Annotated in this window: 47 protein-coding genes and 1 tRNA gene (1 of these 48 running past the window's edge); 25 read left to right on the top strand and 23 right to left on the bottom strand. The window is 69.9% G+C overall.

All coding sequences use genetic code 11. The annotated features are described in order from the left end of the window. A protein-coding gene (locus tag ACIQCY_RS03370) for a M48 family metallopeptidase (RefSeq protein WP_400482482.1) crosses the window boundary here: on the top strand, positions 1–243 show its end. It extends 333 nt beyond the left edge of the window; only the last 243 of its 576 coding nucleotides appear in the window; the start codon falls outside the window, past its left edge; its stop codon occupies positions 241–243. A gap of 66 nt (positions 244–309) precedes the next feature. Here ACIQCY_RS03370 and ACIQCY_RS03365 read toward each other — a convergent pair whose 3' ends face one another. Beyond that, on the bottom strand, positions 310–1,716 hold the full coding sequence (locus ACIQCY_RS03365; RefSeq protein WP_400482783.1) for a zinc-dependent metalloprotease: 1,407 nt from the start codon (positions 1,714–1,716) through the stop codon (positions 310–312). A gap of 474 nt (positions 1,717–2,190) precedes the next feature. Here ACIQCY_RS03365 and ACIQCY_RS03360 point away from each other — a divergent pair, with 474 nt between their 5' ends. The 3 genes from ACIQCY_RS03360 (at position 2,191) to ACIQCY_RS03350 (ending at position 6,700) form a co-directional block, all read left to right on the top strand. Continuing rightward, on the top strand, positions 2,191–3,285 hold the full coding sequence (locus ACIQCY_RS03360) for a PDZ domain-containing protein (protein ID WP_400482481.1): 1,095 nt from the start codon (positions 2,191–2,193) through the stop codon (positions 3,283–3,285). A gap of 305 nt (positions 3,286–3,590) precedes the next feature. Further along, on the top strand, positions 3,591–6,560 hold the full coding sequence (locus ACIQCY_RS03355; RefSeq protein ID WP_400482782.1) for a UPF0182 family protein: 2,970 nt from the start codon (positions 3,591–3,593) through the stop codon (positions 6,558–6,560). A 66-nt stretch (positions 6,561–6,626) separates the two neighbouring features. Next, positions 6,627–6,700 (top strand) — tRNA-Met (locus ACIQCY_RS03350). Positions 6,701–6,823: 123 nt separating this feature from the next. Here ACIQCY_RS03350 and ACIQCY_RS03345 read toward each other — a convergent pair. From ACIQCY_RS03345 to ACIQCY_RS03335, 3 genes are all read right to left on the bottom strand, one after another. Then, complete coding sequence (locus ACIQCY_RS03345; protein ID WP_400482480.1) at positions 6,824–8,215, bottom strand: cryptochrome/photolyase family protein; 1,392 nt, start codon at positions 8,213–8,215, stop codon at positions 6,824–6,826. A 104-nt stretch (positions 8,216–8,319) separates the two neighbouring features. Next, the gene (locus tag ACIQCY_RS03340) at positions 8,320–9,114 is read right to left on the bottom strand and encodes a PspA/IM30 family protein (protein ID WP_400482479.1); all 795 of its coding nucleotides are present in this window, start codon (positions 9,112–9,114) and stop codon (positions 8,320–8,322) included. Positions 9,115–9,177: 63 nt separating this feature from the next. Next, positions 9,178–11,310: a TPM domain-containing protein gene (locus ACIQCY_RS03335; protein ID WP_400482478.1), complete on the bottom strand. Its 2,133-nt coding sequence runs from the start codon at positions 11,308–11,310 to the stop codon at positions 9,178–9,180. Positions 11,311–11,733: 423 nt separating this feature from the next. On the opposite strand from ACIQCY_RS03335, the gene ACIQCY_RS03330 reads away from it, so the two are divergent. From ACIQCY_RS03330 to ACIQCY_RS03315, 4 genes are all read left to right on the top strand, one after another. After that, the gene (locus ACIQCY_RS03330; protein WP_400482477.1) at positions 11,734–13,314 is read left to right on the top strand and encodes a S1C family serine protease; all 1,581 of its coding nucleotides are present in this window, start codon (positions 11,734–11,736) and stop codon (positions 13,312–13,314) included. A 184-nt stretch (positions 13,315–13,498) separates the two neighbouring features. Continuing rightward, complete coding sequence (locus ACIQCY_RS03325) at positions 13,499–14,326, top strand: electron transfer flavoprotein subunit beta/FixA family protein (protein WP_400482476.1); 828 nt, start codon at positions 13,499–13,501, stop codon at positions 14,324–14,326. Positions 14,327–14,361: 35 nt separating this feature from the next. Continuing rightward, complete coding sequence (locus ACIQCY_RS03320; RefSeq protein ID WP_400482475.1) at positions 14,362–15,309, top strand: electron transfer flavoprotein subunit alpha/FixB family protein; 948 nt, start codon at positions 14,362–14,364, stop codon at positions 15,307–15,309. 3 nt (positions 15,310–15,312) lie between these two features. After that, entirely contained in the window at positions 15,313–16,065 is a 753-nt protein-coding gene (locus ACIQCY_RS03315; RefSeq protein ID WP_400482474.1) for a PIG-L deacetylase family protein, read from the top strand. Between the two features lie 148 nt (positions 16,066–16,213). On the opposite strand, the gene ACIQCY_RS03310 is transcribed toward ACIQCY_RS03315, so the two are convergent. The 5 genes from ACIQCY_RS03310 to ACIQCY_RS03290 all read right to left on the bottom strand — a co-directional run bounded on the left by ACIQCY_RS03310 (position 16,214) and on the right by ACIQCY_RS03290 (position 20,185). Continuing rightward, on the bottom strand, positions 16,214–17,068 hold the full coding sequence (locus ACIQCY_RS03310; protein WP_400482473.1) for an anti-sigma factor domain-containing protein: 855 nt from the start codon (positions 17,066–17,068) through the stop codon (positions 16,214–16,216). A 16-nt stretch (positions 17,069–17,084) separates the two neighbouring features. Then, entirely contained in the window at positions 17,085–17,702 is a 618-nt protein-coding gene (locus tag ACIQCY_RS03305; RefSeq protein ID WP_400482472.1) for a sigma-70 family RNA polymerase sigma factor, read from the bottom strand. Between the two features lie 159 nt (positions 17,703–17,861). After that, complete coding sequence (locus ACIQCY_RS03300; protein ID WP_400482471.1) at positions 17,862–18,731, bottom strand: class I SAM-dependent methyltransferase; 870 nt, start codon at positions 18,729–18,731, stop codon at positions 17,862–17,864. Positions 18,732–18,751: 20 nt separating this feature from the next. Further along, on the bottom strand, positions 18,752–19,219 hold the full coding sequence (locus ACIQCY_RS03295) for a tRNA (cytidine(34)-2'-O)-methyltransferase (RefSeq protein WP_400482470.1): 468 nt from the start codon (positions 19,217–19,219) through the stop codon (positions 18,752–18,754). A 9-nt stretch (positions 19,220–19,228) separates the two neighbouring features. Next, positions 19,229–20,185 carry a J domain-containing protein gene (locus tag ACIQCY_RS03290; RefSeq protein ID WP_400482469.1) on the bottom strand — a complete coding sequence of 319 codons (957 nt, stop codon included), beginning with the start codon at positions 20,183–20,185 and terminating at the stop codon, positions 19,229–19,231. A 383-nt stretch (positions 20,186–20,568) separates the two neighbouring features. Between ACIQCY_RS03290 and ACIQCY_RS03285 the strand changes: the two genes are divergently transcribed. Next, positions 20,569–21,288 carry a hypothetical protein gene (locus tag ACIQCY_RS03285; protein WP_400482468.1) on the top strand — a complete coding sequence of 240 codons (720 nt, stop codon included), beginning with the start codon at positions 20,569–20,571 and terminating at the stop codon, positions 21,286–21,288. A gap of 86 nt (positions 21,289–21,374) precedes the next feature. Here ACIQCY_RS03285 and ACIQCY_RS03280 read toward each other — a convergent pair whose 3' ends face one another. Further along, positions 21,375–22,118, bottom strand: coding sequence for a pyrimidine reductase family protein (locus ACIQCY_RS03280; protein WP_400482467.1), 744 nt, complete (start codon positions 22,116–22,118; stop codon positions 21,375–21,377). After that, complete coding sequence (gene folP / locus ACIQCY_RS03275; RefSeq protein ID WP_400482466.1) at positions 22,115–23,059, bottom strand: dihydropteroate synthase; 945 nt, start codon at positions 23,057–23,059, stop codon at positions 22,115–22,117. Before folP ends, ACIQCY_RS03280 begins: the two co-directional genes overlap by 4 nt. A 104-nt stretch (positions 23,060–23,163) precedes the next feature. Here folP and ACIQCY_RS03270 point away from each other — a divergent pair, with 104 nt between their 5' ends. Genes ACIQCY_RS03270 through ACIQCY_RS03255 form a run of 4 tightly spaced genes read left to right on the top strand, consistent with a single transcriptional unit; the run spans position 23,164 to position 27,022 of the window. Continuing rightward, positions 23,164–24,390 carry a cysteine desulfurase family protein gene (locus ACIQCY_RS03270; RefSeq protein ID WP_400482465.1) on the top strand — a complete coding sequence of 409 codons (1,227 nt, stop codon included), beginning with the start codon at positions 23,164–23,166 and terminating at the stop codon, positions 24,388–24,390. Continuing rightward, complete coding sequence (mnmA, locus tag ACIQCY_RS03265) at positions 24,387–25,529, top strand: tRNA 2-thiouridine(34) synthase MnmA (RefSeq protein ID WP_400482464.1); 1,143 nt, start codon at positions 24,387–24,389, stop codon at positions 25,527–25,529. Before ACIQCY_RS03270 ends, mnmA begins: the two co-directional genes overlap by 4 nt. Before the next feature lie 43 nt (positions 25,530–25,572). Next, entirely contained in the window at positions 25,573–25,998 is a 426-nt protein-coding gene (locus ACIQCY_RS03260; protein WP_400482463.1) for a chorismate mutase, read from the top strand. Next, the gene (locus tag ACIQCY_RS03255; protein ID WP_400482462.1) at positions 25,991–27,022 is read left to right on the top strand and encodes a hypothetical protein; all 1,032 of its coding nucleotides are present in this window, start codon (positions 25,991–25,993) and stop codon (positions 27,020–27,022) included. The genes ACIQCY_RS03260 and ACIQCY_RS03255 overlap by 8 nt, the downstream gene beginning before the upstream one ends. 27 nt (positions 27,023–27,049) lie before the next feature. Here ACIQCY_RS03255 and ACIQCY_RS03250 read toward each other — a convergent pair whose 3' ends face one another. The 6 genes from ACIQCY_RS03250 to ACIQCY_RS03225 form a co-directional block, all read right to left on the bottom strand. Further along, positions 27,050–27,718 carry a DUF4166 domain-containing protein gene (locus tag ACIQCY_RS03250; protein WP_400482461.1) on the bottom strand — a complete coding sequence of 223 codons (669 nt, stop codon included), beginning with the start codon at positions 27,716–27,718 and terminating at the stop codon, positions 27,050–27,052. A gap of 78 nt (positions 27,719–27,796) precedes the next feature. Then, on the bottom strand, positions 27,797–29,089 hold the full coding sequence (locus ACIQCY_RS03245) for a DUF58 domain-containing protein (RefSeq protein ID WP_400482460.1): 1,293 nt from the start codon (positions 29,087–29,089) through the stop codon (positions 27,797–27,799). A 77-nt stretch (positions 29,090–29,166) separates the two neighbouring features. Then, the gene (locus ACIQCY_RS03240; RefSeq protein WP_400482459.1) at positions 29,167–30,291 is read right to left on the bottom strand and encodes an AAA family ATPase; all 1,125 of its coding nucleotides are present in this window, start codon (positions 30,289–30,291) and stop codon (positions 29,167–29,169) included. Continuing rightward, a complete protein-coding gene (locus ACIQCY_RS03235) occupies positions 30,288–31,538 on the bottom strand; it encodes a DUF4350 domain-containing protein (protein ID WP_400482458.1) in 1,251 nt (416 codons plus the stop codon). The genes ACIQCY_RS03240 and ACIQCY_RS03235 overlap by 4 nt, the downstream gene beginning before the upstream one ends. Before the next feature lie 20 nt (positions 31,539–31,558). Continuing rightward, positions 31,559–32,218 carry a DUF4129 domain-containing protein gene (locus ACIQCY_RS03230; RefSeq protein ID WP_400482457.1) on the bottom strand — a complete coding sequence of 220 codons (660 nt, stop codon included), beginning with the start codon at positions 32,216–32,218 and terminating at the stop codon, positions 31,559–31,561. 43 nt (positions 32,219–32,261) lie between these two features. Next, positions 32,262–33,695, bottom strand: a complete 1,434-nt coding sequence (locus ACIQCY_RS03225; protein WP_400482456.1) for a hypothetical protein — start codon at positions 33,693–33,695, stop codon at positions 32,262–32,264. 204 nt (positions 33,696–33,899) lie between these two features. Here ACIQCY_RS03225 and mtrA point away from each other — a divergent pair, with 204 nt between their 5' ends. The 7 genes from mtrA (at position 33,900) to secA (ending at position 44,333) form a co-directional block, all read left to right on the top strand. Further along, entirely contained in the window at positions 33,900–34,577 is a 678-nt protein-coding gene (gene mtrA / locus ACIQCY_RS03220) for an MtrAB system response regulator MtrA (protein WP_400482455.1), read from the top strand. Beyond that, complete coding sequence (gene mtrB, locus ACIQCY_RS03215; RefSeq protein ID WP_400482454.1) at positions 34,549–36,474, top strand: MtrAB system histidine kinase MtrB; 1,926 nt, start codon at positions 34,549–34,551, stop codon at positions 36,472–36,474. The genes mtrA and mtrB overlap by 29 nt, the downstream gene beginning before the upstream one ends. A 43-nt stretch (positions 36,475–36,517) precedes the next feature. Continuing rightward, on the top strand, positions 36,518–38,209 hold the full coding sequence (locus ACIQCY_RS03210; RefSeq protein ID WP_400482453.1) for an LpqB family beta-propeller domain-containing protein: 1,692 nt from the start codon (positions 36,518–36,520) through the stop codon (positions 38,207–38,209). Positions 38,210–38,270: 61 nt separating this feature from the next. Continuing rightward, a complete protein-coding gene (locus ACIQCY_RS03205) occupies positions 38,271–39,338 on the top strand; it encodes a ComF family protein (protein WP_400482452.1) in 1,068 nt (355 codons plus the stop codon). Between the two features lie 120 nt (positions 39,339–39,458). Beyond that, a complete protein-coding gene (gene hpf, locus ACIQCY_RS03200) occupies positions 39,459–40,193 on the top strand; it encodes a ribosome hibernation-promoting factor, HPF/YfiA family (protein ID WP_400482781.1) in 735 nt (244 codons plus the stop codon). A gap of 85 nt (positions 40,194–40,278) precedes the next feature. Beyond that, a complete protein-coding gene (locus ACIQCY_RS03195; protein WP_400482451.1) occupies positions 40,279–41,502 on the top strand; it encodes a winged helix-turn-helix domain-containing protein in 1,224 nt (407 codons plus the stop codon). 122 nt (positions 41,503–41,624) lie between these two features. Further along, positions 41,625–44,333: a preprotein translocase subunit SecA gene (gene secA / locus ACIQCY_RS03190; RefSeq protein ID WP_400482450.1), complete on the top strand. Its 2,709-nt coding sequence runs from the start codon at positions 41,625–41,627 to the stop codon at positions 44,331–44,333. On the opposite strand, the gene ACIQCY_RS03185 is transcribed toward secA, so the two are convergent. After that, positions 44,334–44,924, bottom strand: coding sequence for an Rv3235 family protein (locus ACIQCY_RS03185; protein ID WP_400482449.1), 591 nt, complete (start codon positions 44,922–44,924; stop codon positions 44,334–44,336). A 151-nt stretch (positions 44,925–45,075) separates the two neighbouring features. Then, entirely contained in the window at positions 45,076–45,915 is an 840-nt protein-coding gene (locus ACIQCY_RS03180) for a LysM peptidoglycan-binding domain-containing protein (RefSeq protein WP_400482448.1), read from the bottom strand. Between the two features lie 117 nt (positions 45,916–46,032). On the opposite strand from ACIQCY_RS03180, the gene ACIQCY_RS03175 reads away from it, so the two are divergent. After that, the gene (locus ACIQCY_RS03175; RefSeq protein ID WP_400482447.1) at positions 46,033–46,593 is read left to right on the top strand and encodes a hypothetical protein; all 561 of its coding nucleotides are present in this window, start codon (positions 46,033–46,035) and stop codon (positions 46,591–46,593) included. 91 nt (positions 46,594–46,684) lie between these two features. Here ACIQCY_RS03175 and ACIQCY_RS03170 read toward each other — a convergent pair whose 3' ends face one another. Beyond that, a complete protein-coding gene (locus tag ACIQCY_RS03170; RefSeq protein WP_400482446.1) occupies positions 46,685–46,912 on the bottom strand; it encodes a helix-turn-helix domain-containing protein in 228 nt (75 codons plus the stop codon). 178 nt (positions 46,913–47,090) lie between these two features. Here ACIQCY_RS03170 and ACIQCY_RS03165 point away from each other — a divergent pair, with 178 nt between their 5' ends. From ACIQCY_RS03165 to ACIQCY_RS03150, 4 genes are all read left to right on the top strand, one after another. Next, a complete protein-coding gene (locus ACIQCY_RS03165; RefSeq protein WP_400482445.1) occupies positions 47,091–47,747 on the top strand; it encodes a hypothetical protein in 657 nt (218 codons plus the stop codon). After that, the gene (locus ACIQCY_RS03160; protein WP_400482444.1) at positions 47,744–49,069 is read left to right on the top strand and encodes a CpaE family protein; all 1,326 of its coding nucleotides are present in this window, start codon (positions 47,744–47,746) and stop codon (positions 49,067–49,069) included. Before ACIQCY_RS03165 ends, ACIQCY_RS03160 begins: the two co-directional genes overlap by 4 nt. A 47-nt stretch (positions 49,070–49,116) precedes the next feature. Further along, entirely contained in the window at positions 49,117–53,955 is a 4,839-nt protein-coding gene (locus ACIQCY_RS03155) for an NAD-glutamate dehydrogenase (protein WP_400482443.1), read from the top strand. Between the two features lie 139 nt (positions 53,956–54,094). Continuing rightward, positions 54,095–55,573 carry a sensor histidine kinase gene (locus tag ACIQCY_RS03150; RefSeq protein WP_400482442.1) on the top strand — a complete coding sequence of 493 codons (1,479 nt, stop codon included), beginning with the start codon at positions 54,095–54,097 and terminating at the stop codon, positions 55,571–55,573. A gap of 78 nt (positions 55,574–55,651) precedes the next feature. Here ACIQCY_RS03150 and ACIQCY_RS03145 read toward each other — a convergent pair whose 3' ends face one another. The 3 genes from ACIQCY_RS03145 to ACIQCY_RS03135 form a co-directional block, all read right to left on the bottom strand. Then, positions 55,652–56,506 carry an IS3 family transposase gene (locus ACIQCY_RS03145; protein WP_400482441.1) on the bottom strand — a complete coding sequence of 285 codons (855 nt, stop codon included), beginning with the start codon at positions 56,504–56,506 and terminating at the stop codon, positions 55,652–55,654. Further along, positions 56,503–56,829: a helix-turn-helix domain-containing protein gene (locus tag ACIQCY_RS03140; RefSeq protein WP_400482440.1), complete on the bottom strand. Its 327-nt coding sequence runs from the start codon at positions 56,827–56,829 to the stop codon at positions 56,503–56,505. Before ACIQCY_RS03140 ends, ACIQCY_RS03145 begins: the two co-directional genes overlap by 4 nt. Before the next feature lie 287 nt (positions 56,830–57,116). After that, positions 57,117–57,365, bottom strand: a complete 249-nt coding sequence (locus ACIQCY_RS03135) for a WhiB family transcriptional regulator (protein WP_055769355.1) — start codon at positions 57,363–57,365, stop codon at positions 57,117–57,119. Between the last annotated feature and the right edge of the window lie 306 nt (positions 57,366–57,671).

Genomic DNA, 57,671 nt, shown 5'->3' with positions numbered 1-57,671 from the left:
TGGGCCTCGGCTACCCCGGCGCGCCGCACCATCCGCCTGTCCCACAAGCTGCAGGGCATGCCCGAGTGGGTCGTCGACTATGTGATCCTGCACGAGATGGCCCACCTGATCGAGCCGTCCCACAACGCCGTGTTCTGGAAGCTGCTGACGGCCTATCCGCGGACCGAGACGGCGAAGGCCTTCCTCGAGGGCGCGGCGTTCGCCGCCCATCGCACCCCGTCCGGCGGGCCGGACGACCTCTGACGACCCGTCGAGCTGCTGGAGAACCAGGCGCTCGACGGGACGTCCCGGCCCCCAGGACCGCGGTGGTCAGCGGGGAGCGTCGTCGCCGCCGCTGCTTCCGGGTCCCTGCTCCGTGCCGGGATCCTCGCTGTCGGGATCCTCGGCGGAGCCGTCCCCGTCTACCCCGTCCGGGCCATCCTCGTCCTTCGGTTCGAAGTCACCCGCGAGAAGGCGCTGGAGGGCGGCGTCGACGTCCGCGTCGGAGGACTCGATGAGCTTCCGGCGCTTGGAGAATCCCGCCGGATCGTCGAGGTCCTCGGCCGTGGGCAGCAGGTCCGGGTGCTGCCACAGGGCGTCCCGTCCCTCGATCCCGCGTTCCGACGTGAGCAGCGACCAGAGGGCGGCGGCGTCGCGCAGGCGGCGGGGCCTCAATTCCAGCCCGACGAGCGAAGCGAACGCGTGTTCGGCCGGTCCGCCCGTCGCCCGTCGGCGCCGGACCATCTCGCGCAGTGCACCTGCCGAGGGCAGGTTGGCGGCTGCCGCGGCCGTCAGTTCGTCGACCCAGCCTTCGACCAGGGCGAGCGTCGTCTCGAGTCGAACGAGCGCGGCGTCCTGCTCAGGCGTCCGCTCGGGCATGAACACGCCCTGGGAGAGGGCGCCCTGAAGGCTCTCGGGATTGGTCGGATCGATGTCGCGCGCGGCTTCCTCGATCTTGCCCATGTCGATGTGGATACCCCGGGCATAGCTTTCGATACTGCCCAGCAGGTGGCTCGTGAGCCAGGGGATGTGGGTGAACAAACGGACGTGGGCCGCCTCGCGGACGGCGAGGAAGAGCTGTACCTCCTGGGCGGGGATGTCGAGCCCTTCGCCGAACGCCGCGACGTTCGCGGGGAGCAGCGCCATGCGCCCGTCGGCCAGCGGGACACCGATGTCCGTCGAACCGACGACGTCCTTGGACAGGGCGCCGACGGCCTGGCCCAGCTGCATGCCGAACATCGCGCCACCGACGTTCTGCAGCATCGAGGCGGGGCCGCCCATCATGCCCATCATCGACTTCATCTCCTCGGGCAGCTGCTCCGAGATGACATCGGAGAGCGCTTTGGCGATGCTCGTCGCGACGGGTTCGGTGAGGCGCCGCCAGGTCGCCATGGTGGCTTCGACCCATTCGGCGCGGGACCAGGCGCGCCCCAGCTGACCGGTGCTCGGGAAGTCCGTCACGGGGTCGAGCCACATCTCGGCGAGCTTCAGCGACTCGTCGACGCTGCGCCGCTGCAGGGGCGTCACCGAAGGGTCGCTGTCGGACGCTGCGACCCGGCGTGCCTGCTCATGGGCCATCTGCCAGTTCACCGGCCCCTCGCTCGGCGTGGAGAACATGGCCTGGACCTGCTGCATGATCATCGCCATCGCTGCCGGGTCCGAGGGCAGTCCGGCCGCCTTGGCGATCTCCTGGGGGTCGAATCCGCCGCCCCCGCCGCCGAACATCTTCGACAGCATCTCGGACAGCGGATCCTGGGGCGTGTCGTCGTCGCCGTTCGAGGGGTTGGATGGGTTGGTCACTGATACCACCGGTCCTGGGGAGTAGCTTGGCGGGTCCGGCGGAGGGCGAAGCCACTCCAGCCGGCTGTGGAAGACACGCTACCGGCCCGGCCTTGCCGGTGTCCCTCACGCCATGCACCGTTCGCTGAGGGCAAAGCCGTGCCGGACGACGCCGTGCCGGACGACGCCGTGCCGGGCGACGTCGTGCCGGACGACGTCGTGCCGGACGACGTCGTGCCGGGCGAAGGCGGGGAGCGCCTCGCGGACACCCCGGGAAGACGATGGGGCGGGGCGGGTGGACGAGCGCAGGAACCCTGCGGCCGTCCACCAGGAACGGCGACGGTGAAAGCGTCTACCCTAGGGGTGCGGTACGGCACCCATTGTCCCGGCGCCCGCCGCCCGCGCCCGAGGCGCCCGACAGAGAGAAGCACAGTGACGCAGCCTGCCCACGTCGAGACCTACAGTCCCGGAGAGCCCACGCGGCCGAGGGACCCGCGCTTCCGCGCGATGGCGGTGTCCGGCGGCCTCGCCGTCGTCCTCTGCGCCGCCGCCGTCCTCCTGCCGTCGCCCTACGTCATCGAGTCGCCGGGGCCGACCTTCAACACGATCGGCGAGGTGAACGGACAGCCGCTGATCCAGGTGGAAGGCAGGGAGACTTTCCCTCCGGAGGGAGAACTGGACCTCACCACGGTGTTCGTGAGCGGCGGGCCGAACGGACAGGTGAACGTGCTCGACACGTTCCGCGCCTGGGCGAACCCGAACGAGAACGTCCTGCCCGAGCAACTGGTGTATCCGGAAGGAACCACCTCGTCGGACCTGCAGGAGCAGAACGCCGTCGCGATGACGTCGTCGCAGGAGTCCGCGATCGCAGCGGCACTCTCCCACGAGGACATCGACTACACCGAGGAACTGTCCGTCGCCGGCTTCGCCACCGACTCCGCGGCGGAGGGCATCCTGCGGGAAGGCGACATTCTGCGCACGATCGACGGCGAAGGCATCGAGAACATCGGAACGCTGCGCTCCGCGTTGAACGGCGCCGAGGGTGCGCCTGCCACCCTCTCCATCGTCCGCGACGGCGCACCGCTGGACGTCGATGTGACGCCCAGGGAGTCGCCGGAGGGCGGCTACCAGCTGGGTATCGTGCTCGCCTCCACGTTCGAGTTCCCCTTCGACGTCACCATCCAGCTCGACAACGTCGGCGGACCGTCCGCCGGGACGATGTTCGCCCTCGGGATCATCGACACCCTCACCGAGGGGGACCTCACCGGAGGCCGGCACTTCGCGGGAACGGGCACCATCGATTCAGCGGGGGTCGTGGGCCCGATCGGCGGCATCGCCCAGAAGCTGGTGGGCGCAAGGTCCAGCGGTGCCGAGTTCTTCCTGGCACCGGCGGAGAACTGCGGGGAGGTCGTCGGTAACATCCCCGACGGACTGACCGTGGTGAAGGTCGAGACGCTCGACGACGCCGTGGAGGCGGTCGAGACGCTCGGAGCCGACGGGGATCCCGCCACGCTGCCCTCCTGCTGACCGGGAGGGTCCTCGGCGGCCGGCCGGTCGTCCGTGAGGACACGGTTGGGTGACGATCCCGAGGCGCCGGGCGGCAGTCGGGAACCTAATTGGTCCGGCCGAGCGTGAACAGGGCAGAATGAAAACACGAAGGGCGTGACTGCACGCTGTCTGCTGCCCGTGTCGGGCTGGGGAGCGAAGTGGAACACCGGTCATCGTGACCCGCAGCAGCTAACGATGAGGTAGATGTGACATCCGGACCAGACCGTCCGTTCGGCAGTAGGCCGAGCCCAGCACGTGCAGCAACCAGCCGGCGGCGCAGCCCGCTGATCCCTACGATCATCGTGGTGGCGGTGATCGTCATCGCCTTCGTCTACCTGTCCCAGGTCTACGCCGACGTGCTCTGGTACCAGCAACTCGGGTTCCTCGAGGTGTTCGTCACGGAGAACCTGTCGCGGATCGTGCTGTTCGTCGTCGCGTTCCTCGTCATGGCCGGTGCCGTGTACTTCAGCCTGCGCATCGCGTTCCGCAGCAGGCCGATCTATGCGCCCGACAGCGCCATCCAGGACAACCTGAACCGCTACCAGGCCCAGCTCGAACCGATCCGGCGGCTGCTGATGCTCGGCATCCCCGCGGTGCTCGGCGCCTTCGCCGGGACGGCGGCCTCGTCGCAGTGGCAGGAGGTGCTCCTCTTCCTCAACCAGGAGCCGTTCGGCAAGTCCGATCCCGAGTTCAACATGGACTACGCGTTCTACATGTTCACGCTGCCGTTCCTGAGCTTCGTGATCGGCTTCCTGATCAGCGTCGTGATCATCAGCGCCATCGCCACGATCCTCACGCACTACCTGTACGGGGGCATCCGGCTCGAGGAGAAGGGCCTGTTCACCACGAAGGCCGCCCGCGTCCAGATCGCGGTCGTCGCCGCGCTCTTCCTCGCCCTGCAGGGGCTCAACTACTGGCTGGACCGTTATGACACGCTGCTGAACCAGGGCACCTGGGCCGGCGCGCTCTACACCGACGTCAACGCCGTCATCCCCACCAAGGCGATCCTCGCCGTCGCGGCCGTCATCGTGGCGATCCTGTTCATCGCCTCGGCGTTCATCGGCCGCTGGCGCCTCCCGCTGATCGGCACCGCGATGCTGATCATCACGGCCCTTCTCGCCGGCGGTGTCTACCCCTCGGTGGTCCAGCGCTTCCAGGTGCGTCCCTCCGAGCTCAGCCTCGAAGGGGAATACATCGACCGGAACATCGAGCTCACGCGTGAGGCGTATGGGCTGGACCGCGTCGAGGTCGAGGCGTACAACCCCACGGACGTGCCGCAGGCAGGCGCCCTGGGCGACGACGGCGAGACCACGGCGAACATCCGCCTGCTCGACCCGAACCTCGTCTCCGACGCCTTCAGCCAGCTCCAGCAGTTCCGCCAGTACTACCAGTTCCCCGAGACACTCAACGTCGACCGCTACGAGATCGACGGCGAAGTCCAGGACACCGTCATCGCCGTCCGCGAACTGGACACCAACGGCGTCCCGGACGGCTGGGTCAACGAGCACGTCTTCTACACCCACGGCTACGGTGTCGTGGCGGCTGCCGGTTCCACCGTGCAGCCGGACGGGCGCCCGTCCTTCCTGCAGTCCGGGATCCCCTCGACCGGCGTGCTCGGGGACGAATCCACCTATGAGCCCCGCATCTACTTCGGCGAGGACTCTCCCGAGTACTCGGTCGTCGGGGCCCCGGAAGGCCAGGATCCCGCGGAGATCGACCGGCCGCAGAACGAGAACTCGGACGACGAGTCGCGGACCACGTTCAGCGGTGACGGCGGACCGAACGTGGGCAACGCCTTCAACCGGCTGGTCTACGCCCTGAAGTTCCAGTCCACCGACCTCCTGCTGTCCAACCAGGTCAACAGCGAATCGCAGATCCTCTACGACCGTGACCCGGTGGAGCGCGTCCGCAAGGTCGCCCCCTACCTGACGCTCGACGGCAACAGCTACCCGGCGATCGTCGACGGCCGGGTGAAGTGGATCATCGACGGCTACACGACCAGCGCCAACTTCCCCTACTCGACCCAGCAGGAGCTCGAATCCGCCACGCAGGACTCGCAGACGGCGGAGGGCCTCGCGACCGCGCTGCCCGCCGAGCAGGTCAACTACATCCGCAACGCCGTGAAGGCCACGGTCGACGCCTATGACGGCTCCGTGAACCTGTACGCCTGGGACGACCAGGATCCCGTCCTTAAGTCCTGGCAGAACGTCTACCCGGCGTCGCTGAAGCCCTACAGCGACATGTCGGCCGACCTCATGGCGCACGTGCGCTACCCCGAGGATCTCTTCAAGGTGCAGCGTGAGCTGCTCGCCCGCTACCACGTGACCTCGACGGACGAGTTCTACAACAACAGCGAGGCGTGGAACGTGCCGTCCGATCCGGGGGAGAGCACGGATGGCACGGCGACGACGGCGGCGACGGACCGCCAGCCGCCGTTCTACCTGACGCTGCAGATGCCCAACCAGGACGAGGCCGCGTTCTCGCTGACCACGCCGTACATCCCCTTCGTGCCGACGGGCCAGACTCCGAGGAACGTGCTCTACGGCTTCCTCGCGGCCAACGGCGATGCGGGGACCGGTGAGGACGGCGTCAAGAGCGAGAACTACGGCCGGCTGACCCTGCTGGACAGCTCGGGCCGGGATTCGGTGGTGGGTCCGGGCCAGGCGCAGAACCTCTTCAACTCGGACACGACCGTCTCGCAGGAGCTGAACCTGCTGCGCCAGGGTGCGTCCGAGGTGATCAACGGCAACCTGCTGACCCTGCCCATCGGCGGCGGCATCGCGTACGTCCAGCCGGTCTACGTGCAGTCCTCGGGCAGTTCGTCCTTCCCGGTCCTGCGGCGGGTGCTGGTGAGCTTCGGCGACAACGTCGGCTTCGCACCGACGCTCGCCGAGGCCCTCGATCAGGTGTTCGGCGGCGAGTCGGGAGCGACGACCGGCGACCAGGACAATGTGGGCGAGACTCCCGAGGATCCCGCGACGCCTCCTGCGGAGGGCGACGGCGAGGGTGAAGGCGCGACGCCGACGCCCACTCCGACGCCGTCCGAGGGGGGAACACCCGGTGGGACGACAGGTGATCCTGCTGCCGACCTCCGGACTGCACTCGACGACGCGAACCAGGCGATCGAGGACGGTAATGCAGCCCTGGCCGACGGCGACTTCGCCGCCTACGGCGAGGCTCAGGACCGCCTGCAGGACGCCCTCCAGCGGGCGCTCGACGCCGAGGAGCGCGTCTCGGGAGGCTCCGGGCAGTAGCCGGGAACGGCGGGCAGCAGCTCGATTTGCGTCTTGGCCCCGCGGCCGGTAACGTTAGTTACACGCCGCGGGGTGGAGCAGTTCGGTAGCTCGCTGGGCTCATAACCCAGAGGTCACAGGTTCAAATCCTGTCCCCGCAACGAAGAAGAGTCCGGTCCACCATCTGGTGGGCCGGACTCACTGCTGTCCGCCGTCGCCGAGCAGTGCGAGCCTCGCCTTCCAGGCGAGACCGCACCGTGCCGGGCACGCGGGGGAGGGCTGTGCTAGCCCTCCGACAGTGCCTTGTAGGCGCTCAGCGCGCGCTCCCGGCTCTCCTTGAGGTCGACCACCGGCGCGGGGTACCCGGGTGCGGAGCCCTTCCACGGCTCGTGGACGTTCGCCGCGTCAGCGAGTTCGGGGACGAACCGCACGAGGTACGTGCCCGCGGGGTCGAACTTCTTGCTCTGCAGCACCGGGTTGAAGATCCGGAAATAGGGGCTGGCGTCCGCGCCGGAGCCGGCCACCCATTGCCAGCTCGCGGCGTTGCTCGCGGCGTCGGCGTCCACCAGGCAGTCCCAGAACCACTTCTCACCCACGCGCCAGTCGATCATCAGGTTCTTGATGAGGAACGACGCCGTCGCCATGCGCACGCGGTTGTGCATCCAGCCGATCTCCCACATCTGGCGCATGCCGGCGTCGATGAGCGGATAACCCGTCCGCCCTCGCTGCCACGCCTCCAGCTCGGAGCGCGTGGAGCTCTCCCAGGTGAAGGCATCGAACTCGGGCCGGTAGTTGACGGTCGCGAGCTCGGGATTGAAGTAGAGCAGTTGCCAGCTGAATTCGCGCCAGCCGAGCTCCGAGCCGAAGGCGCGGATGTCGTCCGCCGTCGAGCCGTCCCTGTGGTCCTGCGCTGCGTGCCACACCTCGAACGGGCTGATCTCTCCGAACCGCAGGTGCGGGGAGAGCCTGCTCGTGCCCTGGAGCGCCGGCCGGTCCCGGTTGTCCCTGTACCCGTGGACCGGCCCGTCCAGGAAGTCGTCGAGGCGGGCGTGGGCTCCGGCCTCGCCCGGTGTCCAGGTGTCCCGGAGGCCCTGGGCCCAGTCGGGCGACGTGGGGAGGAGGCCCCAGGCGTCGAGGTCGTCGGAGCCGAGCCCGGGGCCGCGGAGGCGGGTAGGAGCGGGCAGGGGCCTGCGCGGCGTGCGGGAGGCAAGGCAGGCCCGCCAGAAGGGCGTGAAGACCTTGTATGCCTGGCCGGACCCGGACGTGACCTCCCACGGTTCGTACATCAGGTTCGCCTGGTAGCTCGTCACGTCGATGCCCCGGTCCGTGAAGGACGCCTTGAGTGCCGCGTCCGCGGTGCGCTCCGCCAACCCGTAGCGGCGGTTCCAGACGACGGCGTGGGCCGAGGACTCCGCGACGAGCCGAGGCAGCACCTCTTCCGCCGCTCCCCGCCTCAGGACGAGGGGGATGCCGAGGTCGGCGAGCGTTTCCGCGAGCGCGGCGAGGGAGTGGTGGAGCCACCACTTCGACGCCGCACCCAGCGGCCGGATGCCGCGCGTGTCCTCGTCGAGGATGTAGCAGGCCACGACGTCGTCCCCGCTGTCCGCAGCGGCGGCCAGCGCCGGGTTGTCCGAGATACGCAGGTCGTCGCGGAACCACACCAGTGTCACAGCCATGCCCTCAATGTACCTGCGGCCCACCGGCGGGGAGCCGCCGGACGCAGAAGGGGAACCGCAGCCGGGCGGCTGCGGTTCCCCTGTGGTATGCGCGCTGTGGGGTATCAGTACGTGGTCTCGCCCGTCGTCGACGGCGTCGCTGCTGCCGCGTTGCCCGGATCGCCCTGCGCGATCGCGCCCTGGGAACCGGCACCCGATTTCAGCGCGGCGAGCCGCGCCTCGATCTCGGTCTGCTCGCCCAGGTCCTCGAGGCTCTCGAACTGCGCGTCCAGGCTCGACGACGCCAGCTCCTGCTGTCCGCGGACCCGGGCCTCCTCGCGCCGGATCTTCTCCTCGAAGCGGCCGACCTCGCTGGTCGGGTCCATGAAGTCGATGCTCTTGACGGCGTCGTGCACCTGCTGCTGGGCCTGGGCGGTGCGGGAGCGCGCGATCAGCTGGTCCCTCTTGGTCGTCAGCTCGTTGAGCTTGCCCTTCATCTGGTTGAGGCCGTCCTTGAGCTTGTCGACGATCTCCGTCTGCGAGGCGATCGTCGGCTCGGCGCCCTTCGCCTCGTTCTCCGCTGCCATCTGCCGCTGGATGGCGACCTTGGCGAGGTTGTCGAACTTCTGCGCGTCGGCGGTGTCACCCGAAGCCCGGTACTCGTCGGCCTTGCGGGAGGCCGCGAGGGCCTTGTTGCCCCAGCTGCGGGCGTTGTCGACGTCCTCGTTGTAGTCCTCCTGCATCATCCGGAGGTTGCCGATGGTCTGGGCGACGGCGCTCTCCGCCTCCGCGATGCTGTTGGTGAAGTCGCGGACCATCTGGTCGAGCATCTTCTGCGGATCCTCGGCCTGATCGATCAACGCGTTGACGTTGGCTCGGGTGAGCTGGGCGATCCTGCCGAAAATTGACTGCTTTACCATGGGTTTCCCTTTCGATTCTTGCCTGTTGGTCCTGGGGTCCTGCTGCTGGGAAGGGCGGGTGGCCTAGAAGTCGCCACCACCGCCGCCGAAGTCACTGAATCCGCCTCCGCCGCCGTCGAACCCGCCGAAGCCACCTCCGCCGAAGCTGCCACCGTCGCCTCCGAACCCGCCCCCGCCATCACCGTAGCCGCCGCCCCCGAAGCCGCCCCCGAAGCCGCCGCCGCCGTTGAGGATGGAACCGAGGAGGATGCCGCCGAGCAGGGCGCCGCCCATGCCGTCGCCACCCCTGCCGCCGTACATGCCGCCCATGCCCATCCCGCCACGCCCGAAGCCCTGGACGTCCTGCTCCGCCAACTGCGCGGCCTGGTCGGCGAGCATCGCGGCCTGCTGCGCGTGGGACAGGGCCGTGACCGGGTCCCTCCGCTGGAGGTCGACGGCGTAGTCGAGGTTGCGCTCGGCCTCGGCCAGCCGGGTGCGGGCCTCACTCCCCACGCCGCCGCGCCGGGCCCGGATGTAGTCCGCGGTGCCCGAGATGCTCGACTGCGCCGCGATGATCGCGTGCTGGAGGGAGTCCTGGGCGCGGCGCGCGTTCTCGGCCTGGTCGCGGACGCCGCCGAGGGCGGCGTCGAGCTGTGCGTGGGCGGCCTCGAGCCGCTGCAGCAGGGCCAGCGGATTGCTCCGCGCGTTCCGGCGTTCCTGGCGCACGGTCGTCACCGCGGACTGTACCGCGGCGACGGGACCGGCGAGGTCGTGGTACTGCCCGGTGCGGTCCATGGCCTGCGCCTGCGCGAGGTCCTGCTCGGCCTCCGGCAGGGCGCGCTCGAGCTCGCGTTCCGCTGCCGCGAGCTCTTCGGCGCGCTTGTCGATCGCGTCCAGGAGCACGGTGCTCTGGTGCACGGCTTCCTCGGCGGCCCGGACGGCGACGACGGCCCTGCCGCTGTCGCCGGCGGACATCCGCGTGTGGGCCTCCTTGGCGGCACTGTCGACGAACGACAGCCGCTCCCGTGCCTGCTCGATGTTGTCCGCCACCTGAGAGGTCGCGGTCTCGAGGTAACGACCCTCGAGCGACCGCAGCGACTGTTCGGCCGCGGCGAACCGGCGGCGCGCGTCGTCCGCGGCCGACTGCGCCCGGCGCAGCGCCTCCGGGGCGTTGCGCTCGAGCTCCCGCAGGGCGTCGAAGTCGGCCTTGTGCGCCTGGAGCGAGGTGTTGACGTCCTCGCAGCGCCGGATGATCTCGCCGAGCCACTGACGCTGCTGCTGCTCGGTGTCCGGGATGTGGTCGTCGAGTTGCTGCTGGAGCTTGAAGGACTCACTCATGTGCTGCCGGGCTGCCGCGATGTCGTGGGAGAAGGTGGTGATGGCCTCGCTGCCGTACTGGGCCTCGGCGAAGCCCAGTTCCTGCTCGCTGGACTTGATCGCGTCATCCGCTGCGACGAGCAGGGAGCCGGCGCGCTTGCGCAGGTCCTCGACGCTCAGCGAAGCAAGGGGATCGACCACCTCACCGCTGGCGGACGGGACCGGCCCGTAACCGTACTCCTCGCGTTTGCGCTGGGCGCTGTTGTTACCCCGGCTCTTGAGCAGCATGTACCCGCCGGCGCCGGCGACGGCGACGAGCCCGCCCACGAGGGCGAGGCCGCCCAGGGCGCTGCCCCCGGTCGAGGTGGTGCCGCCGGTTCCCGTGGAGGTCCCACCGCCGGTCGAGCCGCCGCTGCCGGACAGAGCCTCCGTCGTTCCCTGCACCGCGGCCAGTCCGGCTCCTGCGAAGTCCCTGCCCTGTTGCAGCTCGGGGCCGATGAACTGGCTGTAGATGGCCTGGCCCTGCCCGCCGATGGCCGAACCGCCCCCGACGACGTAGGACGCGGCTCCCTGCTCGACGGCGATCGCCAGAAGGCCCTCGTTCGAGGTCTCGTCGTTGAGCTGGGCGGTGGTGGTGGCCCAGGCGTTGCGGTCGGTGGGGTTCTCGAAGGCATCGACGTAGGCCACCCGCACGGTGAAGCCTTCGTTCGAGCGCAGGTCCTCGATCGCCGATTCGAGCTCGCTCTCCTCGCCGTCACTGAGGACATCGGCGCTGTCGATCACGTAGTCCCCTGCGGGGAAGGTGATCGGTTCGTCGGCGAGAGCCGCGGTACTCGACATCAGCGGGATCGCCACGACGGCGCCCAGGACAGCAGAGACGCGGACGCGCCTGCTCATCATTCGCATTTTCGACCCTTCAGCATGTCCCCCGGACCTCACCGGTCCCAGGACTGGGGTCGGCGGACACCGGAGGCTCCCTGTCTTCCCGATTCTATGGTTGGGCCCGGGGAGCGTCCACCACCGCATCTATGCCGCTAGCGAAAGGAGCCGGCCGGGACCGGACGGGGGAGGAGGGACGGCGGGCGGCATCGGCTGCCCTAGCATGCCCGCGGTGGAGCGGCTTCCCCGGGGGCCACCCACGGTGCGGTCCCCTCCAGCGGAGGCGCCGGAGGATACTGGAGAGTGCCCGAGCGTCCCGGGGCGGGGCGTTCCCCCCGACGGCCGCCCAGCTCCAGCAACTTCTCAGAAACCGCACAGCGAACGCATGCTTGAGGCTCAGCGAAGGTTGCCATGATGTGGTCAACAGCAACGAAAGGACCTCCCGTGAACGAGCAGCCAGGCTCCCAGGGCAACGCCGAACGCCCTCTTCCTCCGCAGCCGCAGAATCCGCCGTCATGGGGGACGGGCTGGAACAGCCGGCAGCCGGCCGGCCAGCAGCCCGGTCAGCAGCCCGGTCAGCAGGACGAGGCAGGTGACCGGGCGCCGGGGTCCTACGCTGAGACGGCGGCCCAGCCCGTGAGCGTCCCGCAGACCGCGCAGCACCGGGCGCTGTCCGACCCCCCACAGGAGGGCCGGCACGGCGGTTTCACGCAGAGCCACTCTGCCCCGCACCCGGCCTACGCCGGGCACCAGCCGTTCTACGGCGAGCAGAGCGGCGGCTTCGGCCACGGTGCCGCGAGCGACGGCGGACGGAGCAGGGGGAAGGACCGCAAGCGGGTGGGTCTCGCCACCTTCGCCGCGGGAGTCCTCGTCGCCGGGCTGATCGGCGGCGGCGCGGCCGTGGCCGGGTACGACGCGCTGGACGGCGACGCCTCCACCAGCACCGCCCAGACGCCACCGGAGTCGATCGTGGTGAACAACACGGATGACGTGAACACCATCACCGGAGCTGCCGTGACGGCGTCGCCGAGCGTCGTCACCATCGCCGTCAGCGGTGGCAGCGCCAGCGGGTCGGGATCGGGCATCATCCTGGACACGGACGGCCACATCCTCACGAACACCCATGTGGTGACCCTCGGTGGCCAGGTGTCGGAACCGACCGTCGAGGTCAAGCTCAATGACGGCCGCGTCTACCCTGCGACAGTGGTCGGGACGGATCCCCTGAGCGACCTCGCCGTGATCAAGATCGATGCGCCGGACCTCACCGCGGCCACGCTCGGCAACTCCGACGAGCTCAACGTCGGCGACACCGCGATCGCCATCGGTGCCCCGCTGGGGCTGAGCGGGACGGTCACCGACGGCATCGTGTCCACACTGAACCGGACCATCAGCGTCGCGTCCTCGGCCGTGCCGGAGGACCAGCCGGACAGCACGGAGTCCGACGACGGCGAGGGCTTCAACTTCCTGCCACCGGGAGGTTCGAGCGGACAGCAGAGCCAGTCGCAGGGCTCCATCTACCTGAACGTCATCCAGACCGACGCCGCCATCAACCAGGGCAACTCGGGTGGTGCGCTGGTGGACGCCGACGGCAGGATCATCGGCGTGAACGTTGCCATCGCGTCGGGGGGATCCGGCGAGTCCACCGGCAACATCGGCGTCGGTTTCTCCATCCCCATCAATTACGCGGAGCGTATCGCCAAGGAGATCATCGACGACGGCGAGGCGACCCACGGTTTCCTCGGAGTCAGCGTCACGGAGACCTCCGGCGACGGCTCGCAGGCGGGGTCGACCTTCTCCTCAGGGGCACTCGTGCAGTCCGTCGAGCCCGGATCGCCCGCTGAGAAGGCCTCCCTGCAGGTGGGCGACGTCATCACCAGGGTGGGTAACTACACCGTCAGCGATCCCCAGTCGCTGACGGCGGCGGTGCGCATCCAGACGGTCGGCCAGGAGGTTCCGGTGGAGGTCACCCGCGGCGGGGATTCGCGCACGGTGGAGATCACGCTGGCACAGGCACCGACGCAGTAAGAGGCGGTACAGCGCAGTACGGCGCGACGAACAGGAGGCGGCCCCGGATCCGGGACCGCCTCCTGTTCGTTGCAGGATGCGGAAGCGATTCCAGGGCCCGGCGGACAGCCGCGGACGGCCGGGATCGTCACCCCACTATGGTTAGCTAGTCGGTGGGAAGATCCCCGAACGAGGAAGGTCATTCATGGACGAGGCCACAGCAGGCGGACTGCGCATCGCGGTCCTGGTGAAGCATGTCCCGGACGCCCAGTTCGACCGCCACATCGGTGGTGACGACCTGACGACCGTGCGCACCGAGAGCATCCTCTCCGAACTGGACGAGTACGCCCTCGAAGCGGCACTCCAGCTCGTCGAGGCCCAGGGCGGCGCGGCCGGCGGACACCGCGTCACGGCCATCACCATGGGGCCCTCGGCCGCCGTCAGCGCCGTCAAGAAGTCCCTGCAGATCGGCGCCGATGACGGGGCGCACCTCACGGATGAGGCGCTGAGCGGGTCGGACGCGTCGGCCACGTCCAGGGCCCTCGCCGCGCTCCTGCAGCACCTCGGGCCCTTCGACCTGATCCTGACCGGGATGGCGTCGACGGACGGCGAGACCTCGCTCGTCCCGGCGCAACTCGCCGAGCGGCTCGGCCTGCCGCAGGTGACGTTCGCGGCATTCCTCGACCTGGCGTCGGAGGACGGCGGCTGGAAGGTCACCGCCCGCCGGGACAATGACACGTACGCCGAGACCATCGAGGCGCCCCTCCCGGCAGTCGTCTCGGTGACGGACCAGATCAACGAGCCGCGCTACCCGAATTTCAAGGGCATCATGGCGGCGAAGAAGAAGCAGATCCAGGTCCTGTCCCTGGCCGACATCGGGCTCCAGGCGGACGAGGTGGGCCTCACCGGGTCGTGGACCAGGGTCGAAGCGGCAGCACCCAGGCCGCCGCGCAGCCAGGGCGTCGTCATCACGGATGAGGGCGACGCCGGCATCCGGCTCGTCGACTTCCTCGCGGGTCAGAAACTCCTCTAGCCCTCGCCCGCCCCAGAGTCCCAGGAGACATCGCCATGACCACCGTCCTCGTTTTCCTCGACCACCCCGGAGCGAGCCTCGCCAAGAGCGAGCGCGAACTCCTCTCGCTCGCTGCTTCCCTCGGTGATCCCGTCGTCGCCCTGGCGGACGGGGCCGGCCAGGCCTACCTCGACGGCGTCGGCTCCTACGGCGTGCGGGAGTACTACCGCCCGGACACCGAGGCTGTCTCCGAGGTGCTGGTGGCCGGGAAGGCTGCTTTCCTCACCGAGGCCGTCCGGGCAACCGGCGCGGGAATCGTGCTGCTGGGCAACTCTTACGAGGCGAAGGAGATCGCCGCCCGGCTCGGCGTCAGGCTGGGGTCGGGGGTGATCACCGACGTCGTCGCCCTCGATGCCGATCTTGCCGCCACGAAGTCGGACTTCGCCGGCTCGTACACGGTCACCTGCCGCGTGACCAGCGGCGTTCCGATCCTGACCGTCAAGCCGAACAGCTTCGAGGCCGTGGAGGCTGGCCTTCCGACGTCACCGCGCGAGGTGCGCATCCCCGTGGAGCTGCCCGCTGCCGCGGCTCGCGTCACCGGACGCGTCGACAAGCCCGTCAGCGGCCGCCCGGAGCTCGCCGAGGCCCGCGTCATCGTCGCTGGTGGACGCGGCGTGGATGGCGACTTCGGCCCTCTGGAGGATCTGGCGGACGCCCTGGGGGGTGCCGTGGGTGCTTCCCGCGCGGCCACCGATGCGGGGTGGATAGAGCACTCGGCGCAGATCGGGCAGACGGGCAAGACCGTGTCGCCGCAGCTCTATATCTCCGTGGGGATCTCGGGCGCCATCCAGCAGAAGGCCGGGATGCAGACCTCCAAGGTGATCGTCGCGATCAACAAGGACGCCGATTCGCCCGTGTTCGAGATCGCCGATTTCGGCATCGTCGGAGATCTCTTCTCGGTGCTGCCCCAGGCGACCGAGGAGATCCGGAAGCGCGGACTGTAGCGCGTGGCACAGGAACGTGACGTCACCGCCCCGTCACGGGTGCTGGTCTTCGCGGCGCACCCGGACGACATCGATTTCGGGGCGTCCGCGACGATAGCCGGTTGGACCGCCGCCGGCGCATCGGTCAGTTACTGCATCCTCACGGACGGGGATGCCGGAGGATTCTCCGACGAGGACCGGCCGGGAGTGGCAGGGCTGCGGCGCGAGGAGCAGCGCGACGCCGCCAGGATCGTCGGGGTCTCCGACGTGACGTTCCTGGGTGAGCCCGACGGTCATCTCGAACCGACGGACGCCGTCATCCGGGAGATCGTCCGCAGGATGCGGGAGGTCCGGCCGGACATCGTGGTGTCGATGCACCCGGAGCGGAGCTGGGACCGGATCCAGAAGAGCCACCCGGATCATCTGGCGTGCGGAGAAGCGGTCACGAGGGCCGTCTATCCGGCGGTCGAGAACCCCTTCGCCTACCCGGAACTCGAGGCTGCCGGCCTGGCGCGCTACCGGGTCCCGTGGCTGTGGTTCTACGGGGGGCCGGCGCACCTCGAGAACCGGTTCGTGGACGTCAGCGGGCGGGAGGACCTCAAGATCGCCGCCATCACCGCCCACCGGAGCCAGCACCCGGATGTGGGGCGCATGCAGGCCAGGGTGCGGGCCATCCTCGCGGAGAACGCCCGGCGGGGAAACCTGCCCGAGGGACGCAGCGCCGAGTCGTTCCATGTCGTCGGTATCAACACCGACGAGACCATCGCGGGTTTCTAGCAGGATCGGCGGACCCTCGCAGGAGCACTGCCGACGGTTCATGGGAACGCCCGCAGTACCCGTGACCTGATCCGACACCAGCGGCCCCGCCGATGCGCGGACGCATCGGCAGGGCCGCTTTCGGGGTGTTACCGGTCGGAGCGGGGGATCAGGCTCCCAGCGGAATCTGGGCTACGACGGGCAGCGTGGGCGTCGCGGATCCGCCCTCGGGCTCGACCGTGATCGCAATGGCACTGAAGCCACTGATCTCCGTCAGCTCGGTGACCTTGGTGCCTGCTACGTCGGAGCCGGACATCGTACCCACGGAGACGGGGGCTGTCCCATCGGCGGGGATCCGCCACATCTGGTAGACGTGGCCCTCGGCCGGCGCCGGTATGCCGCTCAGTGTCACGACCGCCGCGTTCTCCTCACCGGAGACTGCGAGCTCGGCGACGCCACCGGCATCGAGGGAGAGCTCCTGCGTCCGGACGTCCGACGCCTGGAGCACCTGCTGCTCGACCGTGTTCTGCTGGAGGTTCTGGGCGATGGTCACGCCGCCCACAGCGAGCACCACGGCGGCTGCCGCAGCAACCATCCAGCGCGAAGCCCGTGAGGACATCGAGGCCCGGGTGGAGCGTCGTTCCGCCAGCTCGTCCTGGCCGCCCGCCGGCGCTCCGGCATGCTCCGGTTCGTGGTGAGCCGCTGGTGGGACAGGCACGAGCGTCGGTGGTGGCATGGACCCCGTTCCGTGGTCCTCGACCCCCGGTAGCTGCGCGACGATCCGATCGAAGAGGTCGGCCGGCGGCTCGACCTCCGTGGCGTAGGCAGTAGTCATTGTCTCTCGACACGTGCGGACCCGGTCGGCGAAGGAGGCGCTGGTGCTCGGATCGGCATCCTGCAGGAACGCGTCGATCACGCGGCGTTCCTCGGAGCTGATGGCGTCCAGCGCGTACAGCTCCGCCCACTCCAGAACGTGGCCTCGGGCCAGGTCCGTCTCGAGGTCGTCCGCGAATTGTCTGTTCATATCCTTGTCCTGCATCTCAGTTCACCCCCAAACATGTCTTGAGCCGGATCAATCCGTCACGGATTCTCGATTTGATGGTCGGCACCGCGACGCCGAGTTTCTCGGCCACCTCGCGGTAGGTCAGCCCGCCGTAGTAGGCCAGCTTCACTGATTCCTGCTGGGTCTCGGTCAGTGTGTCCAGACACCTGACCACGCTCTCCGCTTCCAGCCGCTGCGTGACGGTGTCGACGACGTCGTCGTGATCTATGGTCTGCGTGGCCGCTCCGTAGCGCGCCTCCCGATCCGTGGCGCTCTGTTCCGAGCGCACCCGGTCCACCGCGCGGCGGTGGGCCAGGGTCATGAGCCACGCCATGGGGCTGCCCATGGCCGGGTTGAAGCGATCCGCGGTGTTCCACACCTGGAGGTAGACCTCCTGCGTGGCGTCCTCGCTCAACTCCGGATCGATGAGCACGCGCCGGGCGAGCCCGTAGACGCGCTTCGATGTCTGCTCGTAGAAGAGTGCGAAGGCGGCCCGGTCCTGCCGCGCGATCCGCAGCAGCAGGTCCGTCAGTGTGGGACCGACCCCGGGATCAACGGCCATCCCGCGTGCTGCGGGAGCGGTGGGGCTGACCCGGCTTACTCGTGGCGTTTCCATAGGGCTCCAGCATAAAGCGCTGGTCGTCCCAAACCGAACAGCCCCGGGCCGGCCGTGCCGCGGCGGGCGGACGCGCGCCTGCTGCTGCAAATGCACCATCCCACCCCTCCCGATTCCGATGTCTTTCTTCCTGACATCTTTCATTCGGAGCGGGACGTGTCATGGATGGTTCGGCGCCGAGGGCTGGTCCATCCGTGCGCGGGCCTGGTCAGCCGGAGCGTAGGAGGCGACGGCGATGAGTGAGTCCGCGTTGAGGACGAACTCCTCTCCGAGCCGCTCCACGAAGGCCTCCCGCACGCGCTGCAGGAGTTCGGGCTCGTCCGGCAGCAGCCCCCGGTATCCGCTGCCGAGCGCCAGGGACCAGGCGTGGTCGGGCTCGAGGGGAACGGTCAGCCCGAGCTTCTCGACCCTCACGTCGTCCAGCCCTCGTGCGAGCAACCACTCCTGCAGGCGGTCCCCGGATGCGAGCCTCCTGCGGTTCTCGACGAAGACCGGGGCAGCGGAGGAACCGGCAGCGGTTCCGTCGGACGCGACGGTTGCACGGATGGTGTCGAGGAGCAGATCGCCGAACGGCTCGAGGGCGCCGTCGTCCCATGCGCTCAGGGCAACCCTTCCACCCGGGCGCAGCATCCGCACGATGCGGTCCATGCCTGCGTCCATGTCGTCGAGGAGGAAGACCCCGTAGCAGCTGACCACGGCGTCGTAGGGCGCGTTCGGCGTCCAGAACGCAGGATCCGTGCGGTGGAAGGACACGTTGCCCAGCCCGAGGGCCTCGGCCTTGGCTTCCGCGAGGTCGAGCATCGCCGAGGAGCGGTCGACGGCGTCGATGTGCCCGTCCGGTCCCGCGAGCTGCGCGGCCGGGATGGTCCCCGTGCCGGTTGCTGCGAAAACGTCGAGCACACGCTCGCCCAGGAGGATGTCGGCCGCGGCGACGACGGCGTTGCTCACCGGGTTCCATACGGCGGGAGCGAGGCGGTCGTAGTCCTCCGCCCCGCCTTCGGGCAGTGTTGCGGCATGGCGAGCGGGCATGGAGGGCTCCTGGGCGTGGATCATCGCTGGGCGCCTGCGAAGCCCTGTTGGCGCCAGGCTTCGTAGAGGACGATGGATGCGGTGTTGGCGAGGTTGAGCGAACGGCGGGTGGGCAGCATCGGGACGCGGACCCGCGCCGTGACGCGGGGGTCGTGCTTGACCTCGTACGGGAGGCCGTCGGACTCCCGGCCGAACAGCAGGACGTCCGTGGGCTCATAGGCGATGTCCGTGTAGGACACGTCACCGTCCGAGGTGTAGGCGAACACGCGCCCGGGCTGCAGCGCCTCCCATGCCGCCTCGAGGGTCGGATGCACGTGCAGCACCGTGAGGTCGTGGTAGTCCAGCCCGGCCCGCTTCAGCTTGGAGTCCTCGAGGCTGAAGCCGAGCGGTTCCACGAGGTGCAGTTCCGCACCGGCCACGGCGGCGAGGCGGATCGCGGCGCCGGTGTTGCCGGGTATTTCTGGGGTGTGGAAGAGGATGCGGAACACCGCTCCATCCTAGCTTCCGGCCGAGGCGAGCAGGCGCGCGAGCACGGGGAGCTGCACCGCGTTCGGCGCGGGCCCGGAGGACAGGAACGCGCGGATGGTGCGGACGGCCGTGCCGGCGTTCACGACCTGCACGACGGCGGGCGAGGAGCGGTCGAAGCCGGGCGGGACGTCGATGACGGGGGCGAAGGGATTGTCCGGCGCGCCATGGATGACCACCCACCCCGCGACGTTGAGGTCCGGGAACAGCTCCTGGACTGCACGCACCGAGCGCGGTAACTGCAGATCGACGGTCCTGCCCTGGAAACGCAGCGATCTGCCGTCCCAGGAGAAATTGCCCGGCGGCGCCGTGAAGGAGTCGATGACCGCCATGCGGTAACCGGCCAGGAGGACATGGCCGGCCGACGTCCTCTCCCTGTCGTCGAAGGCGAGGCCGTTGACGAGGCGCGCGGCGGGGTACGTGGGCAGGAGCGCGCGCTCGAGCAGGGCGGAGGTGCGGAGTTCACCGTCCACGCGGGACCGGACCGCGGAGGACAGGCGCCCGAACATGCCCGGCTGCCGCGGGGAGCCGTGGACCTGCCGGCCGGCGAGGATCAGGGGGACCGCCGGTGGAGCCGACGGCGAGAACGGTGGCAGATAGTTCGGCGGGGCCTTCGCGGCGTCGTCGTCCTCCACCCGTGTCCGCGCGGACGCCCGCGCCTCCGGAGTCCCGTTGCGGGCCGCTGCGGCGCCGGAGGCCGCAGGCGCGGGGCGGACCCGCCCGATCTCGGCGTCGTATCGTTCCCGGCGCTGCGGATCACTGAGCGTCTCGTAGGCGATGGCGACGTCGTGGAAGCCGGCCGCGCTGCCGCCGAGGTCCGGGTGTGCCGCTCGCGCCGCCCTGCGATAGGCGTCCTTGATGTCCTTGTCGCCGGCGTCCGGGGACACGCCGAGGACGTCGTAGTACGACTTCCGTGGCGCCTCTGGCATCGATCGGGCCTTTCGTGGAGATTCTGCGGTTCCGGAGCATCCGGGACCACGGGGGCTGGTGGTGCCGTGCTCGGAGACCACCTGCCGATACCACCTGACACTAGGGCCACGGGGCAACCGGCACAAAAGCGTGCGCCGGCCCACCGTCGGCCCACCGCCGGCCGGTCGGGCAGGACGGAGCCGGCAGCAGGCGGACATGCGGGCTCAGGTACAACGCAGCACCCGGCCGGGAAGTTTCGCCGTCCACGGCTGCGGACGGAGGGGGACTCCTGCCCGTGGCCGGCCACCGCGCCGGAATTGCACCGGCATTACAGTGGGAGCGGCGACCTACCTGGTGTCGCGGAGATCAGGCAGACGGGACGGTTCGCGTGCGGCGAGGCAGGGTGGCGACGGCAGGCAGCGCGCGGCTGGGCCTGCCGGTGCTCGCCCTGCTCCTGACGCTGCCGGCCTGCACCATCGAGGTACCGCTGCCGCCGGGATCAGCGCCGGGATCAGCGCCGGCCACGGTGCCGGCCTCCGCTCCGCCGGGTGGGGCCGCACCTGCTCCCTCGCCCAGCGGCGTCGACCCCGGGCTGCCGCCCCTCACCCGCGCGCAGATCACGGGCGAGGACATGACCTTCGCCCGCGGCAGCTACCTCGCGCAGGGCGAGAGCGTCGCCTTCGCCGACGGCATGACGCGCTCCGACGGGTGGACGCCGCGCAGGATGATGGTCAACGGGGAGTCCGCCTACGAGGACGGCCTCGGGTGCCTGGCGTCCCTCCGCCACACGGGCGTGCAGGGGCCGCTCGTCGTGGACGGCGATGACAGGGCATCCACCGAGGCGCTCTTCGCGTTCCTGGACCCGAGCATCCTCCCCGAGTACCTCGTGACGACCACCTGGCCGTGGGGCGGGAGCCCCGGCGAATCACCGGCGGGCATCGAGTTCCTCACCTACCTGCAACCTGCCGCCGGGTCCGCGCCGGCGAGCGCCGTATCCCTCCGGCTGTTCAGCGGGCCGCGGACCGGGTTGGCGATCACTGTGTCCTGTCCCTCGGACGACCAGCTGGCGGCCGCCGTCGCCGACGTCCGCAGCCGCGTCTCGGTGGTGCCGCCGAGGTCCTGAGCCCCGGCGGTCCTGCCTGTTGGCCCTGCCTGTTGGCCCTGTCTGTTGGTCCTGCCTGTCGGCAACCGGGCGTCCGCCCGGTTGCTTCACGGGGTGCGCCGGTACAGCGTGTAGAGGGCCGATTCCTCCGTCAGCAGGGAGGAGAGCGCCAGCGGGACGGCGTCCTCCGGGCTGGGGCCGACGGAGATCCGGGGGCCGTCGCCGCCGGCGAGCAGCGGACTGATCGAAAGGCACAGTTCGTCGACGGCGCCGGCGCGGGTGAGGCTGCCCAGCACGGCCGGGCCGCCCTCGCACAGCACCTTCAGCAGTCCGCGCCTGCCGAGTTCGGCGAGGACGGCGGACGCCTGTACCGTGTCCGATCCGCAGTCGACCACGTCGGCGACGTGCTCCAGTGCCGCGCGCCTGCCTGCCGGCGCGTCCGTGCCGGTGAGGATGACCGGACGCACCGGGGCACGCTGGAAGAAGCCGCTGGAGGGGTCGAGGTTCAGGCTGCCCGAGATCACCGCGACGGCGGGGTGCGGCGCGAGGCCGTGCGCGGAACGCCAGGTCCGTGCGGCGTCGTCGACGAGCTCGCCCTCGTAGCCCTCGGCCCGGATGGTCCCCGCTCCGACGAGCACCACATCCGCGAGGCGTCGCAGCACCGTGAAGATGCGCTTGTCGCCCTCGTTCCCGAGCCCGGCGGAGAACCCTCCGCTGGTCGCGGCGCCGTCGGCCGCTGCCACGAAGTTGAACCGGACGTACGGGGTGTCCGTGGCCGGGTAGGCGTAGATGCGGTGCAGGGCGTCGTCGTCGATCGCCGCGGGCGAGGCCGGGATGAGCGAGGTGATCACGGCGCTGCCGGCTCGTTGGCATCGCCCATGTTGTGGCGCAGGTACGCCGGTTCGCGCCACCCGAGGACCGCCTCGGTGAGGTCGATGGCAGCCCGGGACGCCGCCACGTTGTGCATCCGCAGCACGCGGGCACCGCCGAGGAGGCAGATGACGGCGGCGGCGAGCGAACCCTCGACGCGTTCCCGCTTGGGGCGGTCGAGTGTCTCGCCGATGAAGTCCTTGTTGGACACGGCGGCGAGGGTGGGGAACCCGAGCCCGGCGATCTCGGAGAACCTGCGCGTGATCTCCAGGGAGTGCAGCGTGTTCTTGTTGAGGTCGTGTCCCGGGTCCACGAGGATCCGGTCCTCCGGGATGCCCAGCCGCACGGCGTCGTCGACCTTCCGGAGGAGGAAGTCCGCGATCTCGCCGACCACGTCGTCGTACGTCGGGCGCGGATAGACGGTGCGCGGCTCCGCCAGGCTGTGCGTGATGACGAGGTGCGCCCCGGCCTCGGCGACGACGGCCGCCATGTCCGGGTCCCGCAGGCCGGTGGTGTCGTTGACGACGTTCGCCCCCGCGGCGAGGGCGCGCCGGGCGACCTCCGGGAGGAAGGTATCGGCGGAGATGATGACGTCGGACGCCGCGCGGACGGCGCTGATGACCGGGACGATGCGGTCGGCCTCCTCCGAGGCCGGGATGGGATCGCCCGGGGAGAACGGCGCCCCGCCGATGTCCACCCAGTCCGCGCCGTCGTCGACCGCCTTCAGGGAGGCGTCGACGGCGGCCTGCAGGGCGAAGGTCGCCCCGCCGTCGTAGAAGGAGTCAGGTGTCCGGTTGATGACGGCCATGAGCGCGACCCGGCGGTCGAAGTCGATGGTCCGCGCACCGAACGTGTGCACCGCGTGCCGGAGGCCGGGCAGGTAGGTGCCGGGGGAGGAAGGAGCCGCTGCTTGACTATCCACCCTGCAGTTCTACCACCGCGGGCATCGCGAGCCGTCGTCCTCGCCGGGGCGTGACGCGCGCCACCGGAATCGGCCGGGCGGCGTGGCGCCCGTAGAATCAGAGGATGCCCGTGTATGTCGATCACGCGGCGACCACGCCGATCTCGGCGCCGGCGCTCGCCGCACTCACCCGCGAACTCAGCCGGAGCGGGAATCCCTCCTCCCTCCACGGCTCGGGCCGCCGTGCCCGCCGCTCCGTCGAGGAGGCCCGCGAGACGATCGCGGCCGCCGCCGGGGCCCATGCCTCCGAGGTGATCTTCACGTCCGGTGGGACCGAGGCGGACAACCTGGCGATCAAGGGACTCTACTGGGCGCGCCGCGCGGCCGGCCCCGCCCGCAACCGGATCCTCTGCAGCACCGTGGAGCACCACGCCGTCCAGGACGCCGTCGAGTGGCTCGAGCGGCACGAGGGTGCGGAGGTGGTGTGGCTGCCCGTCGACGCGACCGGCGTCGTCTCCCTCGATGCCCTGCGGGCCGCGCTGGCCGAAGCACCCGAGCGGACGGCGCTCGTCACCGTCATGTGGGCCAACAACGAGGTGGGGACCGTCCAGCCGGTCCGGGAGATCACGGCCGAGGCCGCCCGGTTCGGAATCCCCGTCCACAGCGACGCGGTGCAGGCTTTCGGCGCCCTTCCCGTGTCCTTCGCGGAGTCGGGGCTCGCGACCATGGCCGTCAGCGCGCACAAGATCGGCGGCCCCGTGGGTGTCGGCGCCCTCCTGGTGGGCCGCGCCGTGACCCTCACGCCCGTGCAGCACGGTGGCGGGCAGGAACGGGACATCAGGTCCGGGACGCTCGACGGCGCCGGGATCGCCGCCTTCGCCGCTGCGGCCGACGACGCCGTCACGCACCTGCACGAGGAGGCTCCCCGCCTCGCCGCGCTGAGGGACCGCCTGATCGAGGGGATCCTCCAGCAGGTCCCGGAGGCGGTGCTGCGCGGGGTCGGGCATCCCGCCCCCGAGGGGACGCGGCTCCCCGGGAACGTGCACTTCACCTTCCCCGGGTGCGAGGGGGATTCGCTCCTGTTCCTCCTCGACCTCGCGGGCATCGAGTCCTCGACGGGTTCGGCCTGCACCGCGGGCGTCCCGCGGCCCTCCCACGTCCTGCTGGCCATGGGCCTGACGGAGGACGAGGCGCGGGGCGCCCAGCGGTTCAGCCTCGGGCATACATCCACGGCCGAGGACGTTGACGCGGTGGTACGTGCAATCGGCGGGGCCTACGAGCGCGCCCGCACGGCGGGCATGGCCGGGCACGCATCAACCATTCGAACGGCAGGAACGGGTTTTATCTCATGAGGGTACTGGCAGCGATGAGCGGCGGCGTCGATTCCGCGGTGGCGGCGGCGCGCGCCGTGGACGCGGGGCACGACGTCGTCGGGGTCCACCTGGCCCTCTCCCGCATGCCCGGGACACTCCGCACCGGCAGCCGCGGCTGCTGCACCATCGAGGACTCGCGGGACGCATGGCGCGCCTGCGACATCCTCGGCATCCCGTACTACGTCTGGGACTTCTCCGAGCGCTTCAAGGAGGACGTCGTCGACGACTTCATCGCGGAGTACGCGGCGGGCCGCACACCCAATCCGTGCATGCGCTGCAACGAGCGCATCAAGTTCGCCGCGCTGCTCGAGAAGGCGCTCGCGCTCGGGTTCGACGCCGTCTGCACCGGCCACTACGCGAAGGTGATCGAGGACGCCGACGGCAACCCTGAGCTGCACCGCGCGGCCGACTGGGCGAAGGACCAGTCCTACGTGCTCGGCGTGCTCACCCACGAGCAGCTTCGGCACTCCATGTTCCCGCTCGCCGAGACCCCCTCGAAGGCCGAGGTGCGTGCGGAGGCGGAACGGCGCGGACTCTCCGTCGCGAACAAGCCCGACAGCCACGACATCTGCTTCATCCCCGACGGCGACACGCGCGGCTGGCTCGAGGAGCGCATCGAGATGACCGACGGCGACATCCTCGACGTGGACGGCGCGAGGATCGGCAGCCACCCCGGCGCCAACGCCTTCACCGTCGGCCAGCGGCGTGGCCTCAAGCTGGGCACCCCCGCCGCGGACGGCAAGCCACGCTTCGTGCTCGAGATCCGCCCGAAGCAGAACGAGGTCGTCGTCGGACCCGAGCATCTGCTCGCGATCGACCAGATGCGGGGCATCAAGGTGTCCTGGGCGGGCCTGCCCATCGGCGAGGTGCTCACGGGCGAGGAGTTCGCGTGCATGGCCCAGGTCCGCGCCCACGGCGATCCGGTGGCTGCCCGCGCATCGGTCGAGGCGGACGGCGACGGCACCCAGCAGCTGGTGGTCCGTCTCGTCGAGCCCATGCGCGGCGTGGCACCCGGACAGACGGTCGTCCTGTACCAGGGCACGAGGGTGCTGGGCCAGGCGACCATCGACTCCGCACGTTCGGCACTCCGCCCGGAGATGGCGGCGGCGCAGGGCTAGACGCAGTTTCCGGACGTCCGTGGGCTTCTGCTTGACTGGAGGCATGACGCATCCACGCAGCGGCTTCGACCCGGCAGCCAGTTCACTCGCAGGAGACGTAGCCCCCGAGGTGATGGCCGAGCTGCTGTCCGTGAGGAGTTCGATCGACAACATCGACGCCACCCTCGTCTACCTGCTGGCCGAACGCTTCAAGGCGACCCAGCGCGTAGGGCACCTGAAGGCCGAGCACGATCTTCCCGCCGGTGACCCGCAGCGGGAGGCGGCGCAGATCGCCCGGCTCCGCATGCTGGCCGAAGAGGCGCAGCTGGACCCGGCATTCGCCGAGAAGTTCCTGAACTTCATCATCTCCGAGGTGATCCGCCACCACCAGGCCATCTCCGAGAACCGCAGGCCCGCAGCCGAGGGTCGCCACGACGATCCGTCCTCCGCGGCCGGCACCGGAACGGGAACGGACGGCACCCATGCCTGACGGGGACCGCGAGCGTACCGTCGGGGCGACGGCCGCCGGCGACTGGCCGGGTACCGACCCCCTCGAGGCGAACCGGGCCGTGCGGGGTGAGCTCGGGGGAGCGAACGTCCCCTTCCTGCCGTCCCTGACCGCCCGGGGACCGGGAAGCGACGCCGTGGGCCGGACGCTCGGTGTCCTCGTGGAGCTGCCGTTCGACCTCCAGCCGCACGGCTGGCGCCTCGTCCAGCGGCCCGGCAAGGACCAGCGGCGCGCCGAGTCCGCCCTGTCGTCCGACATCAACGCACTCGGCGACATCGCGGGCGCCGAGGACCAGCCCTCCCCACACCTGAAGCTGCACCTGAGGGGGCCGCTGTCCCTGGCCGCGGGCACACACCTGCACAACGGCGAGCGCGTCCTGGTCGATTCCGGTGCGCGGCGCGAGCTCTACGCATCGCTCGCTGCAGGCGCGGCGGACGTGGTGAGGCGCGTGTCGGCCGTGGCGAGGGGCGCCCAGGTGCTGCTCCAGCTCGACGAGCCGGACGCCGGCGACGTCCTCGCGGGGCGCGTGCCCACGGCGAGCGGGTACCGGACGCTGCGCGCGATCGACCGCCGTGAGGCGACCGAGGCCTGGGACCTCGTGGCGGCGTCGGCCCTGGGCGCCGGCGCCGCGGGCACCGTCCTGGTGCCGGGAAACGGCGATGTCGCACTCGACGCCGCCCGCTCGAGCGCCGCGACAGCCGTGTCCCTCGAGCTGCGCGGGATCTCCGACCGGCAATGGGAAGCGCTCGCCGAGGACATCGAGTCCGGGCGCGGGCTCTGGCTGGCGATCCTGGACCCCCGGCCGAAGCTTCCGCAGGTCACGGTACTCGCGGAGTCGGTGCTCGGTGCCTGGCGGCGCGTCGGGCTGCCGGCGGCGGCGCTCTCCGCGCTCACGGTGACCTCGCTGCCCGGGCTCGACGCCCTCTCCCCGGCCGATGCCACGCGGGCTCTCACCCGCCTCGCCCAGGTCGCCGACGCGCTGGACCAGGTCCGCAGCGAGGGCTGATCCGGGCGGCCGCGGCAGCGGGGTCGCTCAGACGCGTTCTTCCCAGCGGCGGGGACGGGCGTCGGGGGGAAGGACGCCGTCGAACTCCTCGAGGACGTAGTCGAAGGATCCCGCGTAGACGAGCAGGGTTCCCAGCTGGCGGTGCACCACGCGCGTCGTGATCCTGAACGCCCCCGCGGCGTCGTCCCACCATTGCTCCACGTAGGCGAGCGCGCCGAGGGCATCGGGAAGCGGCAGCCGAAGGCCCGCGAAGACCCGTGTCCGCGAGGACACCATGCGGATGTGGCCGTCGTCGGTGGCGGAGCAGGTCAGGAGCGTGGCCATGCGCCGGTGCCGGCCCACATAGTCGGTGAGGACGCCGTCCTGCAGGGAGGTCGTGTCCTCGAAGACGCGCACGGCGCTGCCGAAGTCGAGTTCGCGGCGCGCCGTGAGGGCCGGACGCCCGAACGGATCCGTGTGCGGGTAGTTCCTGATGGTGAACGGGACGTCGGTGCCGTACTCGGGGAAGAACGCGTTCTCCAGTGTGGTGAGGCGGAAGGCCGGCCGCGCGAACCAGGCGGGACACCCGGCGACGTCGAAGACCCCGCGTCCGTGGCCCGACAGTCCGCTCTCCGCGTGCAGCCCGAAGTATTCGCGCAACTCCGGCTGGAGGCGGCCGAACCCGCTGCCCATCGCCTGCTGGTAGATCGAGATCATGCCGCCCTCTTCCTCCGCTCGGACCACCAGTCAACCATGGGGCGGGCCGGCGGGCGTCTGCAGGAGCAGGCGAAGCCCTCAGAGGCGCCCGGCGGCCTTCAGCCGAATGTAGGCGTCGGCGAGCAGGGGTGGGAGTTCGGCGGGGACCGCGTCCACCACCTCGGCACCGAGGAGGCGGATCTGGTGCGCCACCGCGGCGCGATCCAGCAGGGCGCGTTCCGCAGCCGCGGCACGGAACGTGGCCGCCGCCGTCGAGCGGTCCGCGCTCATCTCGTCGAGCCTGGGGTCGCGCACCGAGGCGACCACGACGACGTGGCGCCCGGTCAGCGCGGGCAGTGCCGGCAGCAGGCCCTCTTCGACGGCGCCCGAATCGAGCGAGGTCAGCAGCACCACGAGGGAGCGGTGGGCCGATGCCGCACGTACCTGTGCAGGAAGGCGTGACCAGTCCGCCTCGATGAGTTCCGCCTGGAGCGGCGCCATCGCGGTCACGAGCGAACCGAGCAGGTTGCCCTTGGCCGTCGAGTCCACACGTGCTCGGAGGCGGCGGTCGAAGGCCAGGAAGTGCACCTTGTCGCCGCCCCGCTCGGCGAGGACGGACAGGAGCAGCGCGGCTTCGATGCCGGTGTCCAGGCGCGGTTCGTCGAGCACCCGCGCCGCCGAGGTGCGCGAGGTGTCCAGCACGACGACGACGCGGCGGTCACGCTCGGGGCGCCAGGTCCGGACGACCGTGTCTCGCCGCCGGGCGGTGGCCCGCCAGTCGATGGAGCGCACGTCGTCGCCGCGCACGTAGTCCCGCAAGGAGTCGAACTCGGTGCCGGCGCCCCGGATCTGGACCGCCGTCCGGCCGTCGAGTTCGCGCAGGCGGCGCAGCTTCGAGGGGAGGTGGCGCCTGGAGTTGAACGGGGGCAGCACCCGGAGCACGCCGGCCGCCGGGACCGGGACCTGCCGTGCGGCGATCCCGAGCGGGCCGGCGCTCCGGATGGTCACCGTGTCCACGCGGAGGATGCCGCGCCGCGTGGGGCGCAGCAGGACGGTCATGCGCCGCGACTCGCCGGGAGGCACCACGATCGTCTGCTCCGGATCGGCTGCCCCGGCCGAGGGCTGCCAGGCCTCGCGCACCGTCGCGCGCAGTGTCCGGGACGTGTCGTTGCGCAGGACCAGCGCGCTGCGGCCCTCCTCGCCGAGCCGCACGCTGTCCGGCAGGGTCCTGACGATGCCCACCCTCCGCGGGGAAGCGGCCAGGCCCACATCGAGGCAGGCCACAGCGGTGAGGAGTGCAGCCCACAGCAGGATCGACGCCGCACCCGGGTAGAGGAGGACGGGCACGACGCCGAGCAGCGCCAGCAGGACGAAACGGCCGGTGATGGCCAAGGGCTCTCCTCTCGGATCCGGGGGCGGGCGGGTACCCGCTCCAGATCAGGCGGGTCGGGTGGGTCGGGTGGGGATGCCTACCGCGGCACGGGGACGGTGCCCAGGATGCCGCCGAGCACGTCGTCGACGTCGACGCCGTCCATCTGCGCCTCCGGCCTCAGCGCCACGCGATGCCGGAGCGCCGGCAGCGTGAGCGCCTTGACGTCGTCGGGGGTGACGAAGGACCGGCCGGACAACCACGCCCAGGCGCGCGAGGTGTTCAGGAGCGCGGTGGCACCGCGCGGTGACACGCCGAGCTGGAATGACGGCGACGTCCGGGTGGCGCGGACGACGTCGACGATGTAGGCGAGTACCTCCGGCGCGACGGCGACACGGGCGACCGCCGTCCGTGCGTGGTCGATGTCCTCCACTCCGGCCACCGCCCGGACCCCCGCGGCAGCGAGGTCGCGGGGGTCGAAGCCGACGCTGTGCCGGCGGATCACCTCGATCTCGTCGTCGCGGCCGGGCAGGGGGAGGGTGAGCTTGAGGAGGAAGCGATCGAGCTGCGCCTCGGGCAGGGGATAGGTGCCCTCGTACTCCACCGGGTTCTGCGTCGCCGCGACGATGAACGGCGAGGGCAGGCGCCGGGACACGCCGTCGACGGAGACCTGCCGTTCCTCCATCGCCTCCAGCAGCGATGCCTGCGTCTTCGGGGGAGTGCGGTTGATCTCGTCGGCGAGGAGGATGTTGGTGAAGACCGGGCCCTCCCGGAACGTGAACTCGGAGGCCCTCGCCTCGTAGATGAGGGAGCCCGTGATGTCGCCCGGCATGAGGTCCGGCGTGAACTGCACCCGCTTCGTGTCGAGGCTCAGCGCCGCGGCGAGCGTGCGCACGAGCAGGGTCTTGGCGACGCCCGGTACACCCTCCAGCAGGACGTGCCCGTCCGCGAGGAGACCGATGAGGAGCCCCGTCACGGCCGGGTCCTGCCCCACGATCGACTTGCCCACCTCGGCGCGTACGCGCAGCAGCGCCGCCCGGGCGGAATCGTCGTCGGGACGTGCCTGCCCCGACGCCTGTCCCGGCGTCTGCCCTGGCGCCTGTCCCGGCGTCCGACCCGCGTGCCGCGGCGCCGGATCCTCCACGCGTGTCGCCGGGTGGGCGCCGCCCGGCGGTGTTGCCGGCGCCTGCAGGGCTTCGTCCTGCCGGCCTTCGGTGTGGTTCATGATGACGTGATCTCCTTCTCGAGGTCGAGGATCTCCTGTGCCCACAGCACAAGCTCGCGGTTCGTGGTCGGGGTGGTGCCGAGCAGTCGCTGCTCGAGCTCCGGGCGGGGCCGTCCGCTGTGGCGCGCCGCCGCCTCGACGACCTCGGCAGGGGACGCGGAGCGGTCGACGCGGAGGCGATGGGCCATCCGGGTGAGGGTCGCTGCGCGGAGGGTGGCCGCGGCGTGCCGGACCGAACGCGAGTCCTGGTAGAGGCGGGCGCGCCCTTCGGCCGTCTCCGCGGCACGGACGACGACGGGCAGCGGCTCGGCAGCCAGCGGCCCCAGCCGCCGGCCCCGCCAGAGCATCGCCAGGGCCGAGCAGACGAGGAGCCACACCAGCAGGGGATTCACCCACGGAGGCAGGAGGGTCCTCGGATCGATGCCCTCGCCGGTCGAGACGACATCTGCTCCCGTCGGTTCGTACCAGACGAGGGTCGGCGAGGACCCGAGTACCCGCAGGGCAAGGGCCGCGTTGCCCTCGTCCGTGATCGAGCCGTTGGAGAGGATCGACGGTGCTCCGAGCACAGCGACCGCGCCATCGCTGCTCGTGGCGTACAGGCCTCCGGCCACGTCGTCCACCGTGGTCGGGAAGCACTCGATGGCGCCGGAGTACACCGTTCCCGTCGCCGAGAGCGTCCCGGCCGCCGTCGCATCGGCGTCCGCGCATTCGGCGGCCCGGGCGGGGGAGCCTCCCGAGAGGTCGAGGGGGACAGGTCCGATCACCGTGAAGTCCTCGTCGAGGGCGGTCAGCTGGCGCGCACCCGGCTCCGCGAGCACCGCACGGTCCGACGCGGCGGCCAGGTCCGCGACCTGGTCGGCGCTGAGGTACTGCTGGGCGTCAGCGAGGAACAAGGTGGCAGGCCCTTCCTCCAGTGCCGCGAGTGCGTCGTCATGGGACTCGGCCCGGACGACGTCGACGCCCTGCGCCCGGAGGGCTTCCGCTACCGCCCGGGCGCCTTCGGGCGCGGGATTGGCCGGGGACAGTGGGCCGCCACCGATCTCCCGTCCCGGCAGGAGGTTGATCAGGATGATCACCGCGAGGACGAGGGCGCCCGCCAGCAGGGGCAGGGCACGCCGGGCCCGCGAGCGCGCGGTTGCCAGCGCGTTGCCGCCGTCGCCCATGACCTCCCCGGTCGGGGCGGGCGGCGCGGGAGGCGCCGCGTCCCCGCCGGCGCGGGCGGTGGGAGGGCCAGGGGTCGGCGCCATGGACTGCCGCGCCTCGTGCGTCACCGGGGTGCCACCGGCGTCGTCGGTCCCTCGGGTCGGGCCGGGCGCTCCGTGGAGAGACGGGCGTCGATGCCGGCTGCGCGCCGGTAGTCGCTGTCCGTGGCCGTGCCGCTGCCGTAGTGCGTCTCGTTGAACAGGTCCGCCAGCCAGGCGACCTCCACCGAGAGGGACGGGAAGACGCCGCCGAGTCGCCCCGCAGCTTCCGTCGCCGTCCTGCCGGGCTGCTCGCCGATCACCACGCGCTCCTCCGCGGAGCGGATGATCGCGCGCAGCAGCTCGGCCACCGCCCCGTTCCAGTTCCCCTCCCCGGCGAGCGCGGCGGCGCGCTCGCGGTGGTACGCACCCGAGCGCCCGGCGTCGTCGTCGAACACGGGAGCTTCCTGCTTCCTGCCGCGCGCGTTGAGGCGCGGCCTGATGAGCACGACGGCCACGACGACGAGGAGTGTGGCCCCGATCGCGACCACGAGCGTGCCCGGCCCGGGCCCCAGCCCGCCGACGCCGTCGAGCAGCCGGGCGATCCCCCGGAGGAAGTCCGCGAGGATGCGCTCGAAGATGTTGGGTTGCGCTTCCACGTAGGCGGGTTTCGCCAGTTCCTCCTCGAGGAGCCGCCGGGCGTCGTCCGCGTCGGGCGCGAGGAACGGGCGGGAGCCGGCTCTCACGGGCACACCCCGGGCCGGGTCCCTCCGACACGGCGGCCCGGCATCAGGGACGCCCGCCCGGCTGATGCCCGAAGGAGGTGGTGCCACCGGGGACGACATCGGTCCGCCCCGGCCCCGCCTGCTCGTGCTCGCGCATCAGGACGACGTCGAACCCTTCCCTCCGGATGCGGAGGTCGACATACAGCAGGGACGTCACGCCCGCCTGGAAGGCGTACCCGATGGCCGTGAAGAGTGCGGTGATCGCCTGCGTTGCCAGCAGGACGGGGATCGAGTCCAGGGCGTCCGGGGTGGCGGAGGTGGAACTGCTGAAGCCGAGGAAGAGGGACACGGCGAAGGTGAGCGGGGTGGAGATGACGGACGCGATGATCGAGACGATCACGCTCGTCAGCAGCACGATGCCGAACGTCCTCCACCAGTTGCCGCGCGTCAGCCGCCACGACCGCTTGACGGAGGTCCAGGGCCCGGTGCCCTCGAGCATCAGGGCCGCAGGAGCGACGACGATCTTGATGCTCGCCCAGGTCAGGACGACCAGCGCGCCGATCACGAGCGGCACGATCACGAGGGCCGAGTACTCCTCGAGCCCGATGACGGCCAGCGCCGAGATCCCGACGAGGAGCACGAGGCCGACGACGCCCGCCGCGAACGACAGCAGGCCGAATCCGAACAGGGGGAGGAGGCGGTTGCGGGCGAGCCGCCATGCCTGGCCGAAGGACGTCCGCTGGTTGATGACGGCTCGGGCGATCGGGATGACCAGGATGCCCTGCAGGACGAGCAGCGCGACACCGGACACGACCCCCGCGACCGAGGCGAAGACGCCGAGACTGGCGAAAGCACCGATGATGCTGTCCGGTGTGGGGTTCTGCGACTCGAACACCTCGAAGGAGGACAGGACGTTCCCCAGCAGCAGGACGGTCACCAGTGCGACGACGGCCTGCAGGAGGATGGCGATACCGAAGGTGGCCAGCGGATTCCGCCGGCAGGCCTGGAAGGCGCCGTCGAGCAGTTCGCCGAGGCCGAGCGGCCGCAGGGGGATCACGCCCGGCTTCGGAGGAGCCTGGTACAGGGGGGCGGGCGGGAAGGTACCGCCCCACGGGCTGCCCTGCCCGGGACCCTGGGGCGGGTACGTCGGGCCCCACCCCTGGCCGCCGAAGGGCGGGGACGGCCGGCCGCCGTGCGGTGGGAGCGCGCCGCTGTCTCCGGGCCGCGCCGCAGAGCCAGGCTCGACGGCGTGGCCCGGCTGCCCGCCGGGTGCTCCCCACGAGGGAGGCCCTGCGGGGGAGGAGTAGCCCTGGCTCGGGGACTGCCAGGGCGAGGACCCATGCCCGTCGGTGCCTGGTGACGCGGCGGGCGGCTGCCAGGGCGCTTCGGTCCGACCGCCGGTGCTCCGGTCGTGATCCGGCGCCGGGCCGTCACCCGAGGAGCCGGGATCGCCGTCGTCCGGCCCGTCGTCCGGCTGACCACTGATCTGATTCCTCATAGCGTCCCCTCGGTCGACACTCCCGGGAGGCATACTCGCAGCATCCCCTCCTGCATCATAGTGAGCCGCGCCACCTTTCCGGCCAGCGGCGCGGTGGCCCCGCGGACGGGCTGTCGCTGCGCGCGGGGCCCGGAGCCACCACCCCGACACATCGTGCGGTGAGGCTGGTGGGACTTTGCTGTCCCGATGGGACAGTATGGGGGTATGAAGGCTCGCATACTGGTCATCGACGATGATGAGGCCCTGTCCGAGATGATCGGCATCGTCCTCCGTAATGACGGATTCGACCCCGTGTTCTGTGCCGATGGCTCGGCTGCGCTGGGCGTGTTCCGCTCGACCCACCCCGATCTCGTGCTGCTCGACCTGATGCTGCCGGGAATGGACGGCATCGAGGTGTGTCGTCAGATACGGGCCGAGTCCGACCTCCCCATCGTGATGCTGACCGCGAAGTCGGACACCTCCGACGTCGTCCGCGGCCTCGAATCCGGGGCCGACGACTACGTCCCCAAGCCCTTCAAGCCGGCAGAACTCGTCGCGCGGGTGCGCGCCCGGCTCCGCCCCGCCGAGTCCAAGGCCCCGGAGACCCTTCGGATCGGTGAGGTCAGCATCGACGTCGCGGGCCACGAGGTCACCCGGGCTGGCGAGCGCGTATCCCTGACTCCGCTCGAATTCGACCTGCTGGTGGCCCTCGCCCGGAAGCCCTGGCAGGTGTTCACCCGTGAGCTGCTCCTCGAGCAGGTGTGGGGCTACCGCCACGCCGCCGACACCCGGCTCGTCAACGTCCACGTGCAACGGCTGCGCTCGAAGATCGAACGCGACCCCGAGGCACCCGAGATCGTCCTGACGGTGCGTGGTGTCGGCTACAAGGCCGGACAGGGCTGAGGCGGGGGGCGCGCACCGACGCGCTCCCGCACCCAGTACCGCACCTGATTCCGGACCGTCTCCGCTTCCACTCGGCGCCGGCGACCCCGGCGACCCCGGCGTACCGGACGGCAGGACGTACACCGCGCCCACCGACGCCCCTGATGCGGCCGGCACGCCGACCGGATCCTCGACCGGGTCCTCGACCGGATCCTCGTCCGGGTCCTCGTCCGTCGCCGGCCGGCTCCGGGCTGCTCCGGCCCGTGGGAGGGTCCTGCTGCGCTCGATCGCGAGCCGCTGGCGGCGGTCCCTGCAGTTCCGCACCGTGGTCGCGACCATGCTGCTGACCTCCGTGTCGTTCGTGGCCGTGGGCGGGTTCCTGTCCAACCAGATCGCCAGCGCGCTCTACGACGAACGGTTCGACCAGTTCAGTGCGGAGGCACGTGCTGCCCTGACCTCGACGAAGGCCGTCTTCCGGGACTCCTCGGCGACGGACCGCGACACCACCAGTCGCCTGGTCCTGGATTCGGTCAACGCACTCGTGGGCAACGAGACGGACGCGCCACGCCAGGCCATGCTCGTGCCGATCACCGGCGGCGAAGGGCTGTTCGTCCCGGCGACGGTGAGCCAGGACGGCGCCACCGCAGGCATGCTGCCGGAGGACCTGCAGCAGGCGGTGGACGGCGGGCAGGACGTCTACTGGGCGCCCATCACCATCCCGGTCACGCAGGACGGCGACCAGGATGCCCCGGGTATCGCCTTCGGCACGCAGGTGCAGCTGCCGCCCGAACGCAGCCCCTACGCCCTCTACGTCTACTACGACCTCTCCTCCATGCAGTCCACGCTCGACTACATCCACGGTGTCCTGTGGCTGGTGGGCCTCGTGCTGCTGCTCGTGATCGGCGCGATCACCTGGTACGTGACCCGCAGCGTCGTGCTGCCGGTCGGCTATGCGGCGTCCGTGTCCGAGAAGCTCGCGGCAGGGCAGCTGCAGGAACGCATGGAGGTCACCGGCGAGGACGAGGTGGCACGGCTCGGTGCGTCCTTCAACCACATGGCGGGCAGCCTGCAGGACCAGATCACACAGCTGGCGCAGCTGTCGCAGATGCAGCAGCGGTTCGTGTCCGACGTGTCGCACGAACTCCGCACGCCGCTGACCACGGTGCGCATGGCCGCGGAGGTCCTCCATGACGCGCGGGACGAGTTCAACCCGGTCAACAAGCGCTCCGCGGAGATCCTCTTCGACCAGGTCGAGCGGTTCCAGGCGCTCCTCGCCGATCTGCTGGAGATCTCCCGGTTCGACGCCGGCGCAGCCGTCCTGGAGGCCGAATCCGTCGACATCGTGCAGCTCGTGCAGCACGCCATCGACGGTGCACGGCCCCTCGCGGACAGGCTCGGATCCGACCTCGGCATCGTGTCGGCCGAGTCCAGCTGCATCGTCGACGCCGACGCACGGCGCATCGACCGGATCCTGCGCAACCTGATCGTCAACGCACTCGAGCACGGGGAGGCGAGGCCGGTCGAGATCCACATCGCCTGCAATCCCGAAGCCGTCGCGGTGGCCGTGCGCGACTACGGCATCGGCATGACACCGCTGCAGGCGTCCCGCGCCTTCGACCGCTTCTGGCGGGCCGATCCGGCGCGGGCACGGACCACGGGAGGCAGCGGGCTCGGTCTCTCCATCGCCGCGGAGGACGCCCGCCTGCACAGCGCCTGGCTGGAGGCGTGGGGCATGCCGGGCGAGGGCGCCTGCTTCCGGCTGACGCTTCCGCGTCGCCAGGGGACCGAGCTGACGTCGTCGCCCCTGGCGTTGCCTCCGTCGGGTTCGACCAGCGCCGGCCAGGCCGGGCACGAGCCCCCGCAGCAGGCACCCGAGGACGTCGGCACCGAAGCGAGGGAGAGCAGTGCGACCCAGTAGAACGAGCGGCAGTGACCGGGCCCGGCGCCCCAGTTCCAGCAGCATGCCCGCGGCACTCCTGGCGGCTCTGCTCGCACTCCTCCTGGTGCTCACCGGCTGTTCGGCCATCCCCACGAAGGGGCCCGTCGGCGTCATCCCGGCCGCGGAGGGCGAGGCCGACGCCGTCGCACCCGCCTTCGACCCGGAGGGTCCTGCCGCGGGCGCTACTCCCGAGCGGATCCTGCGCGACTTCATCACCGCCGGCACCGGTGCCGGGGACGGGTACAGCGTCGCCCGCCAGTTCCTGACCCTCGAGCTGGCGAAGACCTGGAAGCCGGAGGAGCGGATCGTCCTGTTCCGGTCCGACCCACGGGTGGAGAAGCGCGAGACCGAAGGGGTCTACCAGATCCAGCTCGAGACGACCGGGACCGTCGACGCCAGGGGAGTGCGGACCAACAGCACGGCTCCGGCCACGGAGACCCTGGGGGTCCGGATGGTCCAGGAGGCGGGCGAATGGCGGATCGACGAGATCCCGGACGGCATCATGCTGGCCCAGAGCAGCGCCCGGGACCTCCTGCTCTCGCACAGCCTCTACTTCTACAGCAGCACCTACCGCTACTGGGTCCCCGACGCACGCTGGTTCGTCCGGCGGACCGGCGTCACCGCGCGGATCGTCAGTGCCATGCTGGCCGGTCCCGCACCGTACCTGCAGGGATCCGTCACCAGTGCGTTCCCCGAAGGGGTCAAGCTCGTCCGTGACTCCGTGCCGATCACCTCCGGCAAGGCGTCGGTGGACCTCTCCTCCGAGGTCCTCGACAACGCGACGAACCTCGGCCTGCAGCAGATGAACCAGCAGCTCCAGGTCAACCTGCTCGGCCTGAACGACGTCACGTCGGTGGAGATGACCAGCGGCCAGCCCATCGAGCTGGGATCACCCGCCCCGAACCTCGTGGTGCCCGAGCTGACACCCGACGTGGGGGGCGAGCAGGTCGGCATCGCGGCGGGCGAGCTGGTGCGGGTGCGCAACGGCGCCGTCGTCCCGATCGAGGGACTGCCCTCGGTGGCGGCGCTGGCGCCGCGCGGGCCTGCGACGTCGGTCTCCGGCAGTGCCTACGCCTTCACGAACACGGACAGGACCACCCTCTACGTGACGGCGCCGGGCAGCGAGGCCCGGGAGATCCTCAAGGGCGCCTCGCTGACCCGGCCCTCCTTCGACCCGGAGAACTGGGTCTGGACCAGCAGGGCGGCCGGAGCGCGCAGCGAGGTCCTCGCCATCCCGCCGGGGGGCACGGAGGCGAACGCCGTCGTCCTGGCCGCGGGCTGGCTCGGGGACCGGAGCGTGAAGGAGCTGCGCGTCTCGCGGGACGGCTCACGCGCCCTGATCGTCACGGAGCGCGGTGGAACGAGCGAGGTGCTGCTCGCCGGCATCACGCGGTCCACGGAGGGTGCTCCGCAATCGCTCACCACGCCCCTGGCGCTGCCGGTGGACGGGACCGTCGACACGGCCGTGTGGGCAGGCCAGAGTGCGATCGCCGCATCGACGGTCGGCGCCGGCGAGGAAGCCGCCCCGGTGATCCTGCAGCTGGACGGCGAACAGGAGACGATGGCCGCACTGGACGGCATCCTGGGGATCAGCGCGGGGTCCGACGCCGAGGACACGGTGTATGCCCAGGCCGGCGGCACGCTCTACCGGCGCATCGGTAGCAGCTGGGTGGACGAGCAGCTCGACGTCGTCGATCCGGCCTTCCCCGGGTAGCGCTGTCCACATAGCGCGGCCCGGGCCTCGGGGCGACGAGCCTGCATGATGTCCTGGACCGATGAGTTCAGCAGGAATCGCCCGGCTTGTGGACGGGTTCGTGTTCGGCCGCACCTGCCAGCGGATCATGCGTGCCCTCGCAGCCTTCTCGGCACTCGTCCTGCCGACGTCCTGTGTCGTCTGCGGCCTGTGGGACACATCCCTGTGTCCGGAATGCCTGAGCCGGTTCCGGCGTGCGACGGCGCGGCCGTTCCGTGCCGAGGCGGACGCCGAATCGCTGCCGGACGTCGAGGTCGTTCCTCCCGGCCTGCACGCCGCAGGACCAGAGGCACTTCACGGTGGGCGGGGTTCCCCTGCCGGAGCGCCGTTCGGTCCGCTGCCCGTACTCGCGGCGGGGCGGTACGGACGGGCCGTGTCGGTGGTGCTGCTCGCCTTCAAGAATCACGGACACGTCGACCTGGCCGCCCCTGTGGCCGCGGCCCTGGGCGGTGTCCTGCACTACGCGCCGCGGGTGTTCGGGCAGCGGACGACGGCCTCCCTGCCGATCCTGCTGGTACCGGTACCCACTCGGGCGTCATCGCGCCGCCGGCGCGGCTACGACCCGCTGATGCTGCTCCTGTCCCGGCTCGACCGCGGAGGGCAACTACCCGCGGGTTGCGTGCTGGCTCCCGCCCTGCGACTGCGACCGCTGCTGGGCCGACTGTGCGGCGCGGCCGCCCGGGGCGGCACGGCCCCGCTCGTGCGGGGTGTCCTTCCGGCCGCGCTCACCGGCCTCGGCGGCGGCCAGAAGGGGCTCGGCCGCAGAGGCAGGCGCACCAACGTCCTGTACTCGATGGGTGCCGCCGGATCCCCGGGGAAGGTGCTCGCCGGACGGACTTGCATCATCGTCGACGATGTCCTCACGACGGGCGCGACGATCGCGGAGGCCCACCGCGCCCTCGTGGCCGCAGGTGCCCTGGTACTCGGCGCCGTGGTCATCGCGGCGACGTCCTCGCCCGCGGGAGGCAGCTCGGGCCGGGTCCCCGGAGTGCCCCCGGTACATGCGGATCCGATCCGCGGCACGCTGCCGGTGCCCCACCGGGCGACCGGCACACCACCGGAAGTTTCTGGAGCGCCGAGGGGTGAATAAAGGAGGAGCGTGAACTACCGTGAAGTACGGGTACCGCACAATGACGACACGTACCCGTCGGCGGCGGCTCTGCACAACGCCTCGGCCGCCGTCGTGTCACCTAGCGATGTGGAGGGCACCATGGAGTTTGTGATCAATGGCCGGAACCTGGCGGTATCGGACCGTTTCCGCGAGTATGCGACGGAGAAGATCGACAAGATAGAGCAGCTCGGCGACAAGGTGCAGCGCGTCGACGCGAAGATCACCAAGGAACCCAGCGCGCGCATGGCGGACACCTCCCTCACGGTCGAACTCACAGTGCTCTGCAGGGGCCCGGTCGTCCGGGCCGAGGCCACCGCCGGCGACAAGTTCGCGGCGTTCGACCTCGCCTACGGGAAACTCCTCGAGCGCCTGCGCCGCGCCCGTGACCGGCGGAAGGTCCACCACGGCCGGCACACCCCGGTCGCCGTCAGGGTCGCCACGGCCGACCTCGAACCGGCTGATTCCGCACAGCCCATCTACCTCGAGACGCCAGCCATCGAGCCGACGTCGAACGAGCCCGCCCCCCAGCCGGAGGACGTCGACGCCTACTCCTCGCCCGACGACATCCCCGCAGGCGATTCGCCCGTGCTGATCCGTCGCAAGGTGTTCTCCGGGATCCCGATGACCCTGGACGACGCGGTCGACAACATGGAACTCGTCGGCCACGATTTCTACCTCTTCATCGATTCGGCCACCGGAACACCCTCCGTGGTCTACCGCCGGCAGGGCTGGACCTATGGAGTGATCACCCTCGACGCGAAGTGCGCCGAAGGGACCGAGGAACCCCACGAGGAACTACTCGCCTACCGCGCCAAGGAAGCGGCCACCGCCTAGGCGGGGACGCCGTGCCGGGATCTCCGGCCGTATTCCAGAAGAGCGTTCTTCGAACTGCCTCCGCGCCCCGCGCGGAGGCAGTTCCATGCAGGAGACCAGAGTGAACCTCACCACCGCCCAGGCCAGGCGCATCGTCCTCGCCGCCCAGGGCCTCCACCGTCCGCGCCTCGACGCGCCGTCGTCCCGTCGCGCCGTCAACGCCGCCGTGCAGCGGCTGCAGGTCCTGCAGATCGACTCCGTGAACGTCCTCGCCCGGTCCCACTACCTGCCGCTGTTCTCGCGCCTCGGGTGCTACGACCCGGCGCACCTCGAAGCCCTGTACACCCGCGCACCGCGCAAGCTCGTCGAGTACTGGGCCCATGAAGCGAGCTTCGTCCCGCCGGAGCTGTTCCCGCATCTGCGCGTGTGGCAGCGGCGGACCTGGATGGCGGCAACCGGCGTCCCGGACGCCCTGCGCCAGACCCTCGAAGAGGACGTCCTCGGACTCCTCCACCAGGGCACGCCCCTCACCGCCGCGGGCCTCCAGCAACTGCTGGGAAGTGACACCACCCGGCCCGAGGAGGGCTGGGGCTGGCGGTGGACGGTCGCCAAGCGCGTGCTCGAGGACCTGTTCGCGCGGGGAGAGATCGGATCCGCCGGCCGAACGGCCCAGTTCGAACGGCTCTACGCGCCCATCAGGGCTGTCCTTGCCGATCCCGGCCTCGCCGATTCCCGGCCGACCAGGACGGAGGCCCTGCGCCTCCTGGCCGAGCGTGCGGCAGGAGCGCTCGGCGTCGCCCGGGCCCGCTCGGTGGCGGACTACTTCCGCACCCCGGTGCGTGAGACACGGGCCGCACTCGAGGAACTCGTCGGCGCAGGTTCCCTCCGGGCCGTGACCGTCGACGGCCATCCGGAGCCCTGGTACCTCCACCCGGCGGCAACCCTGCCGCGCCAGGCACGCGGCCGGGCGCTCCTGAGCCCCTTCGACTCGCTCGTCTTCGAACGCGACCGGCTGCACCGGCTCTTCGACTTCCACTACCGCATCGAGATCTACACCCCGGCGGAACGCCGTATCCATGGCTACTACGTCCTGCCCTTCCTCCTGAGGGATTCCATCGCCGCACGCGTGGACCTCAAGGCCGACCGCGCGGCCGGCCGACTGCTGGTACGGGCCAGCTCCGCTGAACCGGACGCGCCGGGGGACACCGCCGCGGAGCTCGCCGACGAGCTGCGCCTGCTCGCGCAGTGGCTGGGGCTGGGCGGCGTCGTCGTCGAGGACCGGGGCGACCTCGCGTCCCCGCTCTCCTCGCAGGTCGGCAGGCTACTCTGAGCGGACACGCAGTTCCGTGTCCGGCACCGGACTGCAGGGGGAACCATAGCGGGGGGCCGAACGTATCTCCCGTAGACTAGATACGCCATCTTTGGGCAGCATCAGATTGGGAGCAGATACCAGTGCCATCACTTCTTGAACGAGTACTACGCACCGGCGATAAGAAGACACTGAAGCGACTCCGCAACTACGCTGACGCCATCAATGTCCTCGAAGACGAGTTCCGCGAGATGTCCGACGCAGAGCTGCGTGGAGAGACCGAGCGGCTGAAGAAGCGCTACGCCGACGGCGCGACCCTCGATGACCTGCTGCCGGAAGCCTTTGCCGCCGTGCGGGAGGCGTCGAGCCGGACGCTCGGACTCCGCCACTTCGATGTGCAGCTGATGGGCGGCGCGGCCCTCCACCTGGGCAACATCGCCGAGATGAAGACCGGCGAGGGCAAGACCCTCGTGGCGACGGCACCCGCCTACCTCAATGCCCTGACCGGCAAGGGCGTCCACGTCGTGACCGTCAACGACTACCTCGCGGAGTACCAGTCCGACCTCATGGGGCGCGTCTACCGCTTCCTGGGACTGACGAGCGGCTGCATCCTCTCCAAGCAGGATCCCGCAGCCCGCCGCGAGCAGTACGCCGCGGACATCACCTATGGCACCAACAACGAGTTCGGCTTCGACTACCTGCGCGACAACATGGCCTGGAGTGCCGCCGAGCTCGTCCAGCGCGGCCACAACTTCGCGATCGTCGACGAGGTCGACTCGATCCTCATCGACGAGGCCCGTACTCCCCTGATCATCAGCGGCCAGGCGTCGGGCGACGTCAACCGCTGGTACAACGAGTTCGCGAAGGTCGTCCAGAAGCTGACGATCGAGGTCGACTACGAGGTCGACGAGAAGAAGCGGACCGTGGGCGTGCTCGAGGACGGCATCGAGAAGGTGGAGGACTATCTCGGCATCTCCAACCTGTACGAGTCGGCCAACACCCCGCTGATCGGCTTCCTGAACAATGCCATCAAGGCCAAGGAGCTCTTCAAGCGCGACAAGGACTACGTCGTCCTCAACGGCGAGGTCATGATCGTCGACGAGCACACCGGCCGCATCCTCGCGGGCCGCCGCTACAACGAGGGCATGCACCAGGCCATCGAGGCGAAGGAGGGCGTGGAGATCAAGGCCGAGAACCAGACCCTCGCCACCGTGACGCTGCAGAACTACTTCCGCCTGTACGAGAAGCTCTCGGGCATGACCGGTACCGCCGAGACGGAGGCGGCGGAATTCATGTCCACCTACAAGCTCGGTGTGGTCCCCATCCCGACCAACAGGGAGATGGCCCGCAAGGACCTCTCCGACCTCATCTACAAGAACGAGGTCGCCAAGTTCGACGCCGTCGTCAAGGACATCGTCGAGCGTCATGGGACCGGCCAGCCGGTCCTCGTCGGTACCACGAGCGTCGAGAAGAGCGAGTACCTCTCCAAGCAGCTGGCCAAGGCCGGTGTCCGCCACGAGGTCCTGAACGCGAAGAACCACGCGCGTGAAGCCGCGATCATCGCGCAGGCCGGTCGCAAGGGTGCCGTCACGGTCGCCACCAACATGGCCGGGCGAGGCACCGACATCATGCTCGGCGGCAACGCCGAGTTCAATGCCGTCGCCGCGCTGGAGAAGCAGGGACTCGATCCGGCGGACAACCCGGAGGAGTACGAGGCCAAGTGGCCCGACGCCCTCGAGGCCGCGAGGGAAGCCGTCAAGGCCGAGCAGGAGGAGGTCCGCGAACTCGGCGGCCTGTACGTGCTCGGCACGGAGCGGCACGAGTCGCGGCGCATCGACAACCAGCTCCGCGGCCGTTCCGGACGGCAGGGCGATCCGGGCCGCTCACGGTTCTACCTGTCGCTGACGGACGACCTCATGCGGTTGTTCAACTCCGGTGGCGCCGAGCGCATCATGAACGGCGCCACGATGCCGGACGACGTCGCCCTCGAGTCGAAGCTGGTGTCGAAGGCGATCGAGAACGCGCAGGGCCAGGTCGAGGGCCGCAACGCCGAGCAGCGCAAGAACGTCCTGAAGTACGACGACGTCCTCAATCGCCAGCGCGAGGCCATCTACGGCGACCGCCGCCGGATCCTGGAGGGCGGCGACCTGCACGAGAAGGTGCAGTTCTTCCTCGAGGACGTGGTCACGGCGATGGTCGACGAGGCGACGGAGCAGGGCCACGGTGACGACTGGGACTACGAGCTCCTGTGGACGAACCTGAAGACCCTCTACCCGATCACGCTGACCGCGGACGAGGTCATCGAGGAAGCGGGCGGGAAGTCGAAGCTGACCCGCGACTTCCTGCACAGCGAGATCCTCTCCGACGCCAAGCTCGCCTACCAGGCGCGCGAGGAAGCCCTGGGTGAGCAGACGATGCGCGAACTCGAACGACGCGTGGTCCTCTCGGTCATCGGCCGGAAGTGGCAGGAGCACCTCTACGAGATGGACTACCTCAAGGAGGGAATCGGCCTCCGCGCGATGGCCCAGAGGGATCCGCTCGTGGAGTACCAGCGCGAGGGATTCATCCTCTTCCAGGCGATGATGGAGTCGATCCGCGAGGAGAGCATCGGCTACCTGTTCAACCTCGACGTCGAGGTGTCGGCGCCCGCGCAGACCGGGCTCCCCGGCGTGACCGACGGACGGAACATCGTCCAGGCACCGTCCATCAAGGCCGCCGGGCTCGATGCTCCTGCAAAGCCCGCGACGCTCAACTTCACCGCGCCGAATGCGCAGGGGGATGCCGAGGTGCACGTGGAGCGGAACAGGGCGCAGGCTGCGACGCCGGGCGGCAAGAAGGCGAAGAAGAAGTAGTCAGCCGATCTCCAGGGCGGTCACCCGCCACGCCCCGCGCCGTTGTTCTATTCGTAGAGCAACGGCGCGGACGCGTTTCTGGTCGAAAGCGACGACGGACGCCTCGTAGACACCCGCACTGACGGGGCACACGCGGGCGGAGCGGACGACGACGTGCCGACGGGTACTCGCCGGCGCCTCTGCATGATGGCCGCCCTGCGCGGCGCCGACGCACCGTACCAGGTTGGCGCGCAGCTGCAGCCGTTCGTAGTTCTCCGGATCGAGCCAGCGCGCCATCTGCTGCAGGGGGCGGGATCCGCCCAGCACCTCGAGGGCGCCCTGGGCGACGGACCGGGCGATGCCCGAGATGCGGGACGCGTCCGGATCGGTGAGCCGGCGGTCGGCGTGTCCCACTTCCTCGCCCGCCCGGGGCTCGGCCAGGGGCTCGGGCGCGTCCAGGCCGTGCGTCCCCGGGGAGGGGCGCAGCTCGACGACGGTCGCGGGGCCGGATGCGGGAATCCGGGGCGCCGCGGGCAGGAGCGGTCGCGGTGCTCCGCTGACCTCTGCGAGCGCGGCGGCGGTTGTGCGGCGGAGCTGGGTCACTGCAGACATCGGATGTCCTTTCCAGGGGCGTTCGAACGGTGGGTCGTGATCTCCGTGTGCCGTGCCGAGGGCGCGCGGGAGGAAGGGCAGTCCTGCGGGGAACGCCGTGGCGGCGATCGCGCCGAGTGCGTGTGCGTCGACGCGGGCGGATTGCCCGGGGTCAGGGGGCCTTGAGGACCTGACCGGGTACGAGGTGGGACGGATCCTCGCCGATGGTGGAGCGGTTCGTGTCGTACCAGGCGGGCCAGGCCTCGGCGATATCGGCAGCGGTTGCGAGCGGCCCGAGCTGTAGGGCGACGATCGACCAGAGGGAGTCCCCCGGGGCGACGACGACCTCCGCGGTCCCGACCGACGGTCGTGACTCGGCGCGGAACAGGAGGCCTCCGTCGACGGGAATCTGTGTCGGTCGCCATGCAGGTGACGGTGATCGTCCCGGTGATCCGGGTGGATTCTGCCGGTCCGCTGATCCTTGTGGGCCCTGCAGGGCAGGCGCCGAGGCCGGCTCCTCCTCCTGTCCCGTACCGCTGGGAGTGCCGACCGGGGACCAGTAGGGGGAGTGGGACGTGCTGGCTCCATCGGTATCGGCGGATGCCGGGAGGCCGGTGGCCATGGAGGCACCCGGCGCGACGACGGCGGTGGGACCGGCTGCCTCTGCTCCGTGCGGCGCGGCCTGAGCCATGGCGGGCACGGCGAGGAGGTGGACGCCCAGAAGTGCGGCCGCGAGGCGTCGCATGACGGCGGGCGTGCAGCGCTGGGCCACGCTCGCTGCGGCCGAGAGGCCCCGGCGCTGCAGGAGTTCGGCCAGGACGGCGACGGCGAGCGCAAGAATCCAGAGGCCGATGACCGCGCCGCCCAGGACCGACAGGAGGAATCCGAGGACGCTTTCGAGGTCCCGCGGTCCCGCCGGACGGTGCAGCCGGTCCAGGGCCTGGCCGGCCGCCACCACGACGAGGGCGCACGCCAGAACCAGCCCTGCCTGCACTGCGTCGGAACTCTTCATGGTGTCTCCTTCCCTAAACATAGTTTGATGCAGTTTGATGGCATTTGTCTACGTTCAGTTTTTTTGCCGAGTACGGGCTTCATTGACCGCGGGCCCCGGCTTGCCTACGTTGGGGGCATGCGCTGGGATGCCCTGTTCGATGACCTGGAGTCGCAATTGCTGACGGCCGCGTCCGTCCGGGAAGAAGGCGAGATCAGGGACCGCCTGCGGTCCGAGCAGTCCCGCCTGACGCTCGTGCAGCGACTGACATGCCAGATCGGCCGGCCGATGGACGTCTCCACCACGGGCGGTAGGTCGCTGACCGGAATCCTGACGCACGTCGGTTCGCAATGGCTCGCACTGGCGGTCGAGGGCAGATCCGTCATCGTGCCCCTCTCGTCGCTGCAGTCCCTCAGGGGACTGGGGCGCGCCGTGGGGCAGCCTCTGTCAGGTGTCCACGCGAAGCTGGGCACCGGATCCGCGCTGAGGGCGTTGTCACGGGACAGGGCGCACGTGGCGGTATGGCTGGGGTCTCCCGCCTCCCGCTTCACCGGTGTGATCGATCGCGTGGGAGCGGACTTCTTCGAGCTGGGACTCGTCGCGCCGGGAGATGAGAGGCGCGCGTCGAACGTCCGCGACGTCCTGACGGTGCCGTTCGCCTCCGTCGACTCCCTGGACGCGACCGGCGCGACGGACTAGGGGCTGGAAGGGTGGGGTCGTCCGTGCGCGACGTCCTCGTCCCCGTGTCGAGGACGGACCCGGTCGCCGTCGTCGACCTGCCACCGACCGGTCAGGCGAGTGGCGTGCTGTCGGCTTCGTTCCTCACTGCGGAGGCCGTCTTCTCGTACGCCTTGGCGATGTACTCCTCGAGGACCCGGGTCTCCACGCGCCACTGGCCGCGGCCGCCCACCTGGATCGCAGGCAACTCACCGGACCGCACGAGGGCATACGTCTGCGACGAGCTGATGTTGAGAATTTCTCCCACATCGGCGAGGGTGAGAAAACGCCGCTCGGCCACGGGCCCGCCTTTCCTGGTGATCCTGGTATGCCTCCAGTCTGCCATCGTCCATGGCGGATGACCGGCATTTCCACACTTTGACCCGGTTTGCGGCAGATCGGTTCCTTTGAGGCGCCGCGTGCACAACAATTGCGGTGGGCCGTCCCGCGGGGACGGCATCGATGTCAGGGGGACGACAGTGAGTACCGACACGCGCTCCGCGCAGCGGCCCAGCGAGGCTCCGCGGTTGAAGAAGCCGTCCTGGAAGGACCCCCGGCTCCTCGTCGGTCTCCTCCTGGTCCTCGCTTCGACGGCCGGAGTCATCGCCCTCATCGGCAGCCAGAACACCACGACGGAGGTGTACTCCGCACGGCACGACATCGCCGTCGGATCCGACCTCTCTGCCGAGGACTTCGTGGGTGTCCCGGTCCGTCTCGGCGACTCGGCCGATTCCTACCTGCCGGTCTCCGAGGGGATCCCCGAGGGAGCGGTGGCCACGAGGCTCGTCACGCAGGGGGAGCTCCTACCCTCGGCCGCCATCGGCACCCCCGACGAGCTGGACCGGAAGCCTGTCGGCCTGTCGGTCGCGGACCCCCTGCCCACGGGGACCGCCGCCGGCGACCGGGTGGACATCTGGGTCTCCCTGCGGACCGACACGAACACCTACGAGGAGCCCCGGCTCCTCCTCGAGGCGGCTGAGGTGGCGGAGCTGACCGTGGGGGAGTCCGCCCTCGGAGGGAGCGCCTCCACTCTGGTCCAGGTGCTCGTCGACGACGAGGCGATGCCGGAGTTGCTGAACGCGCTCTCCAACGATGCCCGGATCGCCGTCGTCCTGAACCCGGGTGCCGGATCGTGAGCATCCCCGTGATCACGCTCGGATCGGTGGCGAGCGCCTTTGTCCCGGGCCTCGAGCAACTCCGCGGCCCGGTCACCGTGGTGCGCCGATGCGACGAGCTCGCAGAACTGGTCGCCGCCTGCCAGACCGGCCTGGCCCGCGCGGCGATCATCGCCCCCGGTGCCGCGGAGCTCACTGCGTCCCTGATCGACAGGCTGCGCTTCGCCGGCGTGGTCGTCGTCGCACTCACCGACGGCGCCGTATCAGCGGATACGACGGCGCTGGAGGGTGTCGAGTACGTCGGGGCGTCGGTCGAGCCCGCGGTACTCGCCGCAGCGGTCTCGCGGGCCGTCGAGGGCTTCGACGCGGCCGTCGGCCCGCGGGGTTCCCTCGCCTACGCGGATCCGCTGCATGTGCCCGACCGCGCCGCGCCTGGCCCCGTGGAGGTGGTCGAGGGGTCCCGCGACGGGCGGATCACAGTGGTCTGGGGCCCGCCGGGAGGCCCGGGGCGCACCACCGTCGCCATCAACATCGCCGCGGAGCTCGCCGCCGCGGGCACCTCCGTGCTGCTGGTCGACGCCGACACGTACGGCGCGAGCATCGGGGCCTCCCTCGGCCTGCTGGACGAGTCGTCCGGACTCGCCCAGGCCTGCCGCATCGCCGACCAGGGCGGTTTCGGAAGCGCTGCTCTGGCACGCATAGCGGTGAGCGTAGCCATCAAGGGCGGCCGCCTCAGGGTTCTGACCGGCATCACGCGGCCCGATCGGTGGCCCGAGCTGCGTCCGGCCGCCCTCGGCCAGGTCCTCGAGGCCGCCCGCTCGCTGGTGGAGGTCACCGTCGTCGACTGCGGATTCTGCCTCGAAGCCGACGAGGAACTCAGCTTCGATACCCTCGCTCCTCGCCGCAACGGTGCCGCGCTCCGGAGCCTCGAGGCAGCGGACTCGGTCATCGCCGTCGGGGGAGCGGACTCGATCGGGGTTCCCCGGATGGTGAAGGCACTCTCCGAACTGGCCGACGCCGTCCCGACCGCCGCACCCCGCGTGGTGTTCAACAAGGTGAGGGCTGCGGCGGTGGGCCGGGCGCCGGAGACCCAGTTGCGTGAGGCATGGGAGCGCTTCGGGCCGGGTGCGGCCATCTCGGACTTCCTGCCCATGGACCATGCCGCCGCTGATCAGGCCCTCCTGGCGGGCACCGCTCTGCTCGAGACGGCGCCGACCTCACCGTTGAGGCTCGCGATCGCGGAACTCGCCGGGGTGCCGATCGGCGAGAGGCGGAACCGCGGGCTCGGGCGGCGCCTGCGTGACGTGAAGTTTTCGGGTAACACGGATAGGCTTCCACGGTAAGAGGTCGCAATGGAGCGGCCTTTAATTTCGTTACGGAGGCCCTCCCCATGTCGTCTGGATCCAGGACAACGGATCAGTCAAGCTCGGACACTTCACGGGAGGATTTCGTAGAGCACTACTTCGAGCATCTTGCCCGCGAAGATGCCATCGGGTACCTTCCCACAGACCTCCGGCAGCGCGCCTTCGCCCACCGCGACCTCGCCGAATCCCGCGAACCGGGGACTGCCGCGATCGGTGTCATGGACCAGGGCAATTCGAGTGTCGTCATGATCGTCACTGACGACATGCCCTTCCTGGTCGACTCGGTCACGGCCGAACTCGTGCGGCAGAGCGCGGCCATCCACCTCGTGGTCCACCCGACGTTCCTCGCGGTGCGCGACGACGAGTCGCATGCCCTCGCGGGCCTCAAGCGCGTACCGTCGACCGCCGGCGCCTCGAGTGGGGACACCGCCGCGCTTCCCAATATCGCCGACCTCACGGGGACCATCGGTCGCACGGCCCAGATCGAGTCCTGGATCTCGGTCGAGGTCGCCCGCCTGTCGGACCCTGCAGCCAAGCAATCCATCATCGAGGGCCTCCACCGGGTGCTGGGCGACGTACGCTCCGCCGTCGAGGACTGGCCGGCCATGCGGACCACGGTCCGATCGATCGAGGCCTCGCTCGGGTCGATCGCAGGCGCGGAGGGTATCCCGGACCTTCGACAGGCGCAGGAACTCCTGCAGTGGCTCGACGACGGCAACTTCACGTTCCTCGGATACAAGGAATACGACCTCGTGACCGATGAGGACGGCCAGGATGCCCTTTCGGTGCGGGAGGGCAGCGGTCTGGGCCTGCTGCGGCACGGCGGCGGGGGAGGGCACCTGCAGCAACTCACCGCCGCGGGTCGGGCGAAGGCACGGGAGCGTCGCGTCCTCGTCATCACGAAGGCGAATTCCCGATCGACGGTGCACCGCGCCGCGTACCTCGACTACATCGGCATCAAGAGCTTCGATGCCCAGGGCAATGTGAACGGGGAACGGCGGTTCATCGGCCTGTTCGCCACCAGTGCCTACACGGGATCGGTCCGCAACGTCCCCCTGGTACGCGACAAGGTGGCCGAGGTCCTGCACCGTTGCGGGTTCCCGTCCGATTCCCACTCCGGCAAGGACCTGCTGTCCATCCTGGAGACGTACCCGCGCGACGAACTGTTCCAGATCGAGGTGTCCGATCTGGTCGCCACGGCGCTGGGCATCCTGCGCCTGCAGGAACGCCGGCGCACCCGGCTGTTCCTGCGCCCGGACGTCTACGGACGTTTCATGTCGGCGCTCGTCTACCTTCCGCGCGACAGGTACACGACCAGCGTCCGACTGCGCATCGAGGAAGAGCTGCGGGCCGCCCTCGACGCCGACACGATCGACTTCGAAGCGCGGATGAGCGAGTCGGCCCTCGCCCGCCTGTTCTTCCGCATCCGGTTGCAACGCGGCGCGGAGATCCCGGAGGTCGACGCCGCGGATCTCGAGGAGCGCCTGGTCCGCGCGGCCCGTTCATGGTCCGAGGGCATCGTCGAGGTCGCGCAGCACCGGTTCGAGCAGGACACGGCCCAGCGGCTCGCAGCGCTGTGGGCCGAGTCCTTCCCCCCCAGCTACCGCGTCGACTACGAGGTCGAGGACGCGCTCGAGGACATCTCCCGGTTCGAGCAGCTCGCAGCCGCGGAACCCGGTGTGCCGCAGCTGCACGTCTACGTGCCCCGGCGGCAGGACTTCGGTGACGCCGAGGACGCCCGCCTCAAGCTCTACCTGACCGAGGCGAAGAGCCTGACGCAGATCCTTCCGTACTTCCACAACCTGGGCCTCGAGGTGCTGGACGAGCGCCCGTTCGAGATCACGCGGTCCGATGGGCGGTCCTTCTTCCTCTACGACCTCGGGCTGAAATACCCCGCGGGCATCTCGCCGCTCGGAACGGCGCCCCTGCTGCAGGACGCCTTCAGTGCTGCGGTCGCCGGGAACAGCGAATCCGATGCCTTCGACCGGCTCGTCCTCAGCGAGGAGCTCGGGTGGCGTCAGGTGCTCATCCTGCGCGCGTACGCCAAGTACATGCGGCAGATGGGCAACACCAACTCGTACGGCTTCGTGGCGGACACGCTGATGCGCAACGCCGCTGTCAGCCGCGCACTCGTCGCCCTGTTCACGGCCCGCTTCGATCCCGATCTGGACGGCGATCGGGGCGTCGCATCGGAGGCCGCGCGGACAGCCCTCGACGAAGGCCTCGAGGGTGTCCCGACACTCGATGCGGACCGCGTCCTGCGGACGTTCGCCAACCTCATCGAGGCGACCCTCCGGACCAACTACTTCCAGGACAAGCGCCACGTCAGCTTCAAGTTCGACACCGCGCGGATCGAGGGCGCGCCGTTCCCCCGCCCGAAGTTCGAGATCTGGGTCTACTCGCCCCAGGTGGAGGGCGTCCACCTCCGCTTCGGCAAGGTCGCTCGCGGCGGCCTGCGCTGGTCCGATCGCCGCGAGGACTTCCGCACGGAAGTCCTCGGCCTGGTGAAGGCGCAGACCGTCAAGAACGCGGTCATCGTGCCCACCGGGGCCAAGGGCGGCTTCTTCGCCAAGCAGTTGCCGGACCCGGCGACCGACCGGCAGGCATGGCTCGCCGAGGGCCAGGCCAGCTACCGGACCTTCATCCGCGGGCTCCTCGACATCACGGACAACGTCCTCACGAACGGCACCACCGAATCCGTGGTACCGCCGGCCCGGGTCGTACGGCACGACGACGACGACACCTACCTGGTCGTCGCCGCCGACAAGGGGACGGCGTCGTTCTCCGACATCGCCAACGAACTCTCCGCCGAGTACGACTTCTGGCTCGGTGACGCCTTCGCCTCCGGGGGATCCGTCGGCTACGACCACAAGGCCATGGGCATCACGGCACGTGGCGCATGGGAGTCCGTGAAGCGGCACTTCAGCGAATTCGACGTCGACACCCAGACCGACGACTTCACCGTGGTGGGCGTGGGCGACATGAGCGGGGACGTCTTCGGGAACGGCATGCTCCTGTCCGAGCACATCCGCCTGCTGGCGGCTTTCGACCACCGCCACATCTTTCTGGACCCGAATCCGGATGCCGCGGTGTCCTTCGCCGAGCGCCGGCGGCTGTTCGAGCTCCCCAGATCGAGCTGGGAGGACTACGACAGCGCGCTGATCAGCAGCGGCGGCGGGGTCTACCCGCGCCAGGCCAAGTCCGTGCCCATCTCCCCGGAGGTACGCGAAGCACTGGGGCTCGACCCAGGTGTGACGAAGCTCAGCCCTCCTGAGTTGCTGAAGGCGATCCTTCGGGCGCCCGCCGACCTGCTGTACAACGGCGGCATCGGTACGTACGTGAAGGCAACGGACGAGACACACGGGGACGTGGGTGACCGCGCGAACGACGCCATCCGCGTGAACGGCAACGAGGTGCGGGCACGGGTGATCGGCGAGGGAGGAAACCTCGGCATGACGCAGCGCGGGCGGATCGAGGCTGCGCTCGCCGGAGTCATCCTCAACACCGACGCGATCGACAACAGCGCAGGCGTCGACTGCTCGGACCACGAGGTCAACATCAAGATCTTCGTGGACCGGATGGTGCGTGCCGGCCGTCTGGAGCCCGGGGAACGGGCCGAGTTCCTGCATTCCATGACCGACGAGGTCGGCAGGCTGGTGCTGCAGGACAACATCGACCAGAACGTCCTCCTGCTCAACGACCGCCAGCGGGTCATCGAGTGGAGCCCGAGCTACGAGCGCATGATGGACTGGCTGGAGAAGAAGGCCGACCTGGACAGGGGACTCGAAGCGCTGCCGACCACCGCCGAGCTCCGGAAGAGGATCGACGGTGGCCGAGGGCTCACTTCACCCGAGCTGTCCGTGCTCGCCGCCTACGCCAAGATCGAGTTGACGAAGGTCCTGTCGGCCAGCAACCTGGCCGACGATCCCTACTTCAGGGGGACGCTGCGCCGCTACTTCCCCCGACGGCTCGTGGAGCGCTTCGACGACCTGCTCGACACCCATCCCCTGCGCCGCGAGATCATCTCGACCGTCATCGCCAACGACATCATCAACCTCGGCGGCATCACCTTCGCCTTCCGGGTGATGGAGGAGACATCGGTGTCAGAGCCCGTGATCGCGCGCGCCTTCGTCGCCCTGCGCGAGATCTACGCCCTGGACGAGACCCTCGAGTCGCTTGCCGCGCTGCCGGCCGACTTCCCCACCGATCGCTGGACCACGGTCCACCTGGACCTGCGGCGTCTCCTGGACCGCGCGGTGCGGTGGTTCGTGCACCACGTGGAGCAGGGCACCTCGGTGAACGAGGACATCGATGCCTTCAAGCCGCTCGTCGCCCCGTTCCGGGCGCGCCTCTCCGAGTACCTGCGCGGATGCGACCTCGAGCGGGCGCGTGCGGGCATGGCGACCGCGACGGCGTGGAACCTGCCAGGGGAGCTCGGCCAGCACTGGGCGGAGCAGTTCGAGTCCTTCGCGTTGCTGGATATCGCCCACAGCACCCGCAGGGTCGACGAGCCGGTCGAGAACATCGCGAAGGTGTACTACGCGGTCTACGACCGTTTCGAAGTGGACAACCTGCTCGAGCGGATCACGAAGCTGCCGAGGACGGACCGCTGGCAGGCCCTGGCCCGGGCGGCCCTGCGGGACGATCTCTACTCGACGGTCGCCGACATCACCGTGGCCGTCATGCGGGCGTCGCAGCACCTGCGGGACCAGGACGCGGGGGACCGCCTGCTGGCGTGGCAGGAGCAGAACGCCGATCAGCTGCAGCGCGCCAGCAACATGTTCGCGGAGGTCAACCTGCTGGAGCAGGACGACATCTCGTCGCTCTCGGTGGCGCTCCGCCTCCTGCGGTCCATCGTGCGGTAGGGCGCGGCTCGCGGTCTGCGTCAGGGGACCGGGAGTGACAGACTGGACCCTGCGGCACCTCGTCCTGCCGGTCCGGTCCGTCCACGGGCACGCACGCAGGCCGGCTTGACGCGACCGGCCCGAGCAACAGAGAGATCCCATGGCTATCTTCACTGACCCGATCCGCGAGTATGCCGGATTCGAACCCGGCGACGCCGAGTGGCTCCATCTCCTCGTGGGGGACTGGCAGATGGTGGCCGATCTCGCGTTCGCCGACCTGGCCCTGTGGTTCCCCCTCGACGGAGGGGGCTATGTGGCCCTGGCGCACGCCCGGCCGTCGACGTCGCACACCGTCTTCCACAGCGACTTCGTCGGCGAGCGCATCCGCGCCGACCTGCAGCCGCTCGTCGACGTGGCCTGGCGCTCGCAGAAGATCGAGCGGTCCGGCGAGACGAACTGGACCACCGAGATGGCGATGCGCGTCGAGGCGGTGCCGATGGTCCGCAACGGCCGGACGCTCGCCGTCGTGACGACCCACATGGACCTGTCGAGTTCGAGGATGCCGTCGAGGCTGGAGCTGACCTACCGACAGTGCGCCTACGATCTCCTGCGGATGGGCACGCTCGGGCTCTGGCCCGACTTCGCGACGCCCACGGGGTCGCGTCGCGGCGCCCCGCGAGTGGGGGACGGGCTGATCCGCCTCGACGTCGACGGGATCGTGCAGTACGCGAGCCCGAACGGCGTCTCCGCCTTCCGGCGCCTCGGCGATGTCGAGACCCTCGAGGGACGTCCGCTCGCGGAGATCACGACAGCACTGCTCAAGGATCGGAGAATGGTCGACGAGACGCTGCCGCTGGTCGTGACGGGCCGCATGCCGTGGCGCACCGAGATCGGCTCGCGTGGCGTCAGCCTGTCCCTGCGCGCCATCCCCCTGCGGGACGAGAAGGAGCGTTTCGGGGCGCTCGTCCTGTGCAGGGACGTCTCCGAACTCCGACGCCGGGAGATGGAGCTCGTATCGAAGGACGCGACCATCCGTGAGATCCACCACCGCGTGAAGAACAACCTGCAGACCGTGGCGGCGCTCCTGCGGATGCAGTCCCGCAGGATGGTCAGCGAGGAAGGCAAGCTCGGCCTCGAACAGGCCATGCGGCGGGTGTCGACGATCGCCCTCGTCCACGAGACGCTCTCCCAGGGGCTGGCGCAGAGCGTCGACTTCGATGAGCTCATCTCGAGGCAGTTCCGCCTGTCCGCGGAAGTGGCGTCACCCTCGCAGGCCGTCCGCACCGAGCGGAGCGGGGACTTCGGCGAATTGCCGAGCGATCTGGCAACGCCTCTGGCGTTGGTGATCAACGAACTGGTCACCAACGCCGTCGAGCACGGACTGTCCGGACGGACGGGCACCGTCTGGCTGATGGCGAACCGGCGGACGGAGGCCGACGGCGAAGAGATCCTGCGGGTGACGATCGCCGACGACGGCGTCGGGTTGCCCGAAGGGGGCCATGCGGAAGGACTGGGCCTGCAGATCGTGCGGACACTCGTGACGAGCGAACTCGGCGGCACGATCGAGTGGAGCACGCGCCCCGGTGGCGGTACATCGGTGACTCTCGAGCTCGGACTGCGCCTGAACCAGGGCAGCTGACCGACATCCGGGCGGGTACGACGAAGGGCCGCCCGGTGTGAACTGGTCCCCGGATGTTGGACTGGCTAAGTAAGTAGGTTAGGCCGCGAGGGTCTGAGCACGGTATCGCACCGGGCTCAGGCCCTTGAGCTTTGTGGAGATCCGCTCGGTGTTGTACCAGCGGATGTACTCGTGTAGGGCTTCAGTGAAGGCGTCGGTGCTGATGAAGCGGACCCGGTGGAACAGTTCTTCCTTGAGGTGACCGAAGAAGTTCTCCATGACGGCGTTGTCGTAGCAGTTGCCCTTGCGGGACATCGACTGGTGTGCGCCGGCGTCCTGGAGCAGACGCCGCCAGGAGGCGTGCTGGTATTGGAAACCCTGGTCCGAGTGGACCAGCGGCTCTTCTCCGCCCTTGAGCGTTGCCAGGGCTTCTCGGAGGGATGTGTTGGTCAGCTCCAGATTCGGTGATGAGCTGATCGAGTAGGAAATGATTTGCCGGTCGAAGAGATCCATGACCGGTGAGAGATAGAGCTTCCGGTCGCCGACACTGAACTCGGTCACATCCGTGACCCACTTCTGGTTCGGCGCGTCCGCTGCGAAGTCCCGGTCCAGCACATTCGCAGCGATCCTGCCCTGCTCGCCTCGGTAGGAGCTGTAACGCTTCCTCCGCCGGACCTGACAGGCCAGCCGCAGTGATCGCATCAGCTTTAGCACGGTCTTCTTCGCGACCGTCCACCCCTGCTGGGTGAGGATGGTGTGGATGCGGCGGTGCCCGTAGCGTCCGTGGTTCGCCGTGAAGATCTCTGCGATCGCGGTCTTGAGCTCCTGACGCGGATCCGGGCTCTGGAGCCGGGCCTGGTGGTAGAAGAACGTGGACCGGGCCAGGCCGGTGACCTCGAGCAGCACCGGGAGCGGGAAGTCGGCCTTGAGGGCGATGACGGCCTGAACCTTCACCGTCGTGGTTCCTGCGCGCTCAAGGCCCGTAATTTTCCCAGGTACGCGACCTCCGCCCGTAACCGTTCGTTCTCCCGCCGCAACCGTTCCAACTCGGACACCTGCGCAGGCGGTAAGGACTTGGGGCTTCTGGGTCTGCCCTTGGGCTTGGGCCGTAACCCGTCGGCGCCGTCGCGGCGATACTCCCGCACCCACTTCTCAAGGAGCAGAGGCGAGGACAGGCCGGCTTCCGTCGCGAGGTTCAGTGACGTCTCACCCGCGATGAACCGCTCCACCAAGGCGAGCTTGACCTCGAACGAATACACCTGTTTCGGCTTAGCCACCAGCGCTCCTCGACCATGGATCGTCCACCGCCGATGCAGACGCCTCACCGGTCCACGAGACACTCCCAGCAAGGTCGCAGCGCCTGTGTCCGCGATGCCCTTCTCGAACAACGCTACAGCCGCTTCACGCTGCTCCACCGACAACGAACTACGTGCATGCATAAAAATGCTCCCCGGGAGTCGAAACTGAATTTCTCAGTCCAACTTCCGGGGAGCAGTTCAGTGGGCGGCCCTTCGTCATGACTCCGGCTCGTCGTCCGGCTCGACCGGGTGCGCCCCGGGTTCGATCAGGAAGCGCGGCGGGCCCTTGCAGCCCTCCGCTTGAGCGCACGGCGCTCATCTTCACTCAATCCGCCCCATACTCCGGCATCCTGCCCGGATTCGATGGCCCACTGCAGGCAGGTGTCCTGCACCTGGCAGCGGCGGCAAACGCTTTTGGCTTCCTCGATCTGAAGAAGCGCCGGCCCGGTGTTGCCGACCGGGAAGAACAGCTCCGGGTCTTTGTCCAGACAGGCCGCGCGACTACGCCAATCCATGGTGATCACATTCTCCTCTGCCCTCACCTACCGTGTGCTTGTGAAAACATTCACGAGGGGGCTCATAGTAAAGGGGCCAACTTGGGCCCCCTGGGTTTGCACTGCTTTTAAGGCTGTCACGTTACTGACCGGTAAACAAGGGTTTCACCGGTCGAATTGACCCGATCGGTGAGTGGTATGTCACAACGTCGCCGTGCCGTGCGCACCTAGGTGTACTGAGACAGGACGTTGGTTGCAGGGTGAAAGGGTGAAGACCTCTTAGGTTGGTGGTTACCACACACGCCAACGACTAAGAGGTCTTCATGT

The sequence above is a fragment of the Arthrobacter sp. NPDC092385 genome, from assembly GCF_044755105.1.
Taxonomy (GTDB): domain Bacteria; phylum Actinomycetota; class Actinomycetes; order Actinomycetales; family Micrococcaceae; genus Arthrobacter_D.
Note: the sequence above shows the minus strand (reverse complement) of the source record. Positions and strands in the feature narration are given on the sequence as shown.

Coding starts and splice junctions, on each gene's coding strand:
- ACIQCY_RS03365 (WP_400482783.1), bottom strand. CDS start 1,716: ATGCTGTCGAAGATGTTCGGCGGCGGGGGCGGCGGATTCGACCCCCAG.
- ACIQCY_RS03345 (WP_400482480.1), bottom strand. CDS start 8,215: ATGGCTGTGACACTGGTGTGGTTCCGCGACGACCTGCGTATCTCGGAC.
- ACIQCY_RS03340 (WP_400482479.1), bottom strand. CDS start 9,114: ATGGTAAAGCAGTCAATTTTCGGCAGGATCGCCCAGCTCACCCGAGCC.
- ACIQCY_RS03335 (WP_400482478.1), bottom strand. CDS start 11,310: ATGATGAGCAGGCGCGTCCGCGTCTCTGCTGTCCTGGGCGCCGTCGTG.
- ACIQCY_RS03325 (WP_400482476.1), top strand. CDS start 13,499: ATGGACGAGGCCACAGCAGGCGGACTGCGCATCGCGGTCCTGGTGAAG.
- ACIQCY_RS03320 (WP_400482475.1), top strand. CDS start 14,362: ATGACCACCGTCCTCGTTTTCCTCGACCACCCCGGAGCGAGCCTCGCC.
- ACIQCY_RS03310 (WP_400482473.1), bottom strand. CDS start 17,068: ATGAACAGACAATTCGCGGACGACCTCGAGACGGACCTGGCCCGAGGC.
- ACIQCY_RS03305 (WP_400482472.1), bottom strand. CDS start 17,702: ATGGAAACGCCACGAGTAAGCCGGGTCAGCCCCACCGCTCCCGCAGCA.
- ACIQCY_RS03300 (WP_400482471.1), bottom strand. CDS start 18,731: ATGCCCGCTCGCCATGCCGCAACACTGCCCGAAGGCGGGGCGGAGGAC.
- ACIQCY_RS03290 (WP_400482469.1), bottom strand. CDS start 20,185: ATGCCAGAGGCGCCACGGAAGTCGTACTACGACGTCCTCGGCGTGTCC.
- ACIQCY_RS03270 (WP_400482465.1), top strand. CDS start 23,164: ATGCCCGTGTATGTCGATCACGCGGCGACCACGCCGATCTCGGCGCCG.
- mnmA (WP_400482464.1), top strand. CDS start 24,387: ATGAGGGTACTGGCAGCGATGAGCGGCGGCGTCGATTCCGCGGTGGCG.
- ACIQCY_RS03260 (WP_400482463.1), top strand. CDS start 25,573: ATGACGCATCCACGCAGCGGCTTCGACCCGGCAGCCAGTTCACTCGCA.
- ACIQCY_RS03255 (WP_400482462.1), top strand. CDS start 25,991: ATGCCTGACGGGGACCGCGAGCGTACCGTCGGGGCGACGGCCGCCGGC.
- ACIQCY_RS03250 (WP_400482461.1), bottom strand. CDS start 27,718: ATGATCTCGATCTACCAGCAGGCGATGGGCAGCGGGTTCGGCCGCCTC.
- ACIQCY_RS03240 (WP_400482459.1), bottom strand. CDS start 30,291: ATGAACCACACCGAAGGCCGGCAGGACGAAGCCCTGCAGGCGCCGGCA.
- ACIQCY_RS03235 (WP_400482458.1), bottom strand. CDS start 31,538: ATGGCGCCGACCCCTGGCCCTCCCACCGCCCGCGCCGGCGGGGACGCG.
- ACIQCY_RS03225 (WP_400482456.1), bottom strand. CDS start 33,695: ATGAGGAATCAGATCAGTGGTCAGCCGGACGACGGGCCGGACGACGGC.
- mtrA (WP_400482455.1), top strand. CDS start 33,900: ATGAAGGCTCGCATACTGGTCATCGACGATGATGAGGCCCTGTCCGAG.
- ACIQCY_RS03210 (WP_400482453.1), top strand. CDS start 36,518: ATGCCCGCGGCACTCCTGGCGGCTCTGCTCGCACTCCTCCTGGTGCTC.
- ACIQCY_RS03205 (WP_400482452.1), top strand. CDS start 38,271: ATGAGTTCAGCAGGAATCGCCCGGCTTGTGGACGGGTTCGTGTTCGGC.
- hpf (WP_400482781.1), top strand. CDS start 39,459: ATGGAGTTTGTGATCAATGGCCGGAACCTGGCGGTATCGGACCGTTTC.
- ACIQCY_RS03195 (WP_400482451.1), top strand. CDS start 40,279: ATGCAGGAGACCAGAGTGAACCTCACCACCGCCCAGGCCAGGCGCATC.
- ACIQCY_RS03185 (WP_400482449.1), bottom strand. CDS start 44,924: ATGTCTGCAGTGACCCAGCTCCGCCGCACAACCGCCGCCGCGCTCGCA.
- ACIQCY_RS03180 (WP_400482448.1), bottom strand. CDS start 45,915: ATGAAGAGTTCCGACGCAGTGCAGGCAGGGCTGGTTCTGGCGTGCGCC.
- ACIQCY_RS03175 (WP_400482447.1), top strand. CDS start 46,033: ATGCGCTGGGATGCCCTGTTCGATGACCTGGAGTCGCAATTGCTGACG.
- ACIQCY_RS03155 (WP_400482443.1), top strand. CDS start 49,117: ATGTCGTCTGGATCCAGGACAACGGATCAGTCAAGCTCGGACACTTCA.
- ACIQCY_RS03150 (WP_400482442.1), top strand. CDS start 54,095: ATGGCTATCTTCACTGACCCGATCCGCGAGTATGCCGGATTCGAACCC.
- ACIQCY_RS03135 (WP_055769355.1), bottom strand. CDS start 57,365: ATGGATTGGCGTAGTCGCGCGGCCTGTCTGGACAAAGACCCGGAGCTG.